The organism is Paenibacillus sp. FSL R5-0928 (assembly GCF_037970385.1).
Lineage (GTDB): Bacteria > Bacillota > Bacilli > Paenibacillales > Paenibacillaceae > Paenibacillus_AQ > Paenibacillus_AQ odorifer.
Genome location: NZ_CP150225.1, coordinates 6,050,466 through 6,108,136 on the forward strand (window position 1 = coordinate 6,050,466; position 57,671 = coordinate 6,108,136).

Annotated in this window: 48 protein-coding genes and 1 other annotated feature (1 of these 49 only partly in view); of the genes, 21 read left to right on the plus strand and 27 right to left on the minus strand. The window is 45.5% G+C overall.

Annotation, left to right across the window (positions count from 1 at the left end; all coding sequences use genetic code 11):
- Both MKZ16_RS27385 and MKZ16_RS27390 read right to left on the minus strand, forming a co-directional pair.
- Window positions 1–914, minus strand: the 5' portion of a protein-coding gene (locus MKZ16_RS27385) for a transglutaminase-like domain-containing protein (RefSeq protein ID WP_036685274.1). The gene continues 232 nt to the left of window position 1, outside the view; the window shows 914 of its 1,146 coding nt (coding positions 1–914); its start codon is at window positions 912–914; the stop codon falls past the left edge of the window.
- Window positions 915–977: 63 nt separating this feature from the next.
- A complete protein-coding gene (locus tag MKZ16_RS27390) occupies window positions 978–1,415 on the minus strand; it encodes a hypothetical protein (RefSeq protein WP_036685280.1) in 438 nt (145 codons plus the stop codon).
- Window positions 1,416–1,685: 270 nt separating this feature from the next.
- Here MKZ16_RS27390 and MKZ16_RS27395 point away from each other — a divergent pair, with 270 nt between their 5' ends.
- Window positions 1,686–2,873, plus strand: a complete 1,188-nt coding sequence (locus tag MKZ16_RS27395; RefSeq protein ID WP_038573195.1) for an MFS transporter — start codon at window positions 1,686–1,688, stop codon at window positions 2,871–2,873.
- A 133-nt stretch (window positions 2,874–3,006) separates the two neighbouring features.
- Window positions 3,007–3,354 carry a DNA primase gene (locus MKZ16_RS27400; RefSeq protein ID WP_036685586.1) on the plus strand — a complete coding sequence of 116 codons (348 nt, stop codon included), beginning with the start codon at window positions 3,007–3,009 and terminating at the stop codon, window positions 3,352–3,354.
- Between the two features lie 96 nt (window positions 3,355–3,450).
- On the opposite strand, the gene MKZ16_RS27405 is transcribed toward MKZ16_RS27400, so the two are convergent.
- Entirely contained in the window at window positions 3,451–4,068 is a 618-nt protein-coding gene (locus MKZ16_RS27405; RefSeq protein WP_141118578.1) for an SCO family protein, read from the minus strand.
- A 23-nt stretch (window positions 4,069–4,091) separates the two neighbouring features.
- Complete coding sequence (cyoE, locus tag MKZ16_RS27410) at window positions 4,092–5,024, minus strand: heme o synthase (RefSeq protein ID WP_036685285.1); 933 nt, start codon at window positions 5,022–5,024, stop codon at window positions 4,092–4,094.
- Window positions 5,025–5,256: 232 nt separating this feature from the next.
- On the opposite strand from cyoE, the gene MKZ16_RS27415 reads away from it, so the two are divergent.
- Window positions 5,257–6,258, plus strand: a complete 1,002-nt coding sequence (locus tag MKZ16_RS27415; RefSeq protein ID WP_076105306.1) for a metal-dependent hydrolase — start codon at window positions 5,257–5,259, stop codon at window positions 6,256–6,258.
- 104 nt (window positions 6,259–6,362) lie between these two features.
- On the plus strand, window positions 6,363–6,551 hold the full coding sequence (locus MKZ16_RS27420; RefSeq protein ID WP_038573198.1) for a hypothetical protein: 189 nt from the start codon (window positions 6,363–6,365) through the stop codon (window positions 6,549–6,551).
- Window position 6,552: 1 nt separating this feature from the next.
- Here MKZ16_RS27420 and trpS read toward each other — a convergent pair whose 3' ends face one another.
- Entirely contained in the window at window positions 6,553–7,539 is a 987-nt protein-coding gene (trpS, locus tag MKZ16_RS27425; protein WP_036685592.1) for a tryptophan--tRNA ligase, read from the minus strand.
- 63 nt (window positions 7,540–7,602) lie between these two features.
- Window positions 7,603–7,842 (minus strand) — a binding site (T-box leader).
- Between the two features lie 134 nt (window positions 7,843–7,976).
- On the opposite strand from trpS, the gene MKZ16_RS27430 reads away from it, so the two are divergent.
- On the plus strand, window positions 7,977–8,951 hold the full coding sequence (locus MKZ16_RS27430; RefSeq protein WP_076105307.1) for an aldose 1-epimerase: 975 nt from the start codon (window positions 7,977–7,979) through the stop codon (window positions 8,949–8,951).
- 201 nt (window positions 8,952–9,152) lie between these two features.
- Window positions 9,153–9,383: an alpha/beta-type small acid-soluble spore protein gene (locus tag MKZ16_RS27435; RefSeq protein ID WP_036685295.1), complete on the plus strand. Its 231-nt coding sequence runs from the start codon at window positions 9,153–9,155 to the stop codon at window positions 9,381–9,383.
- A gap of 153 nt (window positions 9,384–9,536) precedes the next feature.
- Here the strand turns inward: MKZ16_RS27435 and MKZ16_RS27440 are convergent, their stop codons facing one another.
- Window positions 9,537–9,947, minus strand: a complete 411-nt coding sequence (locus tag MKZ16_RS27440) for a hypothetical protein (protein ID WP_036685297.1) — start codon at window positions 9,945–9,947, stop codon at window positions 9,537–9,539.
- A gap of 613 nt (window positions 9,948–10,560) precedes the next feature.
- Window positions 10,561–12,360 carry a M3 family oligoendopeptidase gene (locus MKZ16_RS27445; RefSeq protein ID WP_076105308.1) on the minus strand — a complete coding sequence of 600 codons (1,800 nt, stop codon included), beginning with the start codon at window positions 12,358–12,360 and terminating at the stop codon, window positions 10,561–10,563.
- Between the two features lie 118 nt (window positions 12,361–12,478).
- Between MKZ16_RS27445 and MKZ16_RS27450 the strand changes: the two genes are divergently transcribed.
- Window positions 12,479–12,670: a YycC family protein gene (locus MKZ16_RS27450; protein WP_076105309.1), complete on the plus strand. Its 192-nt coding sequence runs from the start codon at window positions 12,479–12,481 to the stop codon at window positions 12,668–12,670.
- The gene (locus MKZ16_RS27455; protein WP_036685307.1) at window positions 12,667–12,897 is read left to right on the plus strand and encodes a hypothetical protein; all 231 of its coding nucleotides are present in this window, start codon (window positions 12,667–12,669) and stop codon (window positions 12,895–12,897) included. The genes MKZ16_RS27450 and MKZ16_RS27455 overlap by 4 nt, the downstream gene beginning before the upstream one ends.
- A 79-nt stretch (window positions 12,898–12,976) precedes the next feature.
- Here MKZ16_RS27455 and MKZ16_RS27460 read toward each other — a convergent pair whose 3' ends face one another.
- On the minus strand, window positions 12,977–13,693 hold the full coding sequence (locus tag MKZ16_RS27460) for a DUF2225 domain-containing protein (protein WP_038573205.1): 717 nt from the start codon (window positions 13,691–13,693) through the stop codon (window positions 12,977–12,979).
- Window positions 13,694–13,729: 36 nt separating this feature from the next.
- Window positions 13,730–14,113 (minus strand): globin, encoded by a 384-nt coding sequence (locus MKZ16_RS27465; RefSeq protein WP_038573207.1) that lies wholly within the window; start codon window positions 14,111–14,113, stop codon window positions 13,730–13,732.
- 412 nt (window positions 14,114–14,525) lie between these two features.
- Here MKZ16_RS27465 and ylbJ point away from each other — a divergent pair, with 412 nt between their 5' ends.
- The 4 genes from ylbJ to MKZ16_RS27485 all read left to right on the plus strand — a co-directional run bounded on the left by ylbJ (window position 14,526) and on the right by MKZ16_RS27485 (window position 19,517).
- Window positions 14,526–15,788, plus strand: a complete 1,263-nt coding sequence (gene ylbJ, locus MKZ16_RS27470) for a sporulation integral membrane protein YlbJ (RefSeq protein WP_076105310.1) — start codon at window positions 14,526–14,528, stop codon at window positions 15,786–15,788.
- Between the two features lie 74 nt (window positions 15,789–15,862).
- Window positions 15,863–16,666: an NAD kinase gene (locus MKZ16_RS27475; RefSeq protein ID WP_076105311.1), complete on the plus strand. Its 804-nt coding sequence runs from the start codon at window positions 15,863–15,865 to the stop codon at window positions 16,664–16,666.
- A 146-nt stretch (window positions 16,667–16,812) separates the two neighbouring features.
- Window positions 16,813–17,997 carry a copper amine oxidase N-terminal domain-containing protein gene (locus MKZ16_RS27480; protein ID WP_036685319.1) on the plus strand — a complete coding sequence of 395 codons (1,185 nt, stop codon included), beginning with the start codon at window positions 16,813–16,815 and terminating at the stop codon, window positions 17,995–17,997.
- Between the two features lie 80 nt (window positions 17,998–18,077).
- Window positions 18,078–19,517, plus strand: a complete 1,440-nt coding sequence (locus MKZ16_RS27485) for a S41 family peptidase (protein ID WP_076105312.1) — start codon at window positions 18,078–18,080, stop codon at window positions 19,515–19,517.
- Between the two features lie 582 nt (window positions 19,518–20,099).
- Here the strand turns inward: MKZ16_RS27485 and MKZ16_RS27490 are convergent.
- Together MKZ16_RS27490 and lipA are read right to left on the minus strand one after the other, a co-directional pair.
- Entirely contained in the window at window positions 20,100–20,825 is a 726-nt protein-coding gene (locus MKZ16_RS27490) for a YutD family protein (RefSeq protein WP_076105313.1), read from the minus strand.
- A gap of 202 nt (window positions 20,826–21,027) precedes the next feature.
- Window positions 21,028–21,933 carry a lipoyl synthase gene (lipA, locus tag MKZ16_RS27495; RefSeq protein ID WP_036685320.1) on the minus strand — a complete coding sequence of 302 codons (906 nt, stop codon included), beginning with the start codon at window positions 21,931–21,933 and terminating at the stop codon, window positions 21,028–21,030.
- A 254-nt stretch (window positions 21,934–22,187) separates the two neighbouring features.
- Here lipA and MKZ16_RS27500 point away from each other — a divergent pair, with 254 nt between their 5' ends.
- Entirely contained in the window at window positions 22,188–23,288 is a 1,101-nt protein-coding gene (locus MKZ16_RS27500) for a M23 family metallopeptidase (RefSeq protein WP_036685322.1), read from the plus strand.
- Between the two features lie 38 nt (window positions 23,289–23,326).
- On the opposite strand, the gene MKZ16_RS27505 is transcribed toward MKZ16_RS27500, so the two are convergent.
- Window positions 23,327–25,027, minus strand: a complete 1,701-nt coding sequence (locus MKZ16_RS27505; protein ID WP_076105314.1) for an alpha-glycosidase — start codon at window positions 25,025–25,027, stop codon at window positions 23,327–23,329.
- A gap of 123 nt (window positions 25,028–25,150) precedes the next feature.
- On the opposite strand from MKZ16_RS27505, the gene MKZ16_RS27510 reads away from it, so the two are divergent.
- On the plus strand, window positions 25,151–26,179 hold the full coding sequence (locus MKZ16_RS27510) for a LacI family DNA-binding transcriptional regulator (RefSeq protein ID WP_076105315.1): 1,029 nt from the start codon (window positions 25,151–25,153) through the stop codon (window positions 26,177–26,179).
- Between the two features lie 403 nt (window positions 26,180–26,582).
- Here MKZ16_RS27510 and MKZ16_RS27515 read toward each other — a convergent pair whose 3' ends face one another.
- The 4 genes from MKZ16_RS27515 to MKZ16_RS27530 all read right to left on the minus strand — a co-directional run bounded on the left by MKZ16_RS27515 (window position 26,583) and on the right by MKZ16_RS27530 (window position 31,797).
- Window positions 26,583–29,594, minus strand: a complete 3,012-nt coding sequence (locus MKZ16_RS27515; protein WP_076105316.1) for a carbohydrate binding domain-containing protein — start codon at window positions 29,592–29,594, stop codon at window positions 26,583–26,585.
- Between the two features lie 242 nt (window positions 29,595–29,836).
- Window positions 29,837–30,505 (minus strand): alpha/beta fold hydrolase, encoded by a 669-nt coding sequence (locus MKZ16_RS27520; protein WP_038573215.1) that lies wholly within the window; start codon window positions 30,503–30,505, stop codon window positions 29,837–29,839.
- 155 nt (window positions 30,506–30,660) lie between these two features.
- Window positions 30,661–31,242: a hypothetical protein gene (locus MKZ16_RS27525; protein ID WP_076105317.1), complete on the minus strand. Its 582-nt coding sequence runs from the start codon at window positions 31,240–31,242 to the stop codon at window positions 30,661–30,663.
- A gap of 18 nt (window positions 31,243–31,260) precedes the next feature.
- Window positions 31,261–31,797: a hypothetical protein gene (locus MKZ16_RS27530; protein WP_076105318.1), complete on the minus strand. Its 537-nt coding sequence runs from the start codon at window positions 31,795–31,797 to the stop codon at window positions 31,261–31,263.
- 254 nt (window positions 31,798–32,051) lie between these two features.
- On the opposite strand from MKZ16_RS27530, the gene MKZ16_RS27535 reads away from it, so the two are divergent.
- The 5 genes from MKZ16_RS27535 to MKZ16_RS27555 all read left to right on the plus strand — a co-directional run bounded on the left by MKZ16_RS27535 (window position 32,052) and on the right by MKZ16_RS27555 (window position 39,505).
- Window positions 32,052–32,519, plus strand: coding sequence for a DUF6385 domain-containing protein (locus tag MKZ16_RS27535; RefSeq protein ID WP_076105319.1), 468 nt, complete (start codon window positions 32,052–32,054; stop codon window positions 32,517–32,519).
- Between the two features lie 28 nt (window positions 32,520–32,547).
- Window positions 32,548–33,963, plus strand: coding sequence for a DUF6385 domain-containing protein (locus MKZ16_RS27540; protein WP_339815001.1), 1,416 nt, complete (start codon window positions 32,548–32,550; stop codon window positions 33,961–33,963).
- A 113-nt stretch (window positions 33,964–34,076) separates the two neighbouring features.
- Window positions 34,077–36,122: a glycosyltransferase gene (locus MKZ16_RS27545; RefSeq protein WP_076105320.1), complete on the plus strand. Its 2,046-nt coding sequence runs from the start codon at window positions 34,077–34,079 to the stop codon at window positions 36,120–36,122.
- Window positions 36,119–37,540, plus strand: coding sequence for a glycosyltransferase (locus tag MKZ16_RS27550; protein WP_076105321.1), 1,422 nt, complete (start codon window positions 36,119–36,121; stop codon window positions 37,538–37,540). Before MKZ16_RS27545 ends, MKZ16_RS27550 begins: the two co-directional genes overlap by 4 nt.
- 15 nt (window positions 37,541–37,555) lie before the next feature.
- Window positions 37,556–39,505 carry a glycosyltransferase gene (locus MKZ16_RS27555; protein ID WP_076105322.1) on the plus strand — a complete coding sequence of 650 codons (1,950 nt, stop codon included), beginning with the start codon at window positions 37,556–37,558 and terminating at the stop codon, window positions 39,503–39,505.
- Window positions 39,506–39,530: 25 nt separating this feature from the next.
- Here MKZ16_RS27555 and MKZ16_RS27560 read toward each other — a convergent pair whose 3' ends face one another.
- The 8 genes from MKZ16_RS27560 to MKZ16_RS27595 all read right to left on the minus strand — a co-directional run bounded on the left by MKZ16_RS27560 (window position 39,531) and on the right by MKZ16_RS27595 (window position 48,056).
- A complete protein-coding gene (locus MKZ16_RS27560; protein ID WP_076105323.1) occupies window positions 39,531–40,268 on the minus strand; it encodes a glycosyltransferase in 738 nt (245 codons plus the stop codon).
- The gene (locus MKZ16_RS27565) at window positions 40,261–41,463 is read right to left on the minus strand and encodes a hypothetical protein (protein WP_076105324.1); all 1,203 of its coding nucleotides are present in this window, start codon (window positions 41,461–41,463) and stop codon (window positions 40,261–40,263) included. Before MKZ16_RS27565 ends, MKZ16_RS27560 begins: the two co-directional genes overlap by 8 nt.
- Entirely contained in the window at window positions 41,460–42,944 is a 1,485-nt protein-coding gene (locus tag MKZ16_RS27570) for a hypothetical protein (RefSeq protein WP_076105325.1), read from the minus strand. Before MKZ16_RS27570 ends, MKZ16_RS27565 begins: the two co-directional genes overlap by 4 nt.
- Window positions 42,945–43,013: 69 nt before the next feature.
- Entirely contained in the window at window positions 43,014–44,093 is a 1,080-nt protein-coding gene (gene yunB, locus MKZ16_RS27575) for a sporulation protein YunB (RefSeq protein ID WP_081393410.1), read from the minus strand.
- A gap of 154 nt (window positions 44,094–44,247) precedes the next feature.
- Entirely contained in the window at window positions 44,248–44,859 is a 612-nt protein-coding gene (locus MKZ16_RS27580; RefSeq protein ID WP_036685356.1) for a VTT domain-containing protein, read from the minus strand.
- A gap of 287 nt (window positions 44,860–45,146) precedes the next feature.
- Window positions 45,147–46,016: a glycine betaine ABC transporter substrate-binding protein gene (locus tag MKZ16_RS27585; RefSeq protein WP_036685359.1), complete on the minus strand. Its 870-nt coding sequence runs from the start codon at window positions 46,014–46,016 to the stop codon at window positions 45,147–45,149.
- Window positions 46,017–46,029: 13 nt separating this feature from the next.
- Window positions 46,030–46,863: a proline/glycine betaine ABC transporter permease gene (locus MKZ16_RS27590; protein ID WP_036685360.1), complete on the minus strand. Its 834-nt coding sequence runs from the start codon at window positions 46,861–46,863 to the stop codon at window positions 46,030–46,032.
- A complete protein-coding gene (locus MKZ16_RS27595) occupies window positions 46,863–48,056 on the minus strand; it encodes a glycine betaine/L-proline ABC transporter ATP-binding protein (protein WP_036685362.1) in 1,194 nt (397 codons plus the stop codon). The genes MKZ16_RS27590 and MKZ16_RS27595 overlap by 1 nt, the downstream gene beginning before the upstream one ends.
- Window positions 48,057–48,312: 256 nt before the next feature.
- Between MKZ16_RS27595 and MKZ16_RS27600 the strand changes: the two genes are divergently transcribed.
- Window positions 48,313–48,870: a GbsR/MarR family transcriptional regulator gene (locus MKZ16_RS27600; RefSeq protein ID WP_076105326.1), complete on the plus strand. Its 558-nt coding sequence runs from the start codon at window positions 48,313–48,315 to the stop codon at window positions 48,868–48,870.
- 75 nt (window positions 48,871–48,945) lie between these two features.
- Here the strand turns inward: MKZ16_RS27600 and MKZ16_RS27605 are convergent, their stop codons facing one another.
- A complete protein-coding gene (locus MKZ16_RS27605; RefSeq protein ID WP_339815005.1) occupies window positions 48,946–54,195 on the minus strand; it encodes a carbohydrate binding domain-containing protein in 5,250 nt (1,749 codons plus the stop codon).
- Between the two features lie 306 nt (window positions 54,196–54,501).
- Between MKZ16_RS27605 and MKZ16_RS27610 the strand changes: the two genes are divergently transcribed.
- On the plus strand, window positions 54,502–55,518 hold the full coding sequence (locus MKZ16_RS27610) for a LacI family DNA-binding transcriptional regulator (RefSeq protein ID WP_036685366.1): 1,017 nt from the start codon (window positions 54,502–54,504) through the stop codon (window positions 55,516–55,518).
- Between the two features lie 127 nt (window positions 55,519–55,645).
- Here the strand turns inward: MKZ16_RS27610 and MKZ16_RS27615 are convergent, their stop codons facing one another.
- Complete coding sequence (locus MKZ16_RS27615; protein ID WP_036685367.1) at window positions 55,646–56,656, minus strand: ketoacyl-ACP synthase III; 1,011 nt, start codon at window positions 56,654–56,656, stop codon at window positions 55,646–55,648.
- 131 nt (window positions 56,657–56,787) lie between these two features.
- Window positions 56,788–57,456, minus strand: coding sequence for a DUF3153 domain-containing protein (locus tag MKZ16_RS27620; RefSeq protein WP_051491378.1), 669 nt, complete (start codon window positions 57,454–57,456; stop codon window positions 56,788–56,790).
- Window positions 57,457–57,671: the final 215 nt, after the last annotated feature.

The following is a 57,671-nucleotide window of genomic DNA, read 5'->3' on the forward strand; positions in this document are numbered from 1 at the left end:
ATACATACCCCTATGCGTGTGTCGAAGGTATCCTGCGGGGTCTGTTCATGCCAAATTCTATTTTTTTCATAATTTTCCGCTTTGGCGTAATCATAAGTTACTCGTGTTCCTACCCAATCATACAGTAGTCTGGCTTTCTTCTCGTCTCCTTGCGCTTGTCCAATAATATCTTCAGCAGCTCCCACAATATCTTGTGGAATGTCATGATCGATAACTTCATATTTTCTGCGCAGAATATCATTCATCTCAGCTGCAACGGTCTTCGTCAGAATAGGCAGCTTTTTCTGCACTGTCTCCCCAACAAAGGGTTCAAATACAGCGGCAGCGCTTTGACTGTAGATCGGAGAAGATTCCACATAACGGCTAAATTGACTTTCTGGATTTAGGCCAACACAAATGAAGAGAGCGAGCACAATAATTAAACCACGAGTCAAGCCTATAATTAATCCTATGATAGCTCCACCCATACGGCTTACTTGCGTAATCTTTCTGTCCTTAAATGTCTTGGTGCGCCGTAGCTGGTGGAATGGAAGCAGCATAGACAACAATCCCAGAAGCATGCGAATTAAGATATAAGAGAGCAATAACAACAATAGAAACCGCACCAGCGGCGATTCCGCCAGCACAGACACAGCCGTATAATAAATTTGCTGCCACTGGGTCAGCTGTTTATCAGGCAGACTTATTCCTGCTGCCCAAGTCTGAACATGAGGATTGAGATACGCCGCAGCAGGAATGGCCAGCACCAAAGAAGCTATTGTAAACAGTCCTGTTCCCAGCAGACCGAATAATCTTCCGGTAGCACTTGAGAACCCTCTGCTCCAGCCTTGCAATAGTGAAAAGACTACTACCAGCAGGAGGGCGATGGAGATGATATTTGCATCACTCAGACTAGTCAACCAACCGTTTATCATATCCAATCTCCCCTTTCAGCCGCCCGCTTGCTTGTTTTTGATAATCATTTAAACTGAGGCCGTTTATTGATGTTTCCGAGCTTCCTCGATAAATGTTTGTGTGGTATCTGTAATACTCCACTTCCCAAGACTAACTCCGCGGAAAGTAACCTCTACCTTATCTTCACCAGTAGTACCTTTCACTTCAATATTCGGAGTTGTGATCGTAAATGTTCCGTCACCATTTGAAGTGTACTTCGCATCCTGCGCCTCTTTAAGCATGACCTCTTGTGCTTCCTTCTTCAGCGTGCTTACCGTTCCATCTGCCACCTTATTCACAGCGTTACCAATTTGGTCCATTGTCACACCACTATAGATGAATAGACCTACAACGATAATAATGACAATCGCCCATTTCAACATCGTTTTGACCAAATTAACAACCGCGAACAACAGAACAAGCGCAATAACAATAACTAACCAATTCTCTCTAATAAACTGTGACCACACCTCTGGATCCATCAACCTCACAACACCCCTATCGCCTAGTTTCGTCCTAAGGATTATCTCCTCCATAGACATGACGCCAATATTAATTATTATACATGAATGCCCATCATAATTCATGGTTCCACAGCCAGAGAAAGGTATACCTGCTTACAGGAATTAAAAAAGCGGTATAAGCCCTCTCTGTCCCACGTAAAGTACAAGTAGTTGCTTAAATTTGATCTTCTTAAAATACGCCTTCCTGCATTAACCTTTATTGTAGGTGGCTCTCGGAGGTGTTTCCCTGTGAAAACTGCGCTATGGCTGTACCTGTTTCTTTTTCTGGCGTTTTTTGATTTACATGCACAGTATCCTATTCTAACGCCCTTTGCCATCTCTCTTGGTGCGGGACCCGCCTTTATTGGCTGGATGATGGGCATGTATTCGTTGACCCATCTTCCTGGCAATTTGCTCGCAGGCGTACTCGTCGATCGTAATGGCAGCCGCCGCTACATCGTCTTTAGCCTTGTTACTGCGGGAGCCATTCTATTGCTGCAGGCTCACGCTCAGCTTCCGTGGCATTTGCTGATGCTACGAGCAGCAAGCGGGTTCGCGCTCGCCTTCCTCTCTCCGGCGTGCATGACCTTGCTGGCTTCATTATCATCTGATGCCACTGAGCAGGGGAAATATATGTCCGGACATGGTATCGTTCATACCTTAGCTTCAGTGGTATCCCCAGCAGCGGGTGCCTTTATCGTAGCTAAAGCTGGCTATTCCGGCACCTTCACCACATTGGGATGGCTGCTTATCGCTACAGGAATCATGGCTTTTTTCAGTGTACCGGCGCCTGCCCGGCGTTTAGTACGCCCTGTAAACTCAGCAGCACCTCCTTTAAAAAATCAGGATCTTCCTTCGGTCCCTATATCCGATCCCAATCCAGTTTCCAAACGTTATTATCTGCTGCCTTTTTTCGTTTCTTGTTCACAAGGGGTTCTGTTCTTTGAGCTTCCTCTATCTCAGACCGGAAGTAATAGCATTGTTTCCACAGGTATTCTTTTATCGCTCCTTAGCTTAGGGGCTTTGGTAACACTCAGTTTGTTCTTCCTGAACCGCTTTTCCCCAGGAGGAAGAATAGCCGTGGCCTTGCTAGGAATGGCCCTTTGTTTTTTTGCGCTCGCCTCACTTCACAGCATTCCCGCTTCCGTTATTCTCTTTATGCTGGGTGCAGCCAAAGGAATATTATTTCCTGCAATGGCTTCGCTCTTTATTAGTCTAGGTGGACCAGGACGTATGGGACGCACCTTCTCCATGCAGTCGATAGCCATGTCACTAGGTGCATTCGCAGGGCCTGTGGCCGCAGGACAACTAAGAGACGTTGTTTCGCCTTATTTCATTGCCTTTCTATTGCTGATGGTTGCACTATTACTGCTTCCGCCAAAAAATTCAGCCAAGCTGTCCACCTACTCTTCCAAATGGAATGGGCGGGCCGCATGATTTATTGTTTTTACGACATTTCCCGGGGAATGAAGATTTTCCTGTAGAAACAGTTGTTAAAACTGCTCCTCCTTCGGTAAACTATAATGAGTCTGAAAGTTCAGGCTTCATTTCCGGAGGTGATTGTCAGCAAATGTCCATTACGATTATTGTCGAAGGCAAAAACGATCGCAGCAGATTACGACGCGTGCTGGTACCGGAAGTCGAAATCCTCTGTACCTTTGGTACATTAAATACGCTCAAACTCGAGTCCCTGCGACAAAAAGTAGGAGATGGAGAAGTATATCTTTATATGGATAACGACAGTTCAGGCAAAAAAATACGCGGGATTCTCCGCGATGCCTTTCCCGATGCTGGTCACATCTATACGCGCCGGGGTTATGCCGGAGTGGAGGGCACTCCAGATGAATACAATATTAATCAGCTTGAAAAAGCGGGTCTGGAAGAGTTCATCATATACCCTGAACCCATTCCTTTTTGATTCGCGATATATTGCCTAAGAAATTAAAAACGCCTTTTTCGTTATCCCTTCAATAAACGGGATTCGAAAAAGGCGTTTCTGTTATGCGGTTATGTTCTATTCACGAGCCAATTCATTCAGCCTATCGGCAAGAAATTCAGGCGTTACGTTATCCGTATCTCCTGCGTCATACAATGCACGGAGACGATTGTCCCGATCAACCAATGCTATGCGATTGGCATGTACGAAATTTTCTTTACTATTCCCTGCAATTAGTACTTTAAAAGAATCAGTTGCCAGCTTACGAATCACTTCCTGATCCCCCCGTAAGAAGTACCAACCCTTATAATCTGCCTGGAAACGGTCCGCAAAGGTCTTAATGGCTTCACGTGTATCATTCTCTGGATCAAAAGAAATGGAGACGAACGCCGTATCTTTTCCAAAGTTGCCCTCGTCAACCAGAATCTTCTGTGTCTGGGATAACAGGAACGTAGTTATAGGACATACATCCGGACATTGCGTGAAAAAAAAGTATACCAGCCGTGCCTTACCTTGTGTATCAGCCAGAGTAATCTGGTCTCCATCCACATTTTCAAGTGAAAAGTCCTGCACTTCTCCGATTACCGGCAGTTTTTCTTTTCCTAAATTCAAAGAATTAACTGCCAGATAACCAGCCATTACCAAAGCAAGCAATAGTAGAATCCAGGTCCATTTATAACGCTTAAAGGTCTGCACGGACAATAATACCCTCCCTCTTCTTAACCGTGAATCGTATTTAATACAAGTACGATCAAACTTACCGTTAGGTAGTTAATGGAGAAGAGGAAGTTCTTCTTCGCCCAGACTTCGTCATCTTTTGCTGCAAAGCCCATCAAGGTTATGATTAACCAAGCCAGGGACAGCGCTGTTGAAATCACCAGATAAAAAATGCCTGCATAATCGTAGGCGTACATTAACACTGGAATAGGCAGTAACAGTGCTACATAAGGAATCATTTGAAACTTCGTACGACGTGTTCCTTTGACTACAGGCAGCAGTGGGAAACCTGCGGCTCTATATTCTTCTTTACGTCTAATCCCGAGCGCCCAGAAATGGGGAGGTTGCCACAGAAACAACATCGCAAACATCAGCCAAGCCCCTAGATCAACTGTTCCCGTAACTGCAACGTAGCCAATTACCGGTGGCATAGCTCCAGAGATCGCACCTACTGAAGTGCTCCATGTTGATGTCCGTTTCAACCAAAGGGTGTATACTACAACGTAAACGAACATCCCTACAATCCCGAACAGACCGGCTAAAACTCCAGAAAAAGCAAACAGCACAATCAAACCCGCAATCCCAAGCCCAATAGCATACAGCAATACGGTTTTGGGTTTCAGTCGTCCTGTAGGAAGCCCACGATCGCGCGTTCTTTCCATCTTCATATCCAGATCACGGTCGAAATAGTTATTAAAAACACAGGCCGAAGCCATAACCAGCATTGTACCGAGCAGAGTCAGAACTAATCTGCCGTATTGAACATCCCAACCTGAAGCCAGCCAATATCCTGCAAAGGCAGCGATGAGGTTAGATCGGATAATACCGGGTTTTGTTACGGTAATGAAATCACGCCAACTTGCACCTTCCGGTGGAGATTTTGCAGACATAGCTGCAGAATCGGAAGAAGCTTGAAATGTTATATGATTATCCACACCAAATGATCCTCCTTCTAAACAAACTTCTAACGTTCTAGCCGAAGCACTAAATAGACTTCGCTGTTAACTTTATCATATCAAACCCGAGGAGACTTTGACAGTCATGGCACAGTATGTTCATGAATTTGACAATTACGTGACAATATTTATTTTCAGCCCCTTAATAACCTAAGCCGTATTTGGGTAATTATTAATAATGTACTTCCGAACAACAAAGGAGAACTGACCAATGGACACTGCTACACATTTAGTTATGGGCATAGGGTTAGCCGGACTTTCTTTCGTCGATCCCGTCGTTGCTTCTGACCCTAAACTGGCCGGGGCCGTTATGCTGGCAACGATTTTAGGCTCACAGGCTCCTGATGCCGATACCGCATTACGACTAAAGGACAATGCAATATATATTCGTAATCACCGTGGAATCACACACTCCTTGCCTTTTCTAATTTTGTGGCCCGCTCTGATTGCCCTAGTCTTAGGGCCTCTGTTTGGGTTTACTGATTTGGCAGCTTTAAGCCATGTTGCACTCTGGGGTTTCATAGGTGTAGGCGTGCACGTCTTCTCTGATCTGTTTAACACCTATGGAACTCAGGCGGCCCGTCCATTCACTGAGAAATGGATCGCCTGGAATATCATCCACATTTTCGATCCATTTATTTTTGGCAGCCATATCGCAGCTATTCTGCTCTGGATCACTGGGATTGTTCCGCCTAAACCTTTATTTATTACGCTTTATGCCTGTACCATTCTTTATTATATTTGGAGAACGATTGTTCATGCCCGCCTTACACGAAACATCAAGCTTAAAGATATACACCATACTGCTGGCGAACGTTATATTGTAATCCCTACAATTTCACTTAAACGCTGGAACGTAGTTAAAGTGAAAAAAGACGGCAGTTATGACGTTGGGCAGCTACTGAACAACCGTCTGGAATGGTTCAAACATGCGGTCTGCTCGAATCATCCCGCTGTGGAAATATCCAAGTCGCATCCAGATATTCAGTCCTTTTTATATTTCACCTCTTATGCGGTGGCCGAAGTGGAGGAGCTTCCTTCAGGATATATGGTGCGCTGGGGAGACGTTCGTTATTTACACCGCAAACAATACCCTTTTGTGGCTGTATTAGTTATGGATAACCAATATAAACCTTTAAATACTTATGTAGGCTGGCTTAGCAGCGATAAGCTCGACAAACGATTTTCCATCGACCCTGGTTCTTTACGATGAAACTGTAGACTTACTGAGAGAACTATTCTATAATCACAAAAAATCCCGGAGTATTTATAATACTCCGGGATTCATTTTAGCAGACACGGAAAGGAAGGCTCTTAATGGGTAAAGGACTCTCACTTTGGTTCGCTTGTTCTTCTATTCTTATTCTCACTGCCGCTTCAATCGCGATCAGCTATAGCTTCTGGCTAGCACTTCTGCTTGGTTTTCTCTGCGTATTGAATATTGGCTGGGGATTTATCCTCAAAGCCAGAATTAGACGCAAACAGGAAAGTTTAAGCTCTGATTAGATTAACGAGCTGGCAGAAAGCCCATCCGCTCTTTTACGCCATTCAATGTCTCAGCTGCAACAATACGTGCGCGTTCAGCACCTTCGGCAAGAATATCAGTGATCGCACCTGAACTGCGAATTTCATGATATCTTTGTTGCAAAGGCTCAAGTGTGGACACAACCACTTCCCCAAGATCCTTCTTAAAGCCACCATACATTTGTCCCTCATAACGATCGGCAATTTGCTGGAGGGACATTCCAGAACATTCCGAGTAAATACTCATCAAGTTACTAATCTCTGGCTTATTAGCCGGATCAAAGATAACTTCACGTCCAGAATCAGTCGTTGCACGGCTGATTTTTTTACGGATCACATCCGGCGAATCCAACAGGGCAATATAGCTGCCTGCATTTGGGCTGCTCTTGCTCATTTTTTTAGTGCCATCATCCAGAGACATAATGCGTGCGCCCACTTCAGGGATATACGGTTCAGGAATCGTAAAGAATTCGCCAAAACGGTTATTAAATCGGCCAGCTAAATCACGGGTCAACTCCAAGTGCTGCTTCTGATCTTCACCTACTGGCACAAGATCCGCATTATAAACAAGAATATCTGCTGCCATTAAAGAAGGATATACGAATAGGCCCGCGCCAACCGAATCCTTACCTGATGATTTATCTTTGAACTGTGTCATACGCTCAAGCTCGCCCATTGCCGTTAGCGTAGTCATGATCCAACCCAATTCCGCATGCTGAGGCACATGGGACTGCATATATACATTCGAACGCACAGGATCAATTCCTGCCGCGATAAAGAGTGCAGCTACAGCTTCAGACTGCTCACGCAGTGCCGCAGGATCTTGAGCAACGGTGATCGCATGCATATCGACAACCATAAAGAAACATTGATGATCGTCTTGCAGCTTCACAAAATTTTTCAGCGCTCCGATATAGTTACCCAAAGTTAGAGAACCGCTCGGCTGTATGCCTGACATTACTTTTTTCAACATAATATAGACCTCCGTTAGATGTGATTTCCAATTTCCGAGAACGCAAAAAAAGCCTCATCCGCAAGGGACGTGAGACCGTGGTGCCACCCTTATTCGCTGCTTAACCTTTGTATAGTCAAAAGGAAACAGCCTTAGTCTTCCGTTAACGGGGAAGATCCGGCCGGTCTACTAGGGTATCTTGCTCCCGTTCAAGCGCGGCGCTCAGGGGTCCATTCATCAGGAGTGTCCTACCGGTTCGCATCAACCACCGGCTTTCTGAAGGTACATTTCCTGCCTACTTGTCCCCGTCATCACATTCTCATCATAATTTAATGCCTTCATCATAGAACCATAAAGAGAAGTTGTCAAATCACTTAACCACTTCCGTATAAATCTGTTATGATAAGGTTATCCATGTTCTATTCGATTACAGTTACGATAAAGGAGCATATCTCATGAAACAGGTGACCAAAGGGCAGTGGGGCGGTTATGATACTTATATTTTGCACAGCCGCGAACTGGAAGTCACGCTTTTGCCGCGACTAGGAAACAACGTGATTTCATTGTTTGATGTAAAGGAACAACGGGAAATTCTGCGGCGGCCTGATGAAAGCGATCAAGCTTTCTTTATGCAAAAACCTTACCATTTTGGCATCCCGCTCTTAATTCCACCCGGAAGAATTCGTAAAGGAAAATTTCAATTCGAGGGTACAAGTTATCAATTTGACCAGAATACCGCTGGTGACAATCATATCCATGGTCTACACCGGACTCAATCCTGGTGTGTCAGCGATATTGAAGAAGACGAGGACGGTTGTGCAGTCACTACTGAATTCCTTACTGAAGATGATCCACACTGGATGGAGCAATTTCCCATTCCACTCAAATTCGAAATGACATTCAGGCTTCAGGATGCCCGGCTCAGCCAGACTTTAAAGGTTACAAATCTCGGCGATCATCGTATTCCCTTTGGGATCGGTTATCACACCTGGTTTATGATCGATGGAGAACCTGAACGCTGGAATCTCAAATTGCCCGTAAACAGCATTTATGAACTAAACGATGAATTGCTCCCTAGCGGCAATCTAATTCCACTCGGTGATCTAGAGTCTCTAAATTCTGGAATTAACCTACAGGGAACTAATTTTGATACCGCTCTGCGTATTGGTGACAAGCAGCCCGTAGAAGCATTGTTATTACGCGATGATGGTTATGGTCTTCGTTATACGGCCGACGAGAATCTTTTTCGCCACTGGGTCCTGTATACCAAAGGACCAGCCGATCAATTTCTGTGCATCGAACCTTATACCTGGCTCCCGGATGCTCCTAACGTTTCCGACGATCCTTCCTTCACTGGCTTGCTGAAGGTAGAACCAGGTCAAAGCCTTGAGCTGTCCACTATGCTGGAAATGATCTATCCCGAGAATTAAAGCAGATATACATTATATCGGTCTTCCCTTGCGTTTACGTAAGAGAAGGCCGATTTTTTGTGCGAGCTTAGTTATTTAGGCTTTCCTACCCTTACTTTTAATCGACTAATAATTACCATCCTTAAAACCTTTCGATAGCATGCATGAATTAGCCTCTTAGCGCTCATACTATCTTCACAACGGGCGAAGGAGGTGACACACATGGGTCAAGCAGGTCAAGGTCGTAGCAGCCGTTCCAATAACCTTGTAGTTCCTCAAGCAAATGCAGCGTTGCAACAATTGAAATATGAAGCAGCACAAGAGCTTGGAGTAACGATCCCAGCTGACGGTTATTACGGGAACTACACTTCCCGCGAAACTGGTTCTTTGGGAGGTTACATCACTAAACGTCTAGTACAACTGGCAGAACAACAACTGTCCGGTCGTCAGTAACATCGTTATCTTAAGTGTTTTATCCGGCTGAGGTCTTAAAAAGCCCATTGCCGACTAGCTTTCAAACCTCTCACACTTCTTCCAGAAGCTGTGGGAGGTTTTTCTAATTTATACCCTATAATCCGAGCTGCATGCAATCTTTATGTAAAACGTTTAACTTAAAAATTGATCAGCACTCTCGGCGTAAGCATTACGGGGAGATCGAATCATCAGATTCGCCATATTATAATTGGACTCCAGCGTAGCATCTACGATTAGCTTTCCCTGTCTTATAGCGAATTCATAGCTGATCTCACCATGAGTCCAGCGCCGTTTGTATTTCAGACTCTCCAGTGCCATTAGACGAAAAGAAGACTGCTGACTCTCCGTTATTCCTTCCTTTACTTCTGTGAATCCACCACCCCGACCGGCTAGAGGGTGATGACGTATGCCGAATTTGCCAATGGTATTATTTCGTATTTGCACAAATACCGTACCGGAAGATAGTCCCGATAATTCCTCTTGCAGTTCCCTAAATACCAAATCCATCTGTCTTGCTAATGATAGCTGTTCTGTCTTAAGCATATCTTTCCTCCTAAAAGTTTTGTGAGCTTAGCTTCTTCGAGTTCACTTCGTCTTTTATAAATCGAACCCTAAATATTTAGGCTAAGGATCCGTCGCTACTGCGGGGAATGTTTGGACTTCCAGCCGCTGTTGTCTCCAAATTTCTTGAATTCTTACGCGTACAGCGGGTGAAATTCGGAGACAAAGGCGGTCGCTCCCGCTCTTACAGTTCCAAAATTCCCCTCCGCCACTCCTTCCCCTTTTCCCAAATTTCTGGTTCGATTTATATTGTTTGTGAGCTTAGCTACTTCGAGTTTACTTCGTACAAATCGGCTTAGTAAGCGCTTACTTAAGCTTTTTGAGCTAAGCTCATTAGTCTTCCTTGCAAGCCTTATATAAGGCTCAAGGCTCATTATAGACCCCTTAAATACGTCAAACAACATTATTCTACAAAATTGGGTTATTATCCCTAGTAATGCGCAAAATTCATAGATCATTCGTATATTAATTTTTATAAAACGGGAGTTTTCGACAATTAACCATTAAAAAAAGACCCCTTAACCGGGGTCTTTGCGCGTTCACACTGAAATTCCGTTATTTTTAGCGCACTGAAATTTGTCTTATTTTAGACATTTCATGCTAAATGCTCAGTCATCTCCAAGAACTCGTTGATATCAGCCACGATCAAATCTGTAGCCCCTTGCCAGAAATCTGGCTTAGTCAGATCCACACCCAAATGTTTGAGCACCAAATCCTCCAATGTCATCACGCCGGTATCCTGCAACAAGCTATCATATTTGTCTGCAAAGGAAGCTCCCTCTTGTAATGCCAGACGATATAAGCCTGTACTGAACATATAACCAACAGTGTACGGGAAATTATAGAAAGGTACATCTGTGATATAGAAATGCAGCTTCGACGCCCAGAAGTGAGGATGGTATTCAGAAAGCACACCACAGAAAGCTTCTTTCTGTGCTTCCACCATCAGAGCAGACAGTTCCTCAGCATTTACAAGGCCTTCCTTACGTTTTTCATAAAAACGAGTCTCGAACAAGAATCGAGCGTGAATGTTCATAAAGAATGCCACACTGTTCTGTATCTTCGTTTCAAGCAGGGCCAGCTTCTCCTCTGCATTGCCCGCAGCTTTAACCTGAGCATCAGATACAATCACTTCTGCAAAGGTTGAAGCGGTCTCTGCAACGTTCATTGCATAATTCTGATTAAATACAGGTTGATCATCAAGCAAGTAGGAATGATAGGCATGTCCCAGCTCATGGGCCAATGTTGAAACATTGGAAGGTGTGCCGCTGTAGGTCATGAATATCCGTGATTCTTTGCTCTCAGGGAAGGAAGTACAGAATCCACCAGGACGTTTGCCATTACGATCCTCAACCTCGATCCAGTTATTATCAAAGGCACGCTCTGCAAACTCAGCCATCTTAGGACTAAATTTACGGAACTGTGTGACGATATCCTTCGCAGCTTGATCATAAGGGATTTTGCCGGAGGATTTGCCTACAGGAGCTTCGACATCGACCCATGAGAGGGAATCCAACCCCAGCAGCTTGGCTTTGCGCTGAAGGTAGGACACGAGTACAGGTTTGCTCTTCGTAATTACGTGCCACATCGTATTTAAGGTGTCCTGTGTCATACGATTGATGCTGAGCGGATCTTTTAGAACATCGTCCCAGCCTCTGCCCTTATAGAGCTTCAGGCGGAAGCCTGCTAAGTGATTTAAAGTATCTGCGCAATTATCTGCCGCTTCAGTCCAAGCCTCTTCCCATTTATGGAACATCGCTTGACGCACTTTTGGATCTGGATCATCCAGCTTATTAAAAGCTTGACCTGCAGAAAGCAGCTTTGTTCCTTCTTCATCCTCAAATGGGATCTTGATTGAGCTTACAATCGTATCATAGTGTCCGCTCCATCCATGATATCCGTCAACAGCTAATTCCAACGCTAAGCTTTCCAGCTCAGGGCTCATCTTCTCACGGGCCAAATCACGGCTCTCGCTCAGTACGAACGTTAAAGGAGCAATCTCTGGACGAGCCATCCACTCAGCCCATACCTTGTCCGTAGTCTGACGAAGTACATTGCTAAATTGCGAGCTGATCCCTTCGAATCCGGCGCGCATGCTTGTCACTTTGGCTGCCAGTCTTACCGCACCCTTGTCCATCTGATTCTGAGCGCCTAGACAGTCTGCGAAGGAAGTGACCTCCACAAGTCTTCCTGAACAGCTCTGAAGCAATGCTATAACCTCATCCAATGCTTTTGTAGACGCAACATCCGTTGGTGCCACAGCATCCTTCACAAAGCCCTGTAAGGATAAAATATCTTTTTCAAGCTTGCTCAAGAAACCTTCTAGCTCTGCAGACGAAGACCCCCCCGGAAAAATAGTATCCAGTTCCCAAGTCAGTGATAACGGTTGTTTCATTTGTACTCACCATTCCTTTGCTTTCATTTGACTTTCTTTGTAATTGTCTTAACACCATGGTAAAGTGAATAACGATATCTGAACATTTATAGCCGATAAACTTTAGGAGGGCATTCATATGAAGCCACTACAAATTTCACCGGAAACAGCCATTACGTTATCCAAGCAACTAGGCGTTCCTTTGGAACACTTGATGCATATGCCCCAACATATTTTACTACAAAAAATAGCGGAGCTATCCAAAAAACAAAATCCCCCACAAACTGAGGGCGAAAATGAAGAGACTCCTTCTGGGAAGGACTCACAATGATTCCTTTTAGTCATACCTGGCCTTATGACATCATTCTAGGCGATATGTATGTGCAATACTGTCCATTCTGCAACTCAGAGAATGTGCTTCTGCCTATGAAGCCAAAAGAATTACAAATCGTTCGTGACGGCAAGAAAAAACTGCTTGTCTTCCCCTGCTGCAGCGCCAGTCCTACAGTTATAGATAATGACGGCGATTACCTTTTGTTCGATCGAGCTGTCAGATAAGCAAATCCTAACACTTTCTTTCTACAAAGCGCAAAGGAGAATTAAATTCTCTTCTGCGCTTTTTGTTGTTCGCAAATCGTTATGAACTTGAAGACAAGCCTTCGACATCAACCTCAACCTCTACAGCCTCAGCACGCATTTGCTCCCGTAAAATAACCCACTGCTCACGTGCCGCTCGAATCATCGCCGCATCCATAATCTTCTGATCATTAATCAGACGGGAGAACCACATCACAGCCACTGAGTATTCTCCGATGCGCCGATTAAGTTCGCCGATCAGGTACATGAGCCGGGCATCATTGCCGGCAATGCCATCTTTTTCATAGACCTTAACATACTCGTCCAAAGAATAACGTAAAAAACGCTTCTCCTGCTCAGTCTCCCCTTGGTAGCGATAGAGCCAAGCAATGTGATGCAGCAGACTTGCAATAATCCGATCTTTATCGTTAATACTCTGAGCACATAAAAGCGCCAGCTTATAGGTCTCGAGCGCAGTTTCCCAGTCTCTTTTCTCCCCAAAGTCTCGGCTCTTCCAGCGTTTCCCTACCTGCTCATTAAATGCCTTACGCTGACGTTCCGTCAGCTTGTCAGCCGAATTTTCTGTGGAGGCAAACCCGCAATTGGGGCAGACCCGTACAACATAATAATCCGGATTCTCATTTTTATAATATGCGCAGAAATCAGCATCACGCCGAATAGCCTTTTTTAGGCTAGGACGTACCCGCGAGGTTGAAAATTCATTTTCACAGTTGCAACACTTGACCTTTATAGAATATAGGGGTATTAACTCTGTCAAGTACTCTCATTCCTTTCAGGATCAACCTGTCCCTTGTTATTCCTGGGGCATGTTAACAAAATGATGTGCAGGACCTGCAAGGCGGCTAAGCACGAATGAACGCAGTGGTTCTTCGACTCCAGTCTCCACCAGTGCCTCTTTCATACATTGTAGCCACTCATCAGCACGTTCTGGAGTAATAGGAATATGCATATGCCTTGCTCTCATCATGGGATGTCCATGTAATTCCGAATAAAGCGGACCCCCGCCAAAAAACTGTGTCAGGAATTGATATTGCTTCTCCAGAACTGGAGTAATATCTTCAGGGAACAAGGGTCCCAGCTGCGGATGAAGCTGTACCTTGGCATAGAACACTTCCACCAACCGATGTAGTGCTTCAGCCCCCCCTAGATTGTCATATATACTCTCATTTGGATTCATTGAGGTTACCAGCCTTCTTCCATATTAATGAAACGTTACGTATTTTATTATACCAAAGATAAGCATAACACGGATATCCGTCGAAAGTGCTCTCTAAAGTACAGAAAAAAGACGCTAAACTATAGTTCAGCGCCTGAAGAGTAAGGTTAGTAGGTCCTAAATTCCTCATCACCAGGAGGGACGAGAGAGACCCGGATTACATATACAAAAGCACAAACGAGAACTCCGGCTATAACGCTCATCGCCATCACTCCATCCCATTTAATCGTGTAACAGAGGGTGCATTTATTTATTACATAATATCATAATTCCTGCGAAAAAGCACAGATAATTGTAACCGCTTTCTCCATTTTTTTGTGCTGTTTGTCCCTCTTTTTGCATACATCTAACCATAGACCAGGAGGCGTTAATTATGACTTTTAAAAAGATTGGCGGCCCGCTGCTGGGATTCATATTGGCTGGTTGTATGCTGCTGATGTTACTTCATCCTGAAGCATCTCTTGCCGCAGCCTTACGTGGCCTGGCCATCTGGTGGGACGTGCTCTTCCCTTCACTGTTTCCCTTCTTCGTCATTTCTGAAATCATGCTAGGCTTAGGCATTGTCCATCTCTTCGGCGCTTTACTTGATCCACTGATGCGCCCCCTCTTCGGTATACCTGGCAGCGGTGGTTTTGTCGCGGCCATGGGATATGTATCAGGATATCCCGTTGGAGCCAAATTAACCGCTAAGCTGCGGGAGCAGAAGCTGATCAGCAGAATCGAAGGTGAACGCCTTGTAGCATTTACAACCTCCTCCGATCCTATTTTTCTACTAGGGGCGGTATCCGTTGGGTTCTTTCGCGATGCTTCTTTGGGGCTAATATTGGCACTAGCCCACTACGGAAGTGGCTTAATGGTTGGTCTCCTAATGTCATTTCATGGACGTAAGGAACAAAAGACTCCCACCCAAGACCCAACAAAAAGTAGTTCTGACGCCCCCTCTGCTCCAGCAAAACAAGGATTCGGCAGAATACATGCCGCACTCCTTGCGATGTCCGAAGCCCGGCGCAAGGATGGACGGAGCTTCGGGGAGCTGTTAAAAGGAGCGATCCAATCCTCGCTACAGCTTATTATTGTCGTAGGGGGTCTGGTTGTATTCTTCAACGTGCTAATGGAGCTGCTTGCCCGTGCCGGAATCCTGCCCTCACTATTTAGCCTGGCCGGATCTCTCGTCTCCCTTGTTGGAGGGCCTCCCGAATTAGCTCAGGCCTTGATCAGCGGATTGTTCGAGGTCACCATAGGTGCTCGTTCTGCTGGTGAAGCCGCTTCTTCCATCCCGCTTCAATTCAAGGTCGCAGCAGCTGCCTTTATTCTCTCTTGGGGCGGATTATCTGTACATGCCCAAGTCGCCAGTATTTTGAACGGTACCGGGCTGCGTTATCTGCCGTTCTTAACTGCACGACTAATACATGCCATACTCGCAGCAGGTCTCGTGGTGGTGCTATGGAAGCCTGTGATGGGATCAGGATTGTCTTCTGCCTGGGTCTCTCTGCCTGCCTCCACTGCCTTTACACCATCAGCCTCAGGTGTCACTGCCAGTCTAGCTCTACTGAGTCTTATACTAGCCGCTGCTCTTCTAGTGTCACTGCTTATCCCTGCCTTTATGGCAATGCTCCGATTGATGCGCCGAAGTTGATTACATATTGTGTTCCGGGGCAAGATTGATTATGATCGGTGTATGACGGAATTATATAAAGGAGCTTGTACATCTTGAGATATTATGTTCTGGACCGCGGTGATGAGCTGTCAATCAAACTTGCCGAGCAATTTCACAAGCTGGCGGCGGAGCGGGATTTGCAACTGGATGCCGAGTCTCCGGAAATCGTCATCTCGATAGGTGGAGACGGCACAATGCTGCACGCTTTTCATACCTTTATCGACCAGATTCCCAACTTAGCCTTTGTAGGTGTGCACACAGGACACCTCGGCTTCTATGCGGACTGGCAAGCAGAAGAGCTGCCCACCTTAATCGATTATATGTGCGGAACCGGTGAATCTGAGCCGCAGAAACCGCGTATTGTGAAATATCCATTAATAGAGCTGGAGATTCACAAAAAATCGGGATCTTCGTCTCACATTGCCCTCAACGAATTTACCCTTAAAGGGGTGGATGGAACTATAATGATCCAAATCGACATCAACGATGTCACCTTCGAAATGTTCCGGGGCGATGGACTTTGTATTTCAACTCCCTCTGGCAGTACAGCTTATAACAAAAGCCTAGGGGGCGCTATGGTTCACCCTTCAATAGAAGCGCTGCAGATTGCCGAAATCGCGTCTATTAACAACCGTGTATTCCGGACAATGGGCTCGCCGCTACTACTGCCAAAGCATCATCATTGTGACATTTTTTCATGTAAAGACCAGCGTTTGCTGCTCACCGTAGATCATAACAACATTCCTGTTGATGACCTGATTTCAGTACGCTGTCAAGTTTCAGACAAAAAAGTCAGCTTCGCAAGATATCGTCCGTTTCCGTTCTGGAACCGTGTCCGTGAAGCTTTCTTAGTCTGAGATCAGGGGATCAAAAAGCTGGAGATTTCAATATCTCCGGCTCTTTTTGGTGTGACAAAACTAACACCAATTGATAGACATAGAGAGAAATCAAATGGTATAATGAGGCTATTTTACAAAGAGTTACATAAAAGGAGAGAGTACTGTTGAAAAAATTATTATCCCTCTTGAGCATAAGTCTTCTGGCCCTGATACTGGCGGTCCCGGCTTTTGCTGCTTCAAAACCGATTGATGTTTATATCAACGGCAGTAAGGTTTCCTTTACCGCAGGAACCCCTTACTTAGCGAACAATTCTGTACTTGTCCCTTTCCGGGTCATCTTCGAGAAGCTTGGACTGCAGGTGCTTTGGGATGCCAAGACTGGAACAGTAACAGGTAAAAGTTCAAATCTGGCGATCAGCCTGAAAATTGGCAGCAACCGTGCAACCGTTAACGGAACCGTGAAAAAACTGACCACCGCACCAGTCTCCTCAGCTGGCACTACATACATTCCTTTACGTTTTATCGCAGAGGCAACCGGAGGCACAGCCGTCTGGAATTCAACCAGCAGAAGCGTGCAAATTACCACCCCAGTATCCAAAGATAAGGACGAAGCAGCGATTACAGCATTAATCCGTTTGTCTAATAAGTATTTTAATGAAGAAAAAGCAATTAGCTTCTATTCCCTTATGGATTCAGAATCCTCTAATGCGGAGTCAGTGGCGGATCTCAATGCATCCTTTGAGATTTTTGATATAAAAAATACTATTGAAAGTTTGGAAATCATTGATATTACAGGCGATGACGCTACTGTTTATACATTGGAAAGCTCTCGCCGGACAGGTGGGGCCTATACGCCAGATACAGAGGACGAATACATGTATACACTTGTCCGCAAGAATGGAAGCTGGAAAATATCATCTGTGGAATCCCAAAGCTCCGTGATACTGCTGACTCGTGAACAAGCTCTAAAAACAGCAGCTAACATTCCTCAAAATGATGCGGATGCCATCAAAGGTAATATCACCAAATATTATCAAGCTATGAATGAACAAAATCCGGCGGCTGTTCTTTCCACCATGACTTCATACGGAGAAGAATATGATACCTCCCTTAAGGAAGATCTGGAAGATTTCTTTACTTCATACGACGTCACTTATACTCCAAGCGTTTCAAATATCTACTATTTTAGCGCCAAAGAAGCAGCTATTTATGTGGAAAACAAAGAGAAAGATGCCAGTGAAGAGGAAACTTTTGAGCAAGGCACTATCTTCATTTTATCCAAGTCGGATAGCGGGGTATGGACTACTGATAACACCTATAGCGTTTACTATAAACTTGTGAAATCCTAAAACCATACGTCACAGAAAGTTAATTCGTGCAGTGTATACTTTCTTATCTTATAAATTATATAAAAAGGGCGTATGATTCCATGAAATCCAATAAAGTAATAAGTGCACTTTTAGGCAGCTGTCTGGCTTTATCCCTAACTTTTGCTCCAGTAGTTTCTGCTGCCGATGCCGCTCAGGCATCTACAGATAACCGTGATCTTATCAATGAAGTCATGAATATTCTGGAGAACTATAACCTCTCCGGTGTAGATAAGGATACCTTGATTCGTGGAGCCATTGACGGCATGGTGAACACCCTGGATGATCCTTATAGCCAATACTTCAATACCGAGGAAGCGGCACAATTTGAACATGATGTTGATCTGGAATACGTTGGTATTGGTGTTAGATTGCAATATACCGCAACAGAACTCTACATCGAAGACATAACACCCGGTTCGCCTGCAGAACAAGCAGGTCTGAAACGCGGTGATACGATAGTCAAAATTAACGGAATCCCCGTTGAAGAGACCGAAGGAGACGAGTTAAGCGGAGCCGCAGGCACCAAGGTCACTCTGCAGGTGCTCCGGAATGGAGTGACTAAATCATTTCGTGTAACCCGAAATGAAATCAGCTCGACTTCTGTTACCGGAACTATTGTTGGACAGAAGATAGCCTACATCACACTGAGTGGTTTCACACAGAATTCTGATGAAGAATTTGCCGCTATGCTGAAAAAGATGCGTGCAGCAGGTATGAAATCGATGGTGCTTGATTTGCGTGACAACTTAGGCGGCTATATGGATTCGGCATACAACATTGTCTCCAATTTCATGGATAAAGGCATCATGATGTATACCTCCGATCAAACCGGAGCACTTACTCCAGTAACGATTACCAGTGGCAGCAAAATAGGCGTACCCGTCGTTATTCTAACGAATGAGTACACTGCCAGCGCTTCTGAGGCGCTTACTGGCGCATTACGCGACAATAAGCTCGCTACCGTCGTAGGCACTCGTTCTTTCGGCAAAGCACGTATTCAGAGCCTGCTTCCAATGTCCAATGGAGACATGCTGAAGCTGACTACGCAGAAATATCTAACTCCAAATAAAGAAGACTTTAATCACATCGGGCTTGCACCGGATATTGAGGTTAAAGGCAAAACTGCGCAGCTGATTACCGCTCTACAGATTGCAGGAATGAAAAGCATTGAGGTTTCCGGTGATCATCATATCTTGAACGTCAACGGGGTTGCCTTTGCTGGTAATGTGGGTCTAATAAAGCAAGGAGATAAGACTTATGCTTCTTCGCTCGTACTAGGTGCACTGATCGAAGGCGACATCACATGGGATGCCAAGAACAAAAAAGTCATCGTAACAAACGGGGCAGGTAAAGCGACCGGCTTTACGTTGTCCTCCAAAGAGGCGCTTTCTCAGAACGGCGAGACCTTCATTGAATTAAATGCCTTTAAGAAGAAGTTCCCTGCGCTTGTATGGAGTTACAATGCAACACAGAAACAATTGAAATTATCTGTAAAATAGATCCTTAATCTAGCTAATCATTAAGCTGCTGAATCAAGCACCCGTGAGTAAAAACAGGAGTTGTCACATAAGCCATGAAATGGCCGTTGGGACAACTCCTGTTTTTTGTTTAGTTTGATAATATTTGCACCTACGAAACATCTGTAGCACCTATCGGACATGGATGACCCTAAACGCAATATTAATCCATATTTGTGGGGCTATCGGACTCCATAGTCGCTATTGGTATGAAAAACACCATAATTACGCCTCTTTCTAACGAATAACATCATTGGAGTCCAAAACCCTGCTCAAAAGGCTGAAAATTCGCAAATAACGGCATCTGGGTCCTTAAGCCTCGGGGGATGATGAAACTGCTGGGTCAAGCAGCCAACGACTAATAGCATAGAGCAGCAGAGCAACACAGAGTAGCAGAAACACTGAGCAGCAGAGCAACACTGAGCAGCAGAGCAACACTGAGCAACACCACAACACTGAGCAGCGATCTCCAAGTACCGGGAGAAACGCTGCTCTGCTATTTTTTATAAGAAAAAAAGCTGGCTCATTCGTAGAAGGACTCTACTTATGGTTCAGCTTTCATCATTAAGGTTGCGAATTTTCTATGTTTTGATTGTTTTGATTGTTTTGATTGTTTTGATTGTTCTGGTTGTTTTGAGCGCTTTGAGGTTTTGGTGTGTTTTGGGGCTTCTGAGACTGACCTTGTGGCGGTCTGCCTTGGAAATCCTTTTTGGATTTCTTGCCCTGTGAATCCTTGCCCCGGTGATTTCGGCTCTGATGTTCTCTCACAGGTCTATCCTTCGCCATATTGTCCTTAGAAGAAGTCATCTCTTTAAATGCCAATGAGTGATTCGAGCCTTGCTTAGAAGATGTTTCTTTAGCAGAAAACTCTTTATCTGCAGCCGCTTCATCACTAGCTTCCGATTCTTGCTCCAAGGCCTCTTCATCACTCGGCTCTGGTAATTCTTTGATCAAAATATCCTTGAACATGCCTTCTTGTGGTACCTCTTTCAATTTATGCAGCACAAAATAAGCGCACCCAAAATTGCAGTATTCATTAATATAATCAACCATACCCGAAATCGCTGTATCCCGATTCACCTTAGGATGGTTGTCCCGGTAAAAACCTTTCAAACGCAACTGACTGTAACCCCAGTCACCGATAATATAGTCGTATCTTTCCAGCACCTCGCTATATCTCCCGCGAAATGCCTCCGGATTCCAACCATCCTTATGATCCAACATAAGTTCATAGCCTTTTCCGCCTATTACGATCAAACCTTTTGCCGCCTGCCTTTCTTTGGGAATCATGACGTTGATTATACCGCCATCTATGTGGAATATTGGGCTTTCGGTCGCTGTTCTCGAACCGCTCCTACAGCTCCAATATTCCCCTCCAATGACGCAAATCAACGATTTTTATGGGTAACCTAAGAGCAGAGATTTCAGAACGCTGTCGCTCTTCCTCCTCTTACTAACATTCTCCGTGAATTAAACCACAGAAAAGCAATAATTAGCTAGAAGAAACCGCACGCTCCTCGCGAGCTTGAGCTGCAGACTTCACCTGCTCATGCGCATGATAAGAGCTGCGAACTAGCGGGCCTGATTCCACATGGCTGAAGCCACGCTTCATTCCCTCTTCCTTCAACAGTGCAAATTCCTCCGGTGGATAATATTTCTCGACATTTAAATGTTTTGGAGTGGGTTGCAAATATTGTCCTAAAGTCAATATATCACAATTTACGGCTCGCAAATCATCCATTGCTTGTAAAATCTCATTCCACTCTTCACCGACACCAAGCATGATGCTCGATTTGGTTGGAATATTTGGTTTCATTTCCTTGGCTCTGCGCAGCAATTCCAAGGAACGAGGGTACTTCGCTTTAGCCCGTACACGATCTGACATCCGTTCCACGGTCTCAATATTATGATTAAGAATGTCTGGATTACTGTTCATGACAATCTCAAGACTATTCCGGTCTCCTAAAAAGTCTGGAATAAGCACTTCAACACTACATAACGGAAGGCGTTTACGAATCGCCGCGACCGTCTCAGCAAAAATCTGAGCGCCACCATCCGCAAGATCATCGCGGGCCACACTAGTCACCACACAGTGACGAAGATTCATTTTCTCTGCAGCTTCAGCTACACGTTCAGGCTCCTGCAGGTCCAGTTCTGTAGGCATCCCTGTATTTACTGCACAAAAACGGCATGCGCGTGTACAAATATCACCTAAAATCATGAAGGTAGCCGTACGGTTTGCCCAGCATTCATAAATATTCGGACACCTAGCTTCTTCACATACGGTATGTAAAGTTTTGGAACGCATCATGCTTTTGATTTCCTGATAGTTGTCACCGGTAGTTAGCTTAATCTTAATCCAATCCGGTTTAGGTTGCTTTGCTGTTTTATTAGACAAAATGATAAACCCCGCTTCCTCCTGAATGTGATGCTGCAGATGAAAGTTGCTGCCTCATATTATAACATGTGCGATTTACAATTGCCTGTTTTTGTGAAATATGCAGGGTGTATCATCTGGAGTTTCCAGCGAGATTTTTCTGGTACCTTTAGACAAGAACGGATAAAAAGTAGTATTTTGCACCAATCTATAAAAAAGCTTCATCCGAAGTGACTACATTCAATTTAATGCCCGGACAAAAGGAGGCTGTTATCTTGCTGGCCCTATTTAAAAATATTAAAAACCGGAGAACCCTGTTATGCCTGTCCGCGGCCGCTATCCTTTGGGGTGGTTTAAACCTTCCCGTTGCAGCAGCTGTAGCGCGGCCTACTATCCAACCGGTGATGAGCAGCGGGGATCCCGCTAGTGCTAGCAAAGAAGCGCAATGGTCTGGCCGTAGACAGATTTATGAGCAAATGAGTGCAGCTACTGGTATCCCTTGGTTTAGGTTCGCAGCCATTGATCAATATGAACGCACGCTCGCCAAAAAGGGAGCCTCAGGGCAGCCTGTCTCCACGCGCCTTACAGCCATAAAAATCCCGGCACCGGTATGGGCTGGTCCACTTAATCCGGATCAGGGGGATACTTCCCCTAAATCCATTAGCTTCTTTGATGGTTTTGGCAGTGATGGCTCAGGAGACGGCATTGCTGATCCAGAGAATGATGCGGACGTTCTGTATAGTATGGCTAGACACTTATTGAAGTATGGACAATCCGCTAGTGATTTCAGTATCGGGGTCTGGGAGTACTATCACAATGGCCGCGCCTCGCAGCGCATTACCCAGTTCGCGAAGTTATATGAACATTTTGGACGGCTGGACCTATCCGGCAATGCCTTCCCGCTTCCCCTAAGTAACCTTTATTCTTATCGTAGCACTTGGGGTACTGGAAGAAGCTGGGGCGGAGCACGTATCCATGAAGGAACAGATCTATTTGCACCTCAAGGAGTGCCAGTACGAAGCACCTGCTTTGGCTTAGTAGAGACAAAAGGCTGGAACCGGTACGGCGGCTGGAGAATTGGCATTCGCGATATCGAGAACCGTTACCATTATTACGCTCATCTATCTGGATATAACAAAACCATTTCTCGCGGAGATATAGTCACCCCCGGTGAGATTATTGGCTGGGTAGGCAGCTCGGGTTACGGCAATCCCGGAACACAAGGAAAATTTCCTCCACATCTACATTTTGGCATTTACCGCGATCGCGGAATTACCGAATGGGCTTTTGATCCGTTTCCGTTGCTGAAACAATGGGAGAAACAGGAATATAGAGACTTAAAGAACAAAAGAAGCAAAAAAAGTGCTGTAAATTAGAATAAGGTCCCTTTCCTTAGAGAGGGGCCTTTTCTTTTTTAATACAACATCAAACAGCCAAAAGGTTCAATGCTGACCGTAAGCTTATTATTATTTTTAAAAGTTGCTCCAGACAATAAATCAGTTAATTCGTTCTTATCAGCTCGATATGGACTAAGCTCTAGTTGGTACGGGTTTGGAGAATTATTGATAATCAGCCCTATCTTCTCGTGCTCCACACCTCGTATGTAGCCAAGCACATTACGAACTTCATCAGTAAACCAAGGACGAAACGAACCTTTGCGCAGAACTTCATGGCTTTTTCTCAGAGAAATCAATTGTTGATACCACTTATGCAGCACTGCATTCTGAGCTTGTTCTTGCCATATCATAGCTTTTCTACAGTGGGGGTCTGTCGCCCCTTCCATCCCAACCTCATCCCCGTAATAGATCATTGGAATACCGATATAGGTCATCTGGAAAAAAACAGCCAGCATCATACGTTCAACAGCGGTACTCACGTGGTCCCAACCACGCCCACCTTCTTTACATGCCGTAAGAAACCGCAGGGTATCATGGCTGCCAAGCAACTGAAACATTGCCGAATTCGCCTGGTCATTATACAATGCCTCCTGATGGAGCAATTGCTCCATAAAGCGAACTGGCCCCGTAGATTGTTCCGCAAAAAATTCCAACACTGCATCTCGAAGCACATAATTCATTCCTCCATCGAACTGATCCCCTCTAAGCCATGGCCCAGAAGCATGCATAATCTCACCGATCAGCAGGATTTCAGGATATTCAGATTTGAGCTCTTGCCGAAACCGGGACCAAAAACGCGGATTAACTTCATTGGCCACATCCAGACGCCAGCCGTCAATCCCTGTCTCGCGCACCCAATACTTCGCAACCTCAATCATGTAATTCGCCGTATCCGGATTGTCCATGTTCAGCTTTGGCATATGCGCTTCAGCTTTGGCAAACGTTTCATAATTGGGTACAGGCGTCTGCGTAACCGGAAAGGAATGAATGAAGAACCAATCTTTATACGGAGATAGCTCTCCTTTTGCCAACACATCTTTAAACGCGAAAAAGCGGTCTCCCGAATGATTAAACACAGCGTCTAAAATCACTTTGATTCCATGCCTGTGTGCCTGGCTGACCAGCGCCTTCAATCCTTCCATATCCCCAAATACTGGATCAAGCTTATAGTAATCGGAGGTATTATATTTATGCTCTGAAGGAGACTCAAATACAGGCGTCATATAAACAACGTTTACTCCTAACTGTTGCAAGTAGGGCATTTTGTCAGAAATGCCTTGTAAGGTCCCTTCGTTATAACTGCTAGGATAGATTTGATAGGTTACTGCATCCATGCTCCATGAAGGTAACTTCAACGCCTCAGAATGATGGAGATATGCATATTGAAAAGAACCCGCACGTTCCCGGCTCTCCGACGCCCCTCTCTCTCCATACCAGACATATTCACCCGCAGGATTAGTTACATGGAATAGATATCTGCATTTTTTCGTAGGGTTCTCAATGACCGCTTCATGTATCTCATAAACACCTGCCGACCCAATCCGCTCCATCTGCAAAGGAACTTCATGCCCCGGAGAATCATAACGGTCTGAGTAGATGACGGTACAGGATAATTGCTGTCCAGCTTGCGTGAACAGTCTGAGCTTCAAGATGCCCGTACCCACAGGATAGGCAAACGGATCTTCACTTGTATGATATAAAAACCATGTATGAGGCATAACTTCCAAACTCCTTTTTTATGCTTTTATCTTTAAATCTATGAGACTCTTTGTGATTAGAGAGACTGCTAAATTTGTGTTATTATGGTTACAAATACCGTTCTGGATTATGAGGGGAAGACAATGAAAGTAACCATTTCTGATATTGCCAAAGCAGCCAATGTGGCTAAATCTACCGTATCCAAAGTATTAAACGATTCCCCAAAAATATCACAGAAAACGAAACACAAAGTTCGCGAAATTATGAAGCAGATGAACTATACACCAAGCAGTATCGCTACTGGATTAGCCAGACAAAGCAGCTGTAATATTGGTCTCCTGGTCGATATGTCCAAGGAAAGTGAATTTCTAAACCAGTTTTTCTACAACATCATCGGTGGAATAGAAAGTGTAATTGCGCCTTTAAAATACGAGCTGACTATTTCCAATGTGCAGCATAGTAGTCCGGAAGGACATTTTCTAAATAGACTTGTATTCAGCAAACGTGTCGACGGAATCATAGCGAATAACTCCGTACTTACGGAAGAGCTTTGCGAAGAACTGAACCGCTTGGAGTTTCCCTACATCTCCATCGGCGAAATTATGACTCCCGGAAGCTGGGTCGATTTCGATAATGAAGCAGGCGGCAGCATGCTGACCTCACATTTAATAAAGCAGGGGTATTCCAAAATAGCCTTCATAGGCGGGCAGCAGCAGGAAAAGATTTATACCCATCGTCTGAGTGGATATTTGCAAGCATTGCTGCAAGCAGATCTTGCGGATCAGCAGCAATGGATTATCAATTGTAAGGCTGATGAACATGAGAGCTATCATGCTGCACTTGAGCTTCTACAGAGCGAAGATCGACCAGACTCCGTAGTATGCATGAACAGCTATGTTGCCTTCGGGGTGCTTCAAGCTGCAAAATCACTGGATATTCATGTTCCATCACAGCTCGGCATCGCCGCTTTTGATGAATATCCTCTGTCCTGCTATACTACGCCTCCTCTAACCTCTCTGAATATCGACACGTTCCAGCTGGGGGTATCTTCAGGCGAGCTGCTGATGCAACGCATTCGTAATAACAACATGCCTACCGGGCATTTGCTTCTCGAGCCAGAACTCATTCCCCGTGAGTCAACCATGAGATCCCAGTTCCCGGCGGGAACTTAGTGAGGAGGCAGGAAGCTTGATTGAGCTTGTGTAGCTGACTGAACTTTATTGCGCTGCGTGCTGATTCGGCTTGATTGTCTGGAGTAACTGCTTTAGCTTGATCGAATTTGAGTAGCTAAAATGGCTACATCGGATTTAATTGCATTTTGTGCAATAGAAATCCTTATAAGATGGGTAACATTCGATTTAATTGCACTTTGTGCAGTCAAAACTCGTGAAATCGGCAAAAAACAGCCTTTTTCCTGAATTCTACTGCACAAAATACAGTTAAATCTTTCTTCCAGCTTCAAACAGAAAGTCTAATTGTACTTTCTGCAATTAAAAAACTTCATACTGCTTACCAAGGAGCGACCCCATACGGGAGCCGCTCCTTGTTGTGTTTAAACTGTAGATATTATGAAGCTTATAGATCCTTCCAGCGCTGAACCGTCAAATTTACGGTTTGTGCACCGCCTGTTGGCGTAAGGGTTCGATTGGAAAGATCCGATCCATTCGAATTCACCTCCACATTAGTCCAAGCGCCTCGTGTAACTTTGTATTGAATTGCTGTTCCCGCCGGTAGACTTAGTGTGATGGAGTAAATACCATCACTGCCCTTCGTCAGTTGGTAGTTCGGATCTGCCACATTCCAGCTATTGAAAGAGCCGGAGAGATAAACGGGACCACTCACAGGAGTAGACGCAGGAACAGTTACTCGGAATGTAACACTATCCGCTTGTGGTTCTCCTGCGGTGATGTTGCCATTCACCATACTCCAGGTGCCCGCAGCAAAATGATAGTTATTGCCGCCATTGTTATCCCATGTGCCACTGCCATTATTAAAGGCTGCGGTCAGCCCAGCTGCCGTGCCCAGCTGAATCGTAACCGCCTTATATCCTGTAAAAGCAGAAGCTTGGAGCTGCTCGCCTGGAGACGTCGTCCAGACCGTTGAACCATCGAGCTTATAATGGATATAAGAGCTGCTATAAGCCGCATTCTTATAATAGATCGTTGCCGTGCTGCCGACAGGTGTTGCCGTTGGCGTTGGTGTAGGCGTTACGGTCGGTGTCGGAGTTGGCGTTGGTGTTGCTGTTGGTGTTGCTGTTGGCGTTGGTGTTGCTGTTGGTGTTACGGTTGGCGTCGGTGTCGGCGTTACCGTCGGTGTAGGCGTTACGGTTGGTGATGGTGTCGGTGTTACCGTTGGTGTCGGCGTCACTGGTCCACCCGATTGAATATTGCCAGTTGGTGTATAAGTCCAGGTGCCGGCACTAAATAAATAGTTGCTGCCCCCGTTACTGTCCCAAGTACCGCTGCCATTGTTAAAGCAAGCTTCAAGCTGGCTGGCTGAGCCGATATTAATCGTTATTTTGTTGTAGCCTGCTACATCAGAGACAGGTATCGCCACACCTGGTGATGTCGTCCAAGTTCCTCCTACAGGGCGATAATGAATATAAGGCGAGGTATAGCCCTGCTTATAGTAAATAGTGACACTGTTCCCCGCTGGTGTTGTCACTGAAGCAATCGCGCTAAGGAGGGATAGATTGCCTGCTGCATCCATTGCTTTTACCGTATAGTCATACGTAGTACTGGCGGATAATCCGTTATCCGTATATGAAGTAGTTGCGGATGTACCCACTTTGACGCCGTTGCGATAAATTTCATATCCGGTCACACCTACATTGTCGGTGGAAGCGGTCCAGCTTACTAAAGCACTGGATGCATTTTGAACAGTTGCGGTCACGTTAGTTGGTACAGTTGGAGCCACTGTATCTGTAGGAAGCTGTTGTTTTGCATAGATTTTGGCTGCATTTGCACCCACGGTTACAGTGATCTGCTTGCCAGTTGCTCCACCCGATTGTACAGTTACCGTATCCGAAGTGTTCAACTGGTTATAAAGAACCGTCCCGACTGCCAAGCTGCTCTCTGCACGCAGTGGAATGGTAACGGTCTGCGAGCCGCTGGATTTATTACTGAATACGGAGATAACTTCCTGCCCCAGATTAGTTCCAGTATCGATACGACGTGAAAAAGCATATAAGTTCTGTGCAGACCACATTTCACGTTGAGTGCCTGTACGGAGTGCCGGATTATTTTTCCGAATCTCATTAAGTTTGGCTACGTGCTTGTAGGTGCTGGCATTCTCATTAAAATAATTCTCTAATACATTGCCGTTTGCATCCCGTTTCACCATTGACCAGCGGTTCCAGGTATCGGCGATGCCTCCCGTCATAATCTGTCCATTACCATTGCCTTTGTTCTGTTCCGTACCTTGGAAGACTACGGGTGTTCCACGCACTGTAAAAATAAAAGTCAAAGCGTTCTGCAGCTTATCTACGCTTCCTCCAGCTTCTGTGAGAAAACGATTGCGGTCATGATTGTCGATAAAGGTGACCATGTGATTGGCATTTCCGTTGTAGTAGGAATCCTGTGCCAAGGTGCTTTTAATATTGGAGTCAAAAGACTGCCCATATGCGAAGCTATTTAGAACGGAGAAGAACATTGGGAAATCAAGCATGCCCCACTCCTTGTTGTTGCCGACCCAGCGCGAGACAAATTCAGCATTGCCGTCAAAATTCTCGCCAAAGGTATTAACCCCCAGATAATTTTGCAGTTCACCAATATCAGTCGGCTTCATCAGCTTGGCTGCGTCTACACGCGCACCATCTGCTCCTGTATAGTCAAACCAGCCTTTAATCGAATCAAATACGGCTTTTTTAGCAGCAGGGACATCGAAGTCAATGTCATCCAGTCCGCCTAGATCATGATTTTCTAAGTAATCCTGTGCCCATTGATCGTATCTTCCGTCTGCCAAAGACCAGTTGATATCTCCATTATGGTGATACCAAGCCGGGTTATTGAAAGGAGCTGCTGGCTGCAGACTAGGGATATCATAGTAGGCTTGGGTACCCAGCATATAATCCCCGATATGGTTAGGCACAACGTCTATAACCACCTTGATGCCAACCGCATGTGCGGAATCCACTAACTCCTTCAGCTTCTCCTTTGTACCAAAGTAGGGATTGGCTGCGTTAGGGTCCTTAACGTTGTACCCGTGATACGCCGTGTTTTTACCGCTGCCATTGTTCTCCCGATTCGTCATTTGCGGCTCCGCCACTGGGGAAATCCAGATCGCGGTGTACCCCATATTTTTAATATAAGACAGCTTGTCGATCACCCCTTGCCAATCTCCGCCTTTCATATAACGGAAATCTTCTTCAGAGTTCTCGCCATAGCGAATTGCCGCTCCCGTAGCATTGTTAGAAGAGTCCCCGTCATTAAACCGGTCAACCATAATTTGATAAATGGTATCATTCTCGTTAATCGTACCGATGCTGGCCGCATCTGCCTGCTGTGGCGCTAAGACGAATAAATTAATCACAGTAGAAAGAAGAATAGATGTAATCAGAACGGGCACGTACCATAACTTACGTTTCATCGCGCGCATCTCCCTCTCTTATTAAAGCGTATTCATAACACACTAAAACCTACTTCTTGGATTAAAAACGACCTTTCAGCGATGTTTTTGGCATAGAAACAAACGAATTTTAGGGAAACCGGTTTCCCTACTAAAAATTACCATGACACCAGACGCGTTGTCAAGCCTTAAAATTGAAATACACAACAAAAAAAGAGCTCCTATTTCGGAAGCTCTTGGGGTTGAATATTTAGTGTTTGAGTTCAACGTCCTGTACTCTGAATAAACTGCAAGACTTCATTCATAATTCGGTCCTTCTCTTCACAATGGCACACCATATGACCACTGTTGTCGACCATCAGCACCTGTTTTTGGGTCGCCTTGATCATATGATGACGTAGGTAATCGGCGCTTCTAGTCTTCACTAGATGATCCCGTTTCCCTTGCACGATCAGGGTTGGAGTCTCAATATGCGGATAAACAGAAAAGCTTTCACGAACCAGTCGCTGGAACTCTCGAGTTGCTTTTGGAGGCGTTGAACTGAATTTACTAATATAAGTTTTTAGCATGGAAAAGCTCGCAAGGGTCTTAATAATTTCTACAGGATTCAGCGGAAACACAGGGGTAGACAACAAAGTGAGAGATTTAATCCAAGGTTTATAGCGCACTGAAAGATGTGAAGCAATAAGAGCACCGGTTGAAAAACCGATCAGATGAACTCCGTCATTTGTCTTTAACAGCTCTGTTAATTCATCCTCAGCACTTTGCTGCCAATCATGTCGATCCGAATGCAGTAAATCATTCCTGCTGCCCCCGTGCCCCTTTAGGGTAAATGTTCTGGAACGATAATTATGCTGCTCCATAAACTGGGACAAGGGAGAGATTTCATGCTCACCTCCGGTAAAGCCATGAATAAATAAACAACTTTCCATAATTGTCCCTCTTTTCACATTCCAAACTGAATTCCATCTTTATTGTATAATGCCAATCCCCTTTATTTTCTATTCATTCCAACCTTCTATGTAAAACCTTAACCAAATGATGTCAAGGTTCACCACCGTTATAGGTTCAAAATAAAATATATATTCTATTGTTCCCACCAAAGAAGACCGAGTGCAGAAGTAATCGTTAAACCTACGGCCGAGCTAGATGAAGTTACGTTAGCACAAATAGCAGTCCCCGGCGGAACGATGATGCTGCCCGTAAAGTTCTGTGAGAAGGCTCCCGGCGCTAATTGATAATTGTAAAGCGTTGTTCCCCCGTTAATTGCCGCTGTTGAAGATTGAACGGTCATCGCACTTGTAGCCGCGCTTCCGAGATTATTATTTGTTGGTGTCAAGGTTGCAGGAGAGGTTAACGTCCCCCCTTTGACAATTGTAAAGCTTCCAGACATAGCCGATAGCAGAGAAGATCCGCCGATACTGCCGCTTATACGAGATATATATACGGTTTTTCCGCTGCCAGCAGCATTACTAATCCGAATAGAAGTAATTGCAGAAATAAGACTAAGTACGACCAAACTAGACACGGATGTGCTGGTAGAATACAAGACCGCAGCCTTCGAAGCACTTATTTCAGGTGGCGCGCTGATATCCGGAGCTTGGAAGGTATTGACCATATCCACATAAAGAGGTTGATCATTGTCGTTAAACACATATTGATTAGGCATGATTATCCCCTCCCAGTTCTAATATTCCCACCAGCTGATAGATGTTGTCGCTGCTGAAGTTCCCGATGCAATCGTGATGGACGTGGTTATGGAATTTCCGGGAGGAACAACGATTTGTCCAGTAAAGTCAACAATGACGGGACCCGTTGCCAGTAATAAAGATACTAGAGTGGCCGGACCTCCCGTAGGGGCAGCAGTCGAGGTTCTGGCCGTCATCACACTGGTTAACGCACTTCCAAAATTAAAATTTATCGGTGTAACGGTGGTTCCGGTGACCGTAGCGTTCCGAAGTAGAGATAACGTAACCGCAGCTGTTGCCGAGCTAGCTGCAACACGGGATACATACAATGTACGTCCGCTGCCTGCCGGATTACTAATCTGAACAACTAACGGTGCAGCAGTCGTTACCGTAGAAGTAAAAGGGATTCCAAACAATAGCCCCGCCTTAGCCGCTCCTCCCTCCGGAGCTGAATCTATACCAGGTGCAACATACGTGTTGACTTGTTCTGTAAAGAGTGGCTGGCTACTCTGATTAAATACTGAATCGTTTGGCATGCGCTATCCTCCCCGTACTTGAGCTTATCTTATTTTATGCCGCTCTAAGTAGCAGGTTGTTTGGGAAGGTGCGTATTTTTGCTTTTACAGCCCAATCACCTCTTATTTTTCACCATATATTATTATCACCATTCGAATGGCTAAGGATTGTCCCTAACGGTTCGCGGCTTATTGGACTGCGGTTTATTGATGCTCAGGGCTCAAACGACGGTTAGGGTCCTTTTATGGATAGGGTTCCAGAAAACCCGTAGGAGGTGAATGAAATCCATAACGGTCTGGAACTAAAAAAGCGCAGCAAAATAAAACACAAAAAAACACAGGGGAATCACTCTAGAAATCCGCAACCTTTTCTACCTCCAAATGGTCGAAGAAAGCGCCGTAAGGTCACGATCAGTCCTTTATTTTCCGAGCATCAATTTATCGGATTCCCCGTGTCCAGCTCCATTTCGCCTCTGCCTTGGCAAAAAAGCGGAACTAAAACGATAATCTCTTACGCAGTTATGAACCAAGGAGACCACCCTGTTAGCGTCCGCTTGGAGATTAGTCCGAACAGTCTTGATTCTTTTATAGATTCAGAAGAGATCGTGGCCGCAAAAGAAATGAAGGTGCTAGTGCCAAGCAGATTTTTAAAGTGGACTCGGATATCCGCCTCCACGCAACAGCCAACGGGTTTAGGCAAAATTGATGTATACGTCCAAGCCCAGTCTATAGGTATGAGTTAACAATTTTATAAGAGAGGGACGAGGAATTTTGCCTAACTACAGCTCTTTTCAAGCTAATCCCGATAATCTACGAACGCTTATTTTTGGCCGGGATGCCTCGCTGATTGATCATCCGCTTACTACAGATCCAGGCGGAAATCTAACGACAATTATCCTAGATGGTACGATTTCCAATATACTCGGAGCTACCATCACTGCGGGTACTTTGTCCTCAGCAGGAACAGTTACTAACATTCTTAACGGGACTATCACTAGCGTACTCGGGGCTACCATCACAGCGGGTACCTTGTCTTCCGCAGGAACAGTTACTAACATTCTTAACGGGACTATCACTAGCGTACTCGGGGCTACCATCACAGCGGGTACCTTATCTTCCGCAGGTACGGTTACCAACATTCTTAACGGGACTATTACTAGCGTACTCGGAGCTACCATCACAGCTGGTACTTTGTCCTCCGCAGGAACCATTACTAACATTCTCGATGGCACGATTACCAGCGTGCTCGGAGCTACGATCACTGCCGGTACTATTACTAGTGTACTAGGCGCAACCATTACCGCTGGTACTTTGTCCTCAGCAGGAACAGTTACCAATATCCTTAATGGGACCATTACTAGTGTGCTAGGAGCTACAATCACTGCGGGTACCTTGTCTTCCGCAGGTACCATTACTAACATTCTCGATGGCACGATTACCAGCGTGCTCGGAGCTACGATCACTGCCGGGACTATTACTAGTGTACTAGGCGCAACCATTACCGCTGGTACTTTGTCCTCAGCAGGAACAGTTACCAATATCCTTAACGGGACCATTACCAGCGTGCTTGGAGCCACCATTACCGCTGGTACTTTGTCTTCCGCAGGTACGGTCACCAACCTCTTAAACGGGACCATTACCAGCGTGCTCGGAGCTACGATCACTGCGGGTACTCTGTCCTCAGCAGGTACCATTACTAACATTCTCGAAGGCACGATTACTAACGTACTTGGAGCCACCATCACAGCTGGTACTTTGTCTTCTGCAGGTACGGTCACCAACCTCTTAAACGGGACCATTACCAGTGTGCTTGGAGCCACCATTACCGCTGGTACGCTCAGCAGTGTGACCTCTATTTCACAACGCAGCTTTATCGAACAGACGACGACGGGTATTGCAACTGCTAATGCCTATACTCCTCTGCCAGCAGTGACTACGAGCGTATTGGGGACCTATTCCTTTTTCATCAATAACACTGGAGCTAACCCAGTCAACACACGAGTAGAAATCAGTGCTGACGGAACGAACTATTTCGTCGATACCACAGGAGATAATCCTTTAGCAGCAGGTTCTATCGATGTCATAGTTCCGGCAAGATTCCTGAAATATACACGCTTATCCTATCAATCAACGAATGCAGGAGCCGCCTCAACAATCAATGTAAGTTTCAACGCGCAGGGAACGTAATGCAGATGCCCATCATATGTTGTAACGAAAGAGTGCATGGATATCCATGTGCTTTTTCTTTTGATAACAAAAGCTGATTTCTACTTCTACATATGTAACAAGGAGGAAACAACGTGAACAATATTACGCTTGGCGTCCACCTCATCGTTAACAATGAAGCTGATCTTCTGCCCCACTGTCTCACAAGCGTAGCAGGTGTTGACGAGATTGTGGTCATAGATACAGGCTCTACTGACGAATCCATAGCTATTTCCCAAGCGCACGGGGCTAGAGTATTCCAACGGGAATGGACAGAAAACTTTGCTGCAGCACGTAACGAAGGTCTCGATCAGGCGGATACCGATTGGATTCTAGTCCTTGATGCCGATGAACGCCTGCAAACTCCACTTCCGGAACTCCGCAGCCTCCTGCAAAACACGCAAGCTCAGGCTTTTACAGTACACATTGATAATTGGCTTGGCGTTCGGCCTGAAGATAAGGTAAAGCACAGTGCGGTTCGTTTATTCCGAAATGGACAGGGTTATCGATATAGCGGAAGAATTCATGAAGGAATTGACGCTGCAATCCTTAAATCACATAACATCTCGGCGATTGAGCATAGTGATATTGAGATTGAACATTTCGGATATTTGCCGGAAATCATGGCCCGAAAAAATAAAATCAAACGCAATGAGCAGCTCCTGCGACTCGCTTTAGCCGAACAACCGGAAGATCCTTTTCACTCCTATAATTTAGCAGTCACCTGCTGTCAGGACGGCCGTCTTCAGGAAGCAGAGACATTACTTCGCCAGACCCTTCACCATGTGCCACTTGAAGCTTCCTACCGTCCTACGATGATTAGAGATCTCTGTAAAATTTATCTGACTCAAGGAAAAACCAATATCATAGATCCCTTGCTGTTGCCTGAATTGGAGCGTTATGAGGATTACTCTGACCTGCATTTTTTATTAGGCCAATCTTTGGAGAGTCAAGGTTTGTTAGAACGTGCTTTTCAAGCTTATCAGCGTGCAGCATCCATTTCTGGAGATCAGGTTAATCAAAAATATGTATCTGAGCAAGGGATGAACACCTTCCGCCCACTTTATCGACTAGGATTAATCTCAGAGCGGCTTGAGCTTCAGGAGGACGCTGCGAGATTCTACCACCGTGCGCTTCAACACCACTCTTTATATAGGCCTGCCTTGCAGGGAATAGCTTCTGCTTTTCAACGCTTAGCTGTAACCGATGAGGAGATTGCCACCTTGCTGATACAACTCGTCCCCCCAACTAATGCTGCCCAACGAGCTGCGATTATTGACAGTTTATTTGCGATAAATGCTAATGAGGCCATCACTAACTTATCCCGAGACACTTTTCCCTTGGAATTAGAGACGGCAAATTGGATGATCTCTTCGCTCATCATTACCGGCAAGCTGGAAGACGCCTATACAACGATAAGACAAATGGCCTCCTTAGCTACGCAAGATAACCATGATTTAGAATATCTGAAAAAGTGGGCTACCCTCTGGGCTATTTGCTCTTGGTCGCTTTTTGGAGAATTCCACAATGACCTGCTAACCTATGTACCAGACGAACTTCGCTTCGGACTGCAATACATTCAGAAGTGCCACCAGCAACAAAAGGTAGATCCCGTCGAAGCAGAGGTAGATCCATTAACATTACATTCCTCATTCATTTCAGATTTGATCGAACAATCAGTAAAACTACACCAGCCCGCGTTAAGCGAAGCTTTGGTAAATTTGTTCCCTACCTTTCGGTCTGAATTAGCCGCAGCATTATATAAAGAAGGGAATAGGAATGCGGCAGGCGAGCATTTTATCAGGTTAGTTAGCGATCAAGCGGCTGATGCGAAGGTTCTTTTTTATATAGGTGAGATGGTCTTTGACAAGGGGCATTACACGGAAGCCAGTGAATGGTTTCAACAAGCGCTGGAGCAAATGCCTGAGCATGAGGCTGCCCGAGTGGGTTTAGCACTCTGTTACCTTCAGCAAGCGAAGCTTAGCATGGAGGATGCTCTGAACAGCTTGGATGCAGCTAACGTCCACGGTCCACTGCAAACGGATATTGGTGCCATCCATAAATCCATCTTTTTACTAAATCGTACACCGTGGCACACACAGTGGAGCTTCCGCCAGAGCGAGGGGAGGGCAGCCAAATGAACATGCCAAGCCAAAAACCTCTGATTTCGCTATGCATGATCGTTAAGAACGAAGCAGATAGCTTAAGCCAATGTTTAAAAAGCGTACGTGGTGTCGCCGATGAGATCATAGTAGTCGACACTGGCTCTACCGACTCCACGCTACAAATTGCTCTAAGCTTTGGAGCTAAAGTTGTTCACCATCCTTGGAATGGCGATTTTGCCGCTGCCCGCAACGCGGGTCTTCAGCAAGCCCACGGACAATGGATTCTCATTCTGGATGGAGATGAGGAACTGGATGCGAAAAGTAAGGGGGAGCTGTTGCTGTGTGCGGAGCATTTGGAGTATGAAGCTTTTTTTCTGCGCATTCATAATCATAAAGGTTTAACCGCAGCTTCACAGACCATTACTGTTAATCCGATTATCCGCCTATTCCGTAACCGCCCGCAGTACCGTTTCAGCGGCATCATCCACGAACAGATTGCAGAAACGATCGTAAAAGCTACACCCAAAGCAGCTATGCATTTAAGCACCGTAGTCATCCATCATTACGGTTATGCAGACGGCGTAGTAGCAAAAAAAGATAAGATCAAACGAAATGTAGAGCTGCTCAAGGAACAGCTAAAGTTAAATCCCAATGACCCCTTTCACCATTTCAATATGGCTGTTGAATATATGCGGCTTAGTGAATATCAACCGGCTCTAGAGCATATCAAAAGATCACTTAACGAAGCTCCGCCCGACACAAGTTACGTTCATCTGCTGCACAAATATCAAATCCGCTGCCTGGCAGAATTAAAAGATTTCAACGCGGCGCTGGAAGCTTGCGACTTAGGGATAACCCTACATCCAGATTATCCTGACTTGGCTCATATCAAAGGTGTGCTGCTGTTTCAAATGGGAGCCCTAGCTGAGGCCAAAACAGCATTGCTGCAAGCCTTAGTCATTGGAGAAGCCCCTTCCGGTTACCATACCGAGTCTGGATTCGGATCTTATTTGACATTTTATTTGCTGGGACAGTTATGCGAAGAAATAGGCGATCAGACCGAGGCCTGTGCCTGTTATACCAAAGCTGCTCAGCTTCATCCCAATCCAACGCCCATTATAACCCGACTGATCCGAGCCTTAAAATGTGCTGAGCGCGAAAATGAAATTTCGGGCTGGCTTCACGCTCATCTACCCGAATACACAGCTGCTAAAAGCGGACTTCTCTTAGATTTATTGCAGATTGAGGGATGTGATAAGGCAGCAAAACAGCTGATGAAGACCACAGGGCAGCCCTCATCTAATGACTCGTTATTCAACCCAGCCTATCACCCAGGGCGTTCGGAGCTTTTGTTGGCGGATCGTCTGCTTGCCTCCCTCTCTTCTTCAACCCCCTATTCTCCAGCGGCTAAAAGAGTGCGGCTCGCACTTCCACTGCCCAGAGTTTCAGATTAGGAAGGACGTATTCCTATGACCACACCGGATATTACACTTTGCATGATCATTAAGAACGAGGCAAACCATCTGGAGAAATGCTTATCCTCTGTGTGCGGGCTAGTATCTGAGATTATCATTGCGGATACAGGTTCAGAGGATAACAGTAAAGAAATCGCTCAGAGGTTCGGTGCAAAGATTATCGACATTCCTTGGGAAAATGATTTTACCAAAGCTCGGAATATAAGCCTAGAGTATGCAACTTCTGCTTGGGTTCTGGTGCTGGATGCCGATGAGGCTGTAGATCATTGGAGTGAGAATCTGCTCCAGCCCTTGCTTGGTGCCGAGTATATTCATGGGTATTGGCTGCCCATTATCCACTATGTCGGTGATATACCTGAAGCGGATTTTGTTACAGATCATGTCTGTCGATTATTCAGAAATGACAAAAGAATTATTTTTCGCGGAAGTATTCATGAGGAGATTGCCAGCAGCATTTGGGAGCTTCCAGCGGGGGAGATCGCTTATGCAGATTTGCGTATTTTGCACTACGGATATTTAGAAGATGAATTGATGCGTAAAAATAAATATAACCGCAATTTAGCACTTATCAACAACGGTCTGCGGCTTCAACCGAACCATCTTTTTCTTCGTTATGCGTTAGGGGCAGAGTATTATCAGCAGGGACAATATAAAGAAGCGGCAGAGATCCTCCTTCCGCTGCTCACCTCCACTCCAGCCCCTTCCGGTTATGTCTCAGATATTTACCTTAAGACGGCTTACGCCTTACAACTATGTGGCCGAAAGCAGGAAGCTGAGGAAGTTTTTCGTACGGGGAGCGGTCTTTTTCCCGATTTCACGGATTTATTAGAAAGCTATGCCCTCCTGTTACTGGAACAAGGGAAGCTCAGCTCAGCCAAGCACTACTTGGAGCAAGCACTTCAGAGCGGGAATACAGCACATAAATACCCTTCTTCCTCGGGCAGTGGAACGTATCGAACAGAACTACTAGCCGGGAGAGTGTGTGAGAAGTTATACCAATACCCGGATGCGTGGAGACATTACGAGGCTGCCATACAACATAAGCCTGATTATAGCGAGGCGTGGAAAGAACTCGTCCCACTAAGCCTTTTTTCTGGGGAGAAGGTGACGCTACGAGCATTGACCCACAACCATCTGCACTCTTTATCCCCTGATACTTTGAGTTATCTTCTGCCCGCAGCGCTCAATGCCCGCGATCCGGAATGGCAAGCCGAGCTTTCTACAGCCAGCCAGTTACCCTTATCTGTTCAGGTTGCATTGCAGGCGATTCTGGAAATAAACAATCAACCGGAACATCTTCAGACACTCGCACCGCTTGAACAGCTGCTTCATGATCCTTCCCATCTTTCCAACCGATCCTTTGTACTTGGCTACCTGTGGGCTTTCTCTTGCCGTATTGGAGATACTGAGTCTGCCATGCGCTGGCTTGTCTGTCTATTGTCTTACAGACCGGGGATTTTATCGATCCATCATCTTTTAGCGGGGAATTATAGGCTTAAAGCTGATCTTTCGGATCTCAACTATGCAGCACAATTGCTGCTTCAGACTGGTGCTTGGAATAGTTTATTAGCACTTTATCGGCATTCGCAAGGTTCTTCCTTTCAATGGTCCAGTCTGCCGCAGCCTTTACTTTACGGTTTACTCGAAGCCCCCACCTCCATAAAAAAACAATGGTGCTCTATTTATGTCAGCAAGCCTCCTCAATATCAAACGCCTGCGGACTGTACCGAGTGGCAATTATACGCTGCGATAGCCTACTCCTGCGGAGAGGTGCCCATCCTTCATATAGAAGATGAGGCCGCTTTGCGTAGAGTCGGGGGGGCTACCGCAGCCGTGAGCCTCGCTTATTACAAGCTGCAGCTCGCAGCAGAAGTTTATCCGCAAGGGATACCGTCAGCTCATATCTCTTCTGCGCTGCTTCTGAGATCTGCCAGCCGGACTTAGCCGGTTGGCAGGGCAGATGCGGATTTCAATGCTCCTCTTGCCATTCTACCAGATGGGGCTGCTCATCAAGGATAGATTCGTACTGCTCCAGACTACCCCAGCGCCCCTCTGGATCAAGCTCCAGGTAACGCGAGTATTTTCGCCGAAGCTCCTCAGGGGATATCGCCCAACCATAATGTTTCACACGCAGCTCGGTAAGAAAACCCGGCAATACCGAATAAGAGAGCGGAAGCCTTGGCACATGATGATCCATTTTCGGAAAAAAATAATGAAAGTTCGGCAAATAGCGGACTAGTGTACGGGTATGTTTCGTGTGGATATTCCAATGCTCATCTTCACGGTAATGTGTGGTGCCGCCCCAAAAATCAAATAATCGGAAGGATACCCAGTCATACACATCCTGATCGATGAGTCGCCTCATCTCCCGTTTAGCAGACTCTTCATAGAACTCATCGGCGTCCACAGACAGCAGCCAATCCGGATTCGTAGATACCGCCAGCTCCCACAATGTTTGCCGCAGCTCCCATTCACGGTTAAACAAAGAGCTTTGCAGGGTTACGAGCTTCTTAACTTTGGCAAAAGAGAGACATAACTGAGCCGTATTATCTGTACTACCATCATCCACGATCACAATATCATCCACGAACTCACTTAATTCCTCCAGCACCTGCTCTAAATACCTTCCGGCTTCGTTCCTAACCTGCATTATAGCAGTCAGACGATTGCCAGATGTTTTGCGGAGTGGCCCTCTATGACTACTCATCCTCCACTCTCCTTCTCAATCGTCTTACAGCCTCTTCGAGATCTGCCATCTCTGACAAAAGTGGCCATGCCTGATTGTCTTGCCCTCCCGCATTTAAAAAGCTGCGGATGGCCTCGTGCCGCCTGCCATAAAGCAAGTGTATGGTGCCTTCCATGGCTTCATCCACATTTTCTTGCTCATGTTGCAGCACTATTGCCTTTTCCCATTGAAAAGTCCGCACATAATTTTGCACCAGCAACGCTTTTGCCTCGGAAGAAGTTAGCGGACTTAAAATTCTAACCGCCGCTGCCTCATCCTCATTCCGGTGGAACAACTCCGCGCGAACCAGTTCATCCTGCCCGGAATGGAGCCAGCCCTCCATCCTTTCTACTGCTTGCTTCTCCTCTGCGGTAAATGCTGTAATCGCAAATTGGCGGACTGCCGTTTCCAGATTCCCTGTCTTGGCTTCTATTGCAGAAAAAAAACGGAAGTGTGAAATAAGGCAATCCAAATATTCATACAACACCATTAACTCAAAGGATTGCGCCAGATATCGATTCGCTGTGGAGTCCCCAAGCAAATACAAATAAGATGCTGCCAAATAATGTACAACAGGCTGGCTGGGCAGCTTGGCGCACATTGAGGTATAATAATCAGCCCTAAGCTGTAGTTGAATCCTAAACCAGTCCGTAGCAAGGAGGGGCTCCTCCTGCCATAAGTTCTCAATCGCCTTACTCCACAACATCTCATAATCTGTCAGAAAATAAATCCGCTCGCGCTGAAATACAACTCCATAGGATTCCTGCTGATCCCCGTCGAGATAAATAACACTCTCCCTGCACAAGCTCTGCTCCAGATAGATCCGTTCTGACCGGGTTCCTACTAGATCAGCCTTTGCTCCAAGCAAGCCGCTGTATTTATCCCATAAGACCTTATTTTCTTCTTCCGGACAGCGCTCTAACAAAGCCACTATATATCCTGCTTGCAAAGAAAGAACCTCGGGCAGCCAATAAGGAGAGGAGACCAGAAATGTGTACTCCCTCGCCTTGAGAGTATGAATATCCGCGATCATTACCGGCTTGATCTGGCTGTTAATCTGCTGCTCAAGAGTCATTCTTCCGGCAAAACAAACCTCTTCCCGCTCGGGAAGAAGATCCAACAGTCTTTTATATTCGTATTCCTCCCAGGAGCCTCTGCTCAGAATTAAATATTTCATGAGTGCGCCTCCCTGCCCCTGCTGCTATCTGCCTTCTTCCCCTGCGGTTCGGACAAATCCCCCACATAACCTATAGTTAGTGAAGCTTCAGGGTGAAGCTGCAATTGGTGCGAAGTGGACGCCTTACAGGTAATCACTCCAGGCACATTCCCGCCTTTATGAGCAACTCGCTCTAGCGGAAAAACAATTCCCGAAGGGTCTCCCTTAAGCAAATGCCCCACCTCTTCGTCCATATCCGTAGATAAACTAACGATCAAATCCGCGGAACCTTGGGTGATCGCCTTCACTACCCGTTCAACGTAATATTTCTCATACCTGATAGAGTCTGATAAATACACAGTTATCTCACTCTCAAATAATGCAGATGCATTCTTCAAAGCCCGCAGCCAAGCCTCTTGACCACGAACTGTAATCACTACATCCTGTTCATTTACTGGCACGCCGGAAGCTGTGTTCATCCAGCTGTCCTTGATCCAGATCCAGCGAATATTCTTGTAGCTCTGCTGCTCCTGTGTAGCTGCCCATTCCTGCGGAAGATGGTCCCCATTCCCATCCTCTTCACAATAAACAATCGCAGTCACTAATGGCGTTGCCAAGGTTGCCTTACCGAGTGGAATAACAGGTTGTGTTGATTGTAAGAATCCATTCTGCGGTACAAGATGTTCTTCGTCTTCTAAGACATCTTGCAGCGCCCATTTTGTACTGTACGCCCGCCAGCCATCCGCAAGTGTTGGTCCGTTCAGCCTACTCCGGCCTCTATCAAGTGAATGTATAGCATGGACATACACAGCATCACTTAGCGCCAGCTTAGCTCCAGACTGCCGCGCTCGAAGACACCAATCGGCAATCATAAGAGGCCGCGCATGAAGCGAGGTGTCCAACCCTCCAATACGCTGAAGCAGCTCTTTAGAGAACAGGAGGCAAGAACCCGTTAGTACATCCATCTCTCGCCATTCTCCTTGGTGCCGGCTAAGACTATAGCTCACATGCGCAGCAAACTCATCATAGGTGCCGAAGTGAAGACGTTTCTTCCCTTCCCCTCTTTCGGTTGAAGAGCGAGGGGCAACCACCTTAACAGAAGCGTCATCAAAAGGAACCCACAATAGCTCATTTAGCCAGCCAGGCGATACCATGGTCGAATCTTCAAGTAAAACCGCGAAACTGGTTTCGATCTGTGCCAGAGCCTGGTTAGGCATGTACTCCTCTTTCTCATAAGGAACAAAGAGAATCGACTGCTCCTGTGAGAACTGTCCGGCTAATGTTTCCATAGGAAAATCAGGAGTCATTGCCACAGCAATAATGCGCACAGACTCTCCAGAATGGAGCAGCAGCAAGGGTAAGCAAGCCGCGGCACAATCCGGGCGGCTTAGCTCAACTACAAGGGTGATCCCATCTATACTCGGCAGTGGAAGTAGTCCCGTGCGTTCCAAGAACCCATACCTTCCCGCCAAGCGTTCCACATTCAGAGATTCTTGCGACATTAGGATTCACGCTCCATTTATTAAAGCTGTTCTACCTATAGTCTATGAGCGCTGAAGCGCGATATCCCCTTAATTTCCTCCGCCCGCTCCTTTATCTTCTTCCGTATGGTCTGCACCCGTACTCGCGGGATCAGTTGCCGCTGGAGACGGGTTGTTATCTTTCTGACTGTTGCTGGAGGTATCCTTACCCTGATCCACTGCTCCACTCTTATCCCCACCTACAGCTGGAGCAGGAATAGCAATTCCCGGAGCACTGCTGCCGTTCGCCCCCACAGGTTGACCTTGATTATCGTAGTAATACATAGGTACATCTCCAACAACCATCAGATAAGACACAGGAATTTCTGTATCCACTACCTGCGGCTCCATATCAAAAGGAATGACGACTGCAACCTCTGTCACAATATGAATATATACCTCGACCAGAATCATATTGATCCCAGCGTTTTGCTGGCGAGTACTGAGTTCAACCTTAACCGCACCTTGTGGTTCAATCTTGATCGGAATATCAGGTCCATAAGAAGCGATAAGGGGACTGCCCAGCGCCTGCCCCAGCGGAATATATTCTGTTCGATTATGCAATTCCTGCAGCGTAGACTGAATGACCTGTGCCGCTTGCGAAGTAATACGCATATGCTCCGCGTAGTTGAGCATGAACCCTGATATTTTCCCGTTCTTATCCGTCTTCCAATCAATTAGCTCTTCCGCATTCCCTCCATTCGCAACCTGAGAGGTAATCGCCTTATTAATCGATTCCGTAGCGATTTGCTTCACACGTATTTGTGCTAAATGCAGGATGGGCGGCTTCATATGCAGCTCCACATAGCGAAGTGACTGCAGCACCAGCACAAGTATTACTAAAGATGCTATCAGCCAAAATTTGCGTCGGCTTCTTGGCTTATGTGTTTTTCCGCCTGCAACCGTTACCTTACTCTCTGGCCGGCTGGATAACCTAAAGCGGCCTTTGCTACGTTTGGCTTCAAAGCGCGTACGCTGCGACCTAACCGCTGCCCGGCTGGGTTTTGACTTGAATGCGGAGCTTCTTGCTGAGAATCTCCGATTCGTGTCCCCATTTATTTTTGGCAGCCGAAAATGGCCTAGATCAGGTATTCTCAGCCTTCGGTTCCCCCATTTTTTCAATCTGCCCATTGCAATAGTCCCTCCCGCCTTACGCAGAGGTCAAGCCACCTCCACTTAATTTAAGGTATTCGCTAAGAGGACAAAAAAGAAGAACGTTCCCTCCGGCAAACTACGCCTGAAGAAACGTTCTTCATCCTTTAGATCATAAACTGGGAATATGATATTAGTGCATTCTGCTCCGCTTATCCTCCTGCAAATGGTCCCAATGACGCCGAATAAAGATGCCAATGAGAATAGCAATAAACACCGCATACCAGGTAAGATAACCATTCCATTCTTCACGCGGAACAATTAAAGTTGATCCAATCGTACCGAATAACCATATATAAGATAAATTACCAAGCACGGTTCCCCATATAAAGGATGAGGCTTTAATCGGTGAAACAGCAGACATGAAATTGATTACATTGTTCGGAATAATCGGAATCGTACGCAATAGTACCAGCGTCCAAATCCCGTATCGATCCAAGTAACGTTGCCATTTATCATAGCGCTTCAGTTTGGTTCTCCATTTTCGGTCAAACCAGTTATACAGATATCTCCGAATAAGAAAATACATCAGTATTCCGCCTAGATTGCAGGCCAGCCAACTGATCAGCATGCCTCCAATTACGTTAAAAACAGAGACATGCAGCACGATCAAAATTACGAATGGAAAAAATCCTAATATACTCTGCAAAAGTGCGAGCGGGATGGTCACGAATAAAATAGATGGCCCGCTAAGGCCCAGCGTTTGCAGCAGCCAATCAATCCAGGTATTTATGGTCTCTGTCATGAAGCAGTCTCCTCTCTTGACTCCTTGCAGCAGCTGCCTCCTGATTTACTTTGACAAAGCATAAGTCTAAGTGTGTAAACTAGGTATCCATTCTTATTGAAATATAAGCACAGTACATTAAGAGCTTGTAATACTTTGCTTATATTCCCAAGAAAAACACCCCTTACGGGGTGTTTTATTGAATGAGCTTGCTTATGAAGTGTAATGTGTAAAGAACAGTAGTTAGCGTACAAGTTACATTTTTGTTTCCATTTATTCTTCACATCATAACACAGTTTTTAATTTACTTACAATTCTATACCTGCAACCCAAGCATTCACTTTATCCGGATTGCTCTCAACCCAAGTTTTAGCGGCTTCTTCTGGTGACTTACCACCCTGAACCTCAATCATTACTTTAGCCATATCTTCCGCTGTCCATTCGAATTGATCCAGGAATTTGTAGACATTCGGCATGTCATCTTTCAGACCTTGGCGGACCATCGTGTGGATCTGTTCGTCCGCACCATAAACCCCTTTTGGATCTTCCAGATACTTCAGATCCATATTGGCGAACATCCAGTGTGGTGTCCAACCTGTAACAACGATTGGCTCGTTGTTGTCATAAGCCTTTTGCAGTTCCTGAGCCATCGCTGCGGATGAGCTTTCAAGAAGTGTGTAATCGCTAAGATCATATTCCGCAATAGCCTTTTCTGTGGTTGTCATAATGCCAGCACCTGGCTCAATGCCGATAATGCGATTGTTCAGCTTTGCTGCCAAATCACTGTTCTTCAAGTCTTCAATAGAATTAATATCCATATAGGCTGGAACAGCCAAGCCAACCTTAGTTCCGTTTAGATTCGCACCCAAATCTTCAATTTTTGCACCATACTTTTCTAGATAAGCCGCATGGGTACTTGGCAGCCAAGCTGCAACCATTCCATCCGCACTACCGTCTGCAACCCCAGCCCACATTGGGCCAGCATCTACCTGCAGCATTTCAACGGTAGCTCCAAGCTTAGTTTCAAGTACTTCCTTTACTACATAAGTACTCGCAATTTCCGAATCCCATGCTACATATGCTAATTTTACCTTCTCTTTACTTGATGAAGAACATCCAGCAATAACAGCAATCATCATAATAACTAACAGGAATACCCCTATATTTTTCTTCTTCATTTATTTAAAACTCCTATCTTTGTTTTGGTTTTAGTGCGTTCTGTGTCAAACGGTCCAGCAGAATGGCGATAATAACGATCGCAATCCCTGCTTCGAATCCGTCTCCTGTCTTAGCCTGTGATACCGCACGGTATACATAGGCACCCACGCCCTGTGCACCAATCATCGATGAGATAACAACCATTGACAGTGACAACATAATTGTCTGGTTCACACCTGCCATAATTGTTGGTAAAGCGATTGGAAGCTGCAATTTAACTAATTTCTGAGTAGGTGTCGATCCGAAAGCATCTGCTGCCTCCACCAGTTCCTCCGAAACCTGACGAATTCCGAGATTGGTCAAGCGAATCGTTGGCGGAATTGCAAAAATAATCGAAGCTATAACCCCTGGAACTACGCCCAGTGAGAAAAAGGATACCGCTGGCAATAAATATACAAAAGCCGGCATCGTCTGCATAAAGTCCAAAATAGGCGTAACTATATTTCTAACGGTATTTCTCTGCGCACATAAAATACCAATCGGCACACCAATTACTACAGCCAATATCGAGGCGGTTAGAACAAGGGCCAAGGACTGCATAGAAGGTCCCCATAATCCCAGATTATCAATCAGAAGCAGCCCAATGACCGCAAATAGTGCCATGCGCCATTTACCGATCCAATAAGACAAAGCTGCAATAATCACGATAAGTACTAGTGCTGGCAGGAAGGTAAGTGCATTTTCAATGCCAGCCACCATACCACCGATAATCGAATGGATGAAGTCAAACAGGGGCCCACAATAAGTCGTCAGCCAATTTTCCAACCACTCGAGTGCCTTTCCCAAAGGCAGTTTAGGAATGTCCATTATAATCCTCCTTCCGGTACCGCGTTGCCGGCGAGTGCGGAAAGAACGGCTCCTTTAATCACAATACCCTTCAATTTATCCGCTTCATCTACGACGGCTACAGGCAAATGTGTCTCAGATATTAATTCAAAGAAATCATTGAGTAGCGTTTCCGGTTGTACACGTGGGATTTCTCTCCGCGTTACTTCCAGAATAGATTTATTATCATTCAGTGCCTTAAGGGCATCCTCAGCTGTAATAACACCCAGAAGCTTATTTTCCTTGTCCACTACATACAGACTGAATATACCACTGTCACGCATTAATTGAAGCGCTACCCGAGGCCCGCGTTCAGGTCTGACTGTTTCCGGCTGACGCATTACATGAGCTGCAGTCAACACCTTGGACAAGTCCACATCCTCCACGAATCGCTCTACATATTTATTGGCAGGTTGGATGAGGATTTCTTCCGGTGTACCAATTTGCACAATGACTCCGTCCTTCATCAGTGCGATCCGATCTCCAATCCGCAAAGCTTCGTCTAGATCATGAGTGATGAACACGATGGTTTTCTTCACTCTGGCCTGTAATTCCAGCAGCTCTTGCTGCATGTCTTTACGAATAAGCGGATCCAGTGCACTAAATGCCTCATCCATAAGCAGGATATCCGGGTCGTTGGCAAGGCCCCGTGCCAGTCCAACACGCTGCTGCATCCCTCCACTGAGTTGATCAGGACGATGATTCTCCCAACCTTTCAGACCTACCAGATGCAAAGCTTCCGTTGCCAGTTCAGTTCTTTTCTTTTTATCTACGCCCTGAACTTCAAGTCCGTATGCTGCATTCTCCAGTACGCTTCGATGTGGAAATAATGCGAACTTCTGAAACACCATACCGATGTTCTTCCGTCTGAATTGGCGCAGCTGCTCCGGATTCATTTTCACAACATCTTTCCCTTTAAAAAGAACTTGCCCCCCTGTAGGCTCAATCAAGCGGTTTAACAAACGAACCAGCGTCGACTTACCGCTGCCGGACAAACCCATAATGACGAATATTTCTCCTTCTTCAATGCTGAATTCGGCTTTGTTGACTCCGACTGTCAACTTCAATTCCTGAGCAATTTTTTCCTTCGACATCCCTTGCTCTAATAAAGGAATCGCGCGTCCCGCATCATGACCGAATACTTTGGTTAGTTGTTTCACCTCTATAATAGCCATGCCGTCCTCCTTCTCCCGAAATGTTATCCGGGTTTAGTTCACTTATAGTAGTTTACCGGACTATTGAAAATTCATGCAAACACCATATACGGATAAAATTTAGTGTACAGTTTTAACTTTACGAACTTTATGTATGGAATACTCTGTTTTACGCCAAATTCCTTTCTTCATGAATTCTTTACTTATGGAGGGGGATTTGATTACAATACATTGTATAAGGTTGCAGTCTATCGACCTATTCCTCAGGAGGGACATCATGAACGATTTAGAAGGGCTTACGCCCGAACAAATAGAGAAGATTAGTAAAGCCCGTGAACGTGTGATCGATTCTATCGGCAAAAACATGGATCTGTATGGCATTACCTTGTCTATTGGACATTTATACGGTTATATGTACTTCAATCAAGGTCCAGTGACACTGGATGAGCTCAGCAAAACAATGGGAATGAGTAAAACGTCCATGAGTACGGGAGTCCGTACCCTTCTAGATCTGAAAATGATCGACAAAGTATGGGGGAGAGGGACGCGCAAAGACTTGTTCACCACTGTGCCTGACTGGCATCAGAACTTCAGTGATTACTTCTCTATTAAATGGAGAAAAGCCGTCGAAGGTAATATGATCTCACTAGCGAAATCACTTGCAGAAATTAACGATATGAAAAAAGAGTATATTGACGATAGTAAACTTATGCAGCTCTTAAATACAGATGAAGAAAAAATAACTGAATCCATTAACTACTACCGCTGGTTGCTGAAACTAATAGAATCTTTTGAGAGTGGCAAAATTTTTGAATTTATCCCTAAAGAAACTTAAATCTAACCCACAAAAAACACACACAAAAAAACGACAGTGCTCCTGTAAAAAGGAAAACACTGCCGTTTTTTTCGTTTACCCTTCGATCAAGCTTACATCATCCAAATAAATTGTACTGCCCATGCTAATTTCACTATTCGTCTCCGTACCGTTCCCATCTATAAGCCCTAGCAAAAACACCAGATGAACACCTGCGTCTGTTGCCCCATTCATCGTAAATGTGTAGCTGTATTCGTCCATATTTTGGGTCAAGGCTACAAGCTCAGCTTCCATATATTTGGTGTAATCCCCGCCTTTATGCTCCACAGCTACCTGAATATTGCGGTTTACTGTAGAACGAGCTTTAAACTTCAAGGTGTACGTTTTTCCCTGAACAAGCTTCAGATTTTCGTAATCCACCTGTGCGCTAAAAGGGGCTTGCCCGGTACCTGTTAAGTTGATAGCAAATTCCCCCTCTTGAACAGAGGCAGATCCGATTCCGTCAAAGTACTGGCTCCAGCCCGTTGCATCTACATCGAAGGTTCCATTATCCAGCGTACCGCTTGGCGGTATTACTGGTGGACCCCCTTGTACCTCCCTGACCACAATATCGTCAAAAGAAATCGTATGCGGCGTACTGTTAGCCGCAGGATCAGCGCCCAGCGTTTTGCCGATCAGATAATTAAGCTTCAGCGGATTGCTGTTCGACACCGTAAATTGTGCTGAATAAGTAGCCCAATCCGCATGAATATCAAACTTAGCTTGTGCGGAAGCAGCTGAAGTATTGGAGTATTCTAACACAATTTGCCGCGGAACCGTTGATTTCGCCTTGAAGCTCACCTCATACGTTTTTCCGCCCTCCAGTGGAATACCCTCTTGGAAAAATTGTGTATGCCACGCTTCCCATCCGGCCGACGTAATCAGGATTTCAGCTACGCCATCCTTCACATTAAACGCGGAGACGCCACCTTCTCCGGACCAGGTAGTCCAGCCCGTCTTATCGCTGCCAAACGAACCATTGATGACTAGATTGTTATCATTAGCTAGAATAGTCTGCGTGACAGTTGCAGTAACATAATGTTCAGCCTCAACAGTAATGGCATAACTTCCTTCGGCCGGAAATACTGCTGCTTCAATTGTGATTTTTCCCGGTTCAATAGTGTACTGCTCTGCATTAAGTATTGTACCGTTAACCTTTACCGCCATGATTTGATTCCGCCAATTTGCATTGTCGATAAAAGTAAGCTCAATCGGCTGCGAAACTCTGTTATTGCTGCTGTCGCTTAGCAGCTCCTGCGGTTTGGCCGGTGCATTTTTGATCTCAAATTTCACATTGTCAATGATAATATCATGGTTTTGAGGAATACTAATCCCCTCAACCTTCCCAAGCAGGAATTTTAGAGACAATGTATCCTTGCTTCCTTGCCGGAATTCGAATCTGTAATGATTCGTCTCCGGCGTTACCTCCACGATATTGCTGAACGAGGCCTGATACGTACCATTTTCTACGTTCACCCCGATTTTGCGGATTACGGTTGAACTGGCGTCAAATTCAACCACATAATCCATTCCAGCAGCAGCTTTCAAGTTGTTCTGAAACAACATTACAGAATACGCCTGACTGCCGGTATTCGTAATGCTAAATTTCGCTGCTCCATCTGCAACCGTAGCGCTGCTCTGACCACCCTGCTCTGTCAACAGGCGGTCCCAGGCGCTAAACCCAAAGTTAAATTCACCATTCAAGAGTGGGTAGTATATTAGCGATGGATCAAAATAGAAGCTAGTACGCAGCATCTGGAAATTATCCAGAATGACTGTATCCGCAGCACCGTTTAACAGTAATACGAATTGTCCTTCATGATCGGTTGCACCTGCAAGATTGATAAAGGTAGCTTTAATTTTTTGCTCACCTTCGCTTAAGTTAACCGGTTGTTCTGCCTGTACACTGCCGTCTTTCCCTAGTAGTTGAACCGTTCCTGTGCGTGCAGAGGAGACTGAAGCATTGAACGTAACCTCATAGTCCTGCCCTTGAATGAGCTGAATTCCCTTCTGAAGTAACCGAACCTCACCATTTTCACTGCCGCCAATCTGCAGCTTTAACTGGCCATTGTCATTAACGCTTGATTCTACCATGGCACCACCAGTTGCTTCCGTATGCCAATAACTCATCCGATTGGGTTCCCCAATATCGAAAGTACCATTGTACAGATGATTACCGTTGGCCAGCGGTTCCTTCACACTATCATGCGGGAATTGAATATTCTCAATCTCTTCTAATCTGACATTACCAAACCATACCGGTGAAGTATTGGTACCCACGTTGAACTCGACGCGTGCAGCAATATCTGAGTTTTCCTTCATTTGAAACATCGTCTCGTAATGGGTCATCGCTGAAGTTAGATCTACCTTAAGCGATGGAGAATACGCTGCAAATCCACGAGATTCTCCACCTGTTAACCGGACGCTCATACTGCGGGACATATCGGTTTTGGCATCGAAGCTGAGTTTATAGAACCTGCCTTTAGCTATAGATACGATAGCTTGGGGTTGAATCGAATAAAAATTGCCGCCACCACTGCTGATATCTACCTTCACATAATTGCGCTCCCCAATAGGAACGGTAGAAACCGTAGCTTCAGCCCCTGCTTCTTTATAAAGTACCCAATGTGCGGTATTCGGGATTCCCATACCGTCATCCCCCGGCACCTGCTCCGAATAATTGTTGTTATAGACCATGTTGCCGTCTGCCAGTGCAAGCTTGGAGCCTTCTGGATAGGCTTCCTTCTCCAGTGTAACTGGAATAGGCTCGCGGTACTCACGACCTGTCAGCTCATAGACTCTAACGTAATCGATCTCCATCGATTTTGGAAATACGGTTTCGCTAGTCGGATCACCATCAAAGTTACCGCCTACGGCCAGATTCATCAGCAAGTGGAACTTCTGATTAAACGGCGCTGGATACACATTATTGGCAGGCTGCCCATTGCTGATGCTATACCAGTCATTTTTGGTCGAATATAATTCACCATCCACATACCAGCGAATTTCGCCCGGCTCCCACTCAATAGAGTACGTATGGAACTGCTCAATCGTAGCGTTATCCGGAAATACATACTCTTTGCCGGAGTATACATTGTTCGGCGCCATACCGCCGTAATGAATCGTCCCCGCTACCGTGTTTGGACGACTGCCCCAGCCTTCCATAATATCAAGCTCACCGGAAGCAGCCCAAGTCCCGTACACATCGTTCTCCGGCAGCATCCAGATCGCCGGCCAGTACCCTTTTCCAGTAGGTGCTTTGGCCCGAATTTCAAATTTGCCATATTTTTTACTAAACAACCCTTTAGTCTTAATCCGTGTAGAAGTATATTGTTTGCCAGCTTTTTCTTCTTTGTGGGCCGTAATGATCAGGTTACCGTCCTGTTCCTTTACATTCTTCTCATCGTTGGTATACCACTGCTTCTCATTGTTTCCCCAACCTGGATTGTTGTATTGCGAACCATCTCCAAGGTCATAGGTCCACTTTGTGGCATCAATGTCTCCATCATCAAACTCATCCCCCCACACCAGTGTCCACGGATCAGTGGTCGGTGTTGGTGTGGCTGTTGGTGTCGGTGAGGCTGTTGGTGTTGGTGTTGGTGTTGGTGTTGGTGTTGGTGTTGGTGTTGGTGTTGGTGTTGGTGTTGGTGTTGGTGTTGGTGTGGCTGTTGGTGTCGGTGTTGGTGTTGGTGTCGGTGTTTCGGTTGGTGTTGGTGTCGCTGTTGGTGTCGGTGTTTCGGTTGGTGTTGGCGTTGCTGTTGGTGTCGGTGTTTCGGTTGGTGTTGGCGTTGCTGTTGGTGTCGGTGTTTCGGTTGGTGTTGGCGTTGCTGTTGGTGTCGGTGTTTCGGTTGGTGTTGGCGTTGCTGTAGGTGCCGCCGTTGCTTCAGGTGTGGCGCTTGGCGTCGTTATTGGACCTACATTCCCCGAACTGCTTGGCGCTGAGCTTGCTATTGGCAATGTTGTTTTGCCAGTGTTTCCTTTTTTCATTGCTACACCGCCAATCGTCACTCCATCGGCTTTGTTATCTATTGTGGTTACGCTTCCGCTGCCTTGAATTGCTGTAGCTCCAGCGCTCGCAGATAGGATTAGTGCCGCCACTTGTGAATTGTTCTCCAATGTTAAATGGGTCGGACTTCCCAGAGTAAGGCTGCCGACAGTTCCAAGGATTCTTAACAAAGAACCGCTGACTGCTGAGTCTGCCGAACGAACCGCTCCAAATGTTCCGCGAAGCGAAATATTGTGAGGAACGACATCCATCTCAACATCCCCAAAACCTGCCCCGGTAAGATCGCTGCTTTCTTCCAAGATTGACCCAGATAGCAGCTGCACAGTACCCACAGCTGTCGACCCGCTGGCATAAATCCGAACCTTACCATTAGGCTTGGCTACTTGAAGCAGTCCAAGAGAAGTATGGTGTAAGCCGATACTTTGCTCGCCGCCTCCCCGTACAAAAGTAGTCCCTGTTACCTTTACACCTTCAAGCTTTGCATTCCCTTCAGCTATCCCCTCGGTTAGATAAAGATTACCTTGGATGACCGTGTCTTTAAGAATCACATCAGCCCGATTAATGACTACATTGCCCTTTACTGTTCCTAGTGAAGTCTCTCCTGATTTCAGGAGGAGTCCCGAAACCATTCGATCAGCCAACTGAGCTAACTCTGCACGGGTGATCCCACCATCAGGCTTAAACAAACCTCCAGGATAACCTTTTACATAACCTGCACTCGATAGAACGGCTATTGCTTTTGCGGTTTCATCGCTGACTCCGTTCAGATCGGTGAATGCTGTTGTACTGCTTTTGTCTGCATTGAAACGAAACACTTTCTCCAATGCTAACGCTGCCTCCGCGCGCGAAAGTGCTTTTGAAGGATAAATATTGTTCTTCTGATCACTGCTTAAATAACCAGCTGCAATCCCTTTGGCTATATCATTTTTATACCAGTCTGTGGTCTGGACATCAGCGGGAACCTTATCCGATTGCTCCTGATAATTAAATATACGATTCATAATAGCTGCGAATTCTGCCTTCGTGACTTCCTTACCCGGACGAAACGACCCGTCGTCATATCCGCTTATGATCCCATTTGTGCTCCAACGCTGTAATGGACCTGCGGCCCAATGATTTGGAGATACATCGGTAAACGCTTTCAATCCATTGATTGGTTCATTTTCCACTTTCGTTGCCGCTGAATCAGGTGAGTTTTCCTTTAACGCCTCTGCCGCTGAAGCATTCATGCTCCCAACCGGTGATAGCAGCCCGGTGACAAGGAGCATAGCAGCAAGTGCTGCTGTGAAATTCCTTTTCATCCTAAACATCACTCCTCGAATTTCGTAATATTCGTAATTCAAGCGAAAAATCGAAATCGGTTTCGACAATGCTATTGTTGCTTAGTTTTCTATTTTTGTAAAGATGTAATTTTGAATTTTTTTACATAGATTATTTTGGAGTAAATCTGCATAGTGAAATATATATTTGACTTGTTTCGGCAATAATAATAGACTGAAAATAATTGAATTTTCATTCACCCTATTCATAATAACTCGCAAATAACCGCTCTAGAACAGTCTTTTTCTCAAATTTCAACGATTTAGCGGAGGGTGGCATTATTAACTATGAATATCAAAATGATTGCCGAAATGGCCGGCGTTTCTGTCTCGACTGTTTCGAAAATTATGAACAATTACAGTGATGTTTCCGAAAAGACCAAGCAAAGAGTTTTGGAAATCATCGAACAAACCGGATATTCACCTTCCAACTCCGCCAAGACACTCGCAACTAAGAAGTCGAATCTGATCGGGGTTATTTTTGCTGGCGAGCTTAATGTCGAATTTACACATCCCTTTTTCGTAGAAGTGCTAAATTCTTTTAAAAAGCAGATGGGCGTTCTGGGCTACGATCTCATTTTCTTTTCCAACGAGAAATTCATCAGCAGCGGCGATTATTTCGCTCGATCTGTTCATTTTAATGTGGATGGATGTGTCATTATTTCCGGACAAAAGATGGAGCCTACCATCCGCGATCTGGATATGAGCAGTATTCCTTGTATCGGGGTCGACCTTGAGCTAAAGGGCAAAAAATCCGGCTTTGTGATGTCAGATAACTTTCAGGTTTCTTCCAAGGTCGTGGAGCATTTTTATCTGCTTGGCTATAGAGAACTTGGATTTATCGGAAGTGCAGCGGATTCAGATATTTCTAACCTGCGGGAATCCGGATATGTCAAAGCTATTGAAAGCTTCGGCCTCACTTTGAACCGTCAGTGGTTTGTTCATGGCGACGATTTCTTTGAGCCCAGCGGTTATACGGCTATGCAGCAATTAATTCAAGCCGGAAATTTACCAAAAGCCATTTTTGCGGCTTCTGATTTGCTGGCTCTGGGAGCCATCCGGGCTTTGAAAGAACACGGTCTCAGCGTTCCTGAAGATATTGCCATTATCGGATGTGACGACATTGAAGCCTGTAAATATACCAGTCCAAAACTGTCGACCATCCGCCAGAACAAAGAACGGCTTGGCATCCTCGCTGCCCATATGCTCTATGACTTGATTAACAATCAGTCTGGCGGTGGATCATTTGTAGTGGAGCCTGTGCTTATTGTGCGTGAATCCTGTGGCAGTCAATTAAATACTTAGTTAATCAACAAAAAAAGACAACGGCTTATGTAAGCGGGTTTCCGCAAACGGCGTTGTCTTTTTATTGATTATCGAAAATGTTTCGTTATCTATCTTCATTGGTCTCTAGCTGGTCGAACTCCACCTCTTAATATGGAGTAGGTATCCCTACCTGATGATCCAAATTCAACTCAATCAATTGTCCTGCCTGGGTTAATCCGGCACCAAAACCATACATCAGGATCTTTTGTCCATTTTGTACCTTGCCCTCGCGGATGCCCAAATCAAGTGCTAAAGGAATCGTGGCAGCCGAAGTATTCCCGAAATTCACAAGACTGTGCAGCACCTGCTCCAGCGGATAATTTAATCGCTCGCATATTGGCTCAATCATTCGCATATTAGCGCTGTGGGGAATAAACCAGTCTACTTCCTCCAGACCTACCTCCGCTTTTTCAAGCAGCTGTTGCACACCTAAAGGAACCGTTCTGACCGCCCAGCGAAACACTTCTCGTCCGTTCTGTACCAGCATTTGTGTATCTACCAGCTCAATATTGTTTACAGTATGGGCAAGCCCCGTACGGTAAACATGATGTGCCCCACCGCCATCACTTGCCAGCTGGAAGCCTAAAAATCCCGTCGTCTGCTCATCACTTTCCACAAGCACTGCTCCAGCGCCATCCCCAAAAAGAATACATGTACTGCGGTCAGTATAATCCGTAATCTTGGAGATCGTATCCGCACCAATAACCAGTACCTTGCGATGCATTCCTGAAGCCACATAACTGTGAGCAGTATGCAGTGCATAGACAAAACCTGCGCATGCTGCACTCAAATCCATAGCACCAGCAGTCTGCGGAATGTTAAAACGATTTTGAATCAAAGAAGCTACTGAGGGAAAGGAAAAGTCAGGTGTACTCGTAGCTACCAGGACCATATCGACATCCTGAACGCTTTTTCCATAACGAGTCATAAGATCCTGCACAGCTGCTGCACATAAATCACTTGTATACTCATCCTGCCGACTAATTCGGCGCTCACGGATTCCGGTCCGTTGCACAATCCATTCATTATTTGTATCTACGATCTGCTCCAGATCGGCATTAGTCAGTCTTTTGGCTGGGACATAGGTTCCGATAGCGGTAATTTTTGCACCTGTCATTCCAATCACCTCTTCAATTAGTATCTGATATTAGTACTTGGTACTAATTATAACTCTGTGCCTGCTAAAAAGCAAAGAAGGCCGGTAAAGCATCCTAGCTTCCCGGCACTTCCGAAACCTTACGAACCCACTTAGAAACGTTTCCTATTACGCTGCTTTCTTTTTCTGACGAACAATATAATCGCAGTTGCAATAACCACCACTAAAATGATAAGCACAATCACGATATTCCATACATTAGGCACATAAACCTGCATTTGAATTGGCTCTGTATCCGCTAGTGTAACATTCCAAGTAAGGGTTCTGCCGTCCTCCACATTTGCATTATTGTCTCCATATAGATCCACAGGTAACGTTAATTTAAAGTCGAAAGCCATGTTTTGCAAAAAAGCCCGAATAATCGGCTTCGATAAACTGAGCGATCCCATATTATCCATTATGGTGTCTATGTAGCTATTTAATTTGGGCTTCGCCTCAACGTCATATTTGGTATAAAACCAATTATCTTTGGTATCTAATTTCAGGTCCACAATATCCAAGTCACCAGAAAGTGCTTTCATATCCTCAAAAGAGGCATAAGATTTCACGAATTCATAGACTGTAGATTTTCCATCTTGGCTTTTCTCTAGCTCAATCCCCTGATCCTTAAGTTTGTTTACCAGAGCATCTTCCATTTTTCCGCTAATCAACGCTTCTGCACGCGAATTCACTTTCATGTTCACTGCAATATCTACGCTTCCGTTCTTATTCACTGTGACATGAGCAGTGCCTTTAGAACAGCCTGATAATAGTACAAGCATTAAGAGCAGCCCTAGTAACGAAAACCCTCTCCATTTTGACAACAACATTTCCCTCAAACCCTTCAGTAACATGTATTTATATAACGGCTACCCATTCTATAAAGGCTAACTCATTTATATCATAGAATCAAACTCTATATGAATGAATAATCAAATTTGAGAACCGTCAAACTTAAACTTTATACGCGCATAAAAAAGAGGCCCTCACAGAAGTA

Coding starts and splice junctions, on each gene's coding strand:
- MKZ16_RS27390 (WP_036685280.1), bottom strand. CDS start 1,415: ATGGATCCAGAGGTGTGGTCACAGTTTATTAGAGAGAATTGGTTAGTT.
- MKZ16_RS27400 (WP_036685586.1), top strand. CDS start 3,007: ATGTCCATTACGATTATTGTCGAAGGCAAAAACGATCGCAGCAGATTA.
- MKZ16_RS27415 (WP_076105306.1), top strand. CDS start 5,257: ATGGACACTGCTACACATTTAGTTATGGGCATAGGGTTAGCCGGACTT.
- MKZ16_RS27420 (WP_038573198.1), top strand. CDS start 6,363: ATGGGTAAAGGACTCTCACTTTGGTTCGCTTGTTCTTCTATTCTTATT.
- MKZ16_RS27430 (WP_076105307.1), top strand. CDS start 7,977: ATGAAACAGGTGACCAAAGGGCAGTGGGGCGGTTATGATACTTATATT.
- MKZ16_RS27435 (WP_036685295.1), top strand. CDS start 9,153: ATGGGTCAAGCAGGTCAAGGTCGTAGCAGCCGTTCCAATAACCTTGTA.
- MKZ16_RS27440 (WP_036685297.1), bottom strand. CDS start 9,947: ATGCTTAAGACAGAACAGCTATCATTAGCAAGACAGATGGATTTGGTA.
- MKZ16_RS27445 (WP_076105308.1), bottom strand. CDS start 12,360: ATGAAACAACCGTTATCACTGACTTGGGAACTGGATACTATTTTTCCG.
- MKZ16_RS27450 (WP_076105309.1), top strand. CDS start 12,479: ATGAAGCCACTACAAATTTCACCGGAAACAGCCATTACGTTATCCAAG.
- MKZ16_RS27455 (WP_036685307.1), top strand. CDS start 12,667: ATGATTCCTTTTAGTCATACCTGGCCTTATGACATCATTCTAGGCGAT.
- MKZ16_RS27465 (WP_038573207.1), bottom strand. CDS start 14,113: ATGAATCCAAATGAGAGTATATATGACAATCTAGGGGGGGCTGAAGCA.
- ylbJ (WP_076105310.1), top strand. CDS start 14,526: ATGACTTTTAAAAAGATTGGCGGCCCGCTGCTGGGATTCATATTGGCT.
- MKZ16_RS27485 (WP_076105312.1), top strand. CDS start 18,078: ATGAAATCCAATAAAGTAATAAGTGCACTTTTAGGCAGCTGTCTGGCT.
- MKZ16_RS27490 (WP_076105313.1), bottom strand. CDS start 20,825: ATGATTCCCAAAGAAAGGCAGGCGGCAAAAGGTTTGATCGTAATAGGC.
- MKZ16_RS27505 (WP_076105314.1), bottom strand. CDS start 25,027: ATGCCTCATACATGGTTTTTATATCATACAAGTGAAGATCCGTTTGCC.
- MKZ16_RS27510 (WP_076105315.1), top strand. CDS start 25,151: ATGAAAGTAACCATTTCTGATATTGCCAAAGCAGCCAATGTGGCTAAA.
- MKZ16_RS27515 (WP_076105316.1), bottom strand. CDS start 29,594: ATGAAACGTAAGTTATGGTACGTGCCCGTTCTGATTACATCTATTCTT.
- MKZ16_RS27520 (WP_038573215.1), bottom strand. CDS start 30,505: ATGGAAAGTTGTTTATTTATTCATGGCTTTACCGGAGGTGAGCATGAA.
- MKZ16_RS27525 (WP_076105317.1), bottom strand. CDS start 31,242: ATGCCTAATCAATATGTGTTTAACGACAATGATCAACCTCTTTATGTG.
- MKZ16_RS27530 (WP_076105318.1), bottom strand. CDS start 31,797: ATGCCAAACGATTCAGTATTTAATCAGAGTAGCCAGCCACTCTTTACA.
- MKZ16_RS27550 (WP_076105321.1), top strand. CDS start 36,119: ATGAACATGCCAAGCCAAAAACCTCTGATTTCGCTATGCATGATCGTT.
- MKZ16_RS27555 (WP_076105322.1), top strand. CDS start 37,556: ATGACCACACCGGATATTACACTTTGCATGATCATTAAGAACGAGGCA.
- MKZ16_RS27560 (WP_076105323.1), bottom strand. CDS start 40,268: ATGAGTAGTCATAGAGGGCCACTCCGCAAAACATCTGGCAATCGTCTG.
- MKZ16_RS27565 (WP_076105324.1), bottom strand. CDS start 41,463: ATGAAATATTTAATTCTGAGCAGAGGCTCCTGGGAGGAATACGAATAT.
- MKZ16_RS27570 (WP_076105325.1), bottom strand. CDS start 42,944: ATGTCGCAAGAATCTCTGAATGTGGAACGCTTGGCGGGAAGGTATGGG.
- yunB (WP_081393410.1), bottom strand. CDS start 44,093: ATGGGCAGATTGAAAAAATGGGGGAACCGAAGGCTGAGAATACCTGAT.
- MKZ16_RS27580 (WP_036685356.1), bottom strand. CDS start 44,859: ATGACAGAGACCATAAATACCTGGATTGATTGGCTGCTGCAAACGCTG.
- MKZ16_RS27585 (WP_036685359.1), bottom strand. CDS start 46,016: ATGAAGAAGAAAAATATAGGGGTATTCCTGTTAGTTATTATGATGATT.
- MKZ16_RS27590 (WP_036685360.1), bottom strand. CDS start 46,863: ATGGACATTCCTAAACTGCCTTTGGGAAAGGCACTCGAGTGGTTGGAA.
- MKZ16_RS27595 (WP_036685362.1), bottom strand. CDS start 48,056: ATGGCTATTATAGAGGTGAAACAACTAACCAAAGTATTCGGTCATGAT.
- MKZ16_RS27600 (WP_076105326.1), top strand. CDS start 48,313: ATGAACGATTTAGAAGGGCTTACGCCCGAACAAATAGAGAAGATTAGT.
- MKZ16_RS27605 (WP_339815005.1), bottom strand. CDS start 54,195: ATGAAAAGGAATTTCACAGCAGCACTTGCTGCTATGCTCCTTGTCACC.
- MKZ16_RS27610 (WP_036685366.1), top strand. CDS start 54,502: ATGAATATCAAAATGATTGCCGAAATGGCCGGCGTTTCTGTCTCGACT.
- MKZ16_RS27615 (WP_036685367.1), bottom strand. CDS start 56,656: ATGACAGGTGCAAAAATTACCGCTATCGGAACCTATGTCCCAGCCAAA.
- MKZ16_RS27620 (WP_051491378.1), bottom strand. CDS start 57,456: ATGCTTGTACTATTATCAGGCTGTTCTAAAGGCACTGCTCATGTCACA.